The organism is Methylomonas sp. Kb3, assembly GCF_002834115.1.
GTDB lineage: Bacteria > Pseudomonadota > Gammaproteobacteria > Methylococcales > Methylomonadaceae > Methylomonas > Methylomonas defluvii.
Genome location: NZ_PIZT01000019.1, coordinates 1 through 47,232, shown reverse-complemented (window position 1 = coordinate 47,232; position 47,232 = coordinate 1). Strand labels below are relative to the sequence as shown.

The window sequence follows — 47,232 nt, the reverse complement described above, 5'->3', positions numbered from 1 at the left end:
TACATTTCATGAGGATATTATCCCATGAATATGGCTTAACTTATTTTAAGAGCAGTAAAATCCGCCCAATCCCATACCGATTATCATCAACCTGAAACATAAATATGTCGCCAGACTTAATATATCGAAGCATCGTTCTTGGCTTCGCCCCCCACCCCCTAATTTTTATTTCGCTCACCTGCAATCTCCTTTCAGTGTTTTCATTTCTGCTTGATAATTGATTGTCGAGTTGCGATCACGACTAATTCTGTTATGGTCAAATGACTTTACTTTCTCCCCATATTCGTCGACGATGCCGGCCGTAAGTGGGCGAGACTTTTTGATTCAAGATTTGGTGACACGTTCAAGCATACGCTTAGGCTAACATACCTAAGCTCCCCGCCTTCGGCGTTCATTCCTGATTAAATACATTCAAAACTCTTTGAAAGCATCATTGTTAAAATAAAAAGTGAACGCTTCCACCAACTCATCTATCCTTGGCATTTCTATTTGTTGTGCAGCATTAAACACAATATCTTCTATCGTTGTTATATCCAACGTTTCGCACCACTCTTTGTCTTCAATCCGTGCGTGGATGAGCTCATCGCTTGGCTCCGCGTCTTTATCGAAAACAATCAAAACTCCCCGGCTTTTCGCTGTCCACGGCACTGGCTCTAGAAAAAGCCAACCTTTGAACCTACCTGGATCGGTCAACACTTCTTCAAGCGATACTGTTTCAACTTTCATATGGATTCTCCTTTACCATTTATTTTTAAGCCTTTTAAATCCATCTTATTGATTCGGGCTATTGATGGCTTCGACATCGGCCTGGGCCAGATTTCCGTAAGCGCGGTAGCGGGCGGACCAGCCGATTCTGCCATCAGTATCGGTCTGCTCCCTGGGCGTGCCGAGATGGTCCAGGTGGTAGGTGGTGCTGGGTTTGGGTGTTGTCTTGTTCCTGCGGAGCCAAGAGCCGGACACTGCCGGGTTCGAATAGATAGATGCGACTGCGCGGCTGTCGGTTTCCGTCAGCAGGCGCGGGCTGTCGTAGAGGTATTCGCTGATTCTTTGCGGCGTTTCGGCGCGAACCAGACCGTTGTCGCTATCTCATTAGTAGCGGGTGACAATGTGGCCGGCCTTGCCACGTTTTTCTTCGTTCCGCTTGCCTCTCAGGCGAGGAAGAAACTATCTGATTTAAGATTAGACGCTTCCCAGCGAACGATGACACTGACACTATCGTACCTACGCGAGCTACACTGTGTCGAATTTCGGCGATTCTCCAGAAAATACAGCGCAAACCAATCTGCCTGAAAGTAATTCAAATAAAAACTCACCGAATGTCAACGCAAACTCCTGCCATTCTGGTGATCGCGCATCGTTTATCACTATACCCCACTGCTCAGGATTAGCACCGGTGCGCCAAAATAATACATCTCCATTATCAGTCATCGCAAATGGGAATATTCCCCCATCCTCGGGAAACAGTTTATATGGCAAAACCTCTCCAAAAGATTCAAGATCAGAAAATACATCTCGCTGCCTATCGAGTTGAGCTACCAAGTTTAAATTTTCATTTCTTGAAAACGGATTAAAAATCCATAAAAAATTCGCGATCCTGCCTGTTCCATACTGCTTTATAAACGCCTTGTAATCACTCGGCAGTAAAGTTCCAATTCTAGCTTCAATCTCTCCCCAAACTTCGTTTTTAGGGACATCGGTAGGCCTTGAAGGCGGAGAAAGTATCGACTTAACTCTTTCAATTGTCATACTTAGGAACCAATTGGATTTAAAATGGAAACACCTAGACCATACCCTCCACAGCCTTTTCCGATTAGAGTGACAGTTTTAGGGATCAAATTATTGCCGTTATAGATTGGCGTTGCCAAATAACCAACTACTCGGTCACCTTCGACGCCGCTCTTACTTGCCCTTCAAATTCACGCATCGCTGGAGTATTGGTCCAATTCTGCTGCAATGTAACCAAATTTTTCGTTATATCACCAGAGCATCCTATGCTTGCCTAGCAAATATCCGCAAGCCTCATTAACAGCAGCTCCATTAATCATACATACTCAGGCTAAATCGCGTTAACCTATCAATGACTTTATCTCGGCTTTAGTATGACTGTAATGTTTTTTATCTGGATAGAAATCTACGCTTATCAAAGACTTCGTTTTTAGAACAGGGCTAATATCACCGTCCTTCAAATTCCAAAATCGTAGCGACTTGATCCGTTCCATACTTGCAACGAATGAAATAGAATCCAGGTCCGATAAAAATAAATTTTCAATAGATTTATTATTTGATAGAAAAGAAAAGTCATTCAAAAGCTTGCATTTTTCCACATGCAGTGTCGCCAAACTGTTTAATTTGCCCAAGGAGGAAATATCATTCAACTTGGAACAATGATCAATTTTCACATCAACTAGACTTGTAAGCTTCTCAATACCAGACATCGACTCGACGCTTCCTCCGCTTAATCGCAATTCTTTCAAAGAATCAAGCCCTTCGAGAAAAGAGCAATACTTGGCACTCAACGAGGTTATCAGCAGGTGTATTAAGTTCTTTAGGGAAGAAAATCCGGAAAGGTCCGCGTTATATTTCATGTACAGCACTATCAACTGGGATAATCTTGAGAAATCCGGCTTTATTTTCTTATCCTGAAACGACAACTTGCTCAAATTTTCCATAGTGTATATCGCATCAATATTCGCCTTTAAAACCTTAAAATTATCTGCTATCGATAATGAATATATGGATTTATTTCCTAAAAGTGGTGTTAAATCCAAATCGCAACCACCTCAATTTTGCTCGTTTAACTCCAGTATTCTAATGGCCGTGTAATTATTCTGCTCCGCAAAAGACACCCCTTCACTAATATATCGGGGATCAATTTCCAATTCATTTATGTTCTCGTTGAAACAAAACTTCTTCGCATTCATTATTAACAGTCTCCGGATTTTTTGTACTTGCACTCTAATGCATCTGCAGGCGCGAGCTGTCGTATTGAAAGCGGGTTTCGCCTTGATCGGTGTGCTTGGCGATGCGCCGCCCCAGGGCGTCGTGCGATATTCGCTGACGCCGTTTGGCGTTTCGGCGCGGACTAGGCGGTTGTCGCTATTTGCCGACTCGCGTTCATGCATACGATTACACTAACAGTATCTACGCGGGTTAATCACACCTTCATCGCTAGATTGCCTTTTCGAACATCTCTTTGACCTCGCCATCTCCTCTTGGACTGTATTTAGGTAATAAAGCCGCTTCCAAATCAGCCATAGACTCCTTGTTTCCAAAAACATCGACCCTTATCCATGAATTTGGATGCCCATATACAAAATATACGTTATCTGTATCATCCATGCAGAATTCACTATCATGGGCAACAATCTGCCAATCTCCTTCTAAGCGCTTATCGAATAAACTGTAAGTATCCAATACTACTGGAGTTCCCAGCCGACTGACGCTGCTAAGTAACTCGGGCGTAACGGTTGGTGACGTTAAAATAGAATCAAATATCTCCGCAACGTGCCCAAGACTTACCTTTGTCAAAATTCTACCAAACCCAAAATACTCATCATTAAGCTTAAAAACAAATATATCGCCTGGCTTAATAAAACGAAGCATAGTGCGTGGCTTTGAGTCCCAAGGCTTTATATTAACTATACTCATCAAAAATCTCCTACCTGCATAGCGAGATACTCGGCCTGTGTCTAGCAGTTATCGAGGCTCCCCCATAGATTTAAGCGGCATTACCCAGCCGCAACACGCTGATACTAATCGTACGTACTTAGGCTGAGCGCGTTGCCGAGCTTTTCTTCGATCCGCCTGCCCCTTGTGCGATGACTAATTCTTCTGAATTACGGCATTGCTCGCCACTAGTCAACACTTCCATTTATCATGAAAAATAAGGACAATATAAAGTTAGAAAAACGCCCAACAATACACTAAACCATTACCAAAACATACAATCATGGAATATGTTAACGACTTAACATCTGGCTCATCACCTAAAATAAAAAAAGCCGCACAAAATATAATAAAAAAAAGATTAACTGGGTACTGCTCCTATTTATTAGAAGCCCTAACCAAAGAAATTGAAAAACCAAAAGCGTGGCAAACGCAATGCCACCTGATCAGAGCCATTGGAATAGGTAGCTGTAGTGAAGCACTGCCTTTTCTTAAGGAACTAATAGAAAGGAATTATGAAAACACGATCCTATATCGCGATTTAGCGTTTTCTATATTTCTGTTAGAAAACACTCATTTGGACAAATTAGATTTGAGCTTTCTTTTTGAATCTATCGAGAAAGGAAATGATTTGCAAATAGGCGGCGCCTGCTCAGCCATTTTGTACAAGAAAATAGTTCCAAAAGAAACCGATATTCAAAATATCATTTCAGGAATTTCAAAATTTACGGAAGATGAAGGCAAAAAAATCACACCTCGCTGTTATATTGCGGCGATTGCGCATCTTTGGCCAAAAAATGAGGTTAAAGACTTTTTAGAGTCTTGCAAAGAATCAAATTGGCCTGGACTGGTCGAAATTGCTCAAGATGCATTAGAAGGAAAAGAGCCTAGAATACAGCTTGTTTGAGCAACCTATTAATTTTATCCAAATTTATCATCTAATCAGTAATTTGGATTAAATTGCTCTACCACCAATCCTTTCGGTAACTTTATCCACAAAAACGCTATACCCTAAAAATCAAGGGCAATCACCTCAAAAAATCACCTATCAATGCCGGATAGTGAAATCAGTTTTTAGCGATAGAAATTTTGAAAAAAATCTTTTATACAATCCTCGTATCGAGACGTTGTGAATCCTACTATATTAGGATTATTCAGACTATTTAGCGTTTCCAAGTTGAATACGAACAATACCGCCTACAGGTAACATATCAACACCTGATTGGAATAATCTCAGCGCGCCATCTGTATATCGATGACTATTCATTACCGACTTTTCTCCGCTTTGTGGATTTATTGCGACGGCACCACACTTGGTTTTTTTCTTAATGATTGTGGCAAATTCTTTCCATTTCGATAACGAATCTTCGTCGTCAGTTTTGCATGACAACCATGATCGTTTGAGCCCGTCTTTCGTCAACTGTCCAACATCGAGAACTAACGCATTTGGGTTCTGGATTAAAAAGTCGTAGCGACTTACACAATTTAAGTCGACTGGATAATGTGTAAAACCCAAGCTGATTTCGCCTGCATTTTCAAATGCGAGACTTCTACCATCCCAAGCGTCGACGCGAAAAGGCGTTCCCCCCATTGACGTTATATTTAAACCTTCCATAGACCTTATTGCCATAACCATGTCGTTAACTTCTTCCGGTAACGCATGGAACTGTATTGATAAGCTTCCCATATGCCACCTAATCGTATGGAACAAAATTGGTTGGAATCCCTGCTTTATCGGTTAAATCTTTCATCGCGTCTATCTTTCGAGAAACGAGGCTAACGCTACTCGCTGATACCTTGCTGCGTTTCGGCGCGAATCAGACAGGTGTCGCTATCGTATCGGTAGCGTGCGACAATTTAGCCGGCCTTACCGCGCTTTTCTTCGATCAGGTTGCCGGGCCAGAAGCAGGATACGCTTTTTGACTTAAAACTTGGCGACGAATCAAAAAACTTCCCTATGTATAATTACGCTGGCGCTAGCAGTATCTCCCCCGACTGGGGTCCATGCCGATTTATGCAACAAAACTGCCGGCACAGCTAAAAAAGCTCATTAACCCATTTTTTCTCGTGTGCAGAAAATATTTCTTTCTTGTCTATACGCCACTCTCCCCTTATCACTTTTATTCGGTAGCGACAATCAAATTTAAACCCAGCACCTTGTTTTGTATATATAAGAATGGTTTTATTATCAACGACATTGCATTTAATAATAGATTCAGTACTGGGATCGAACACAGGCGGACTTGAGGCATTAACTGCTGCTTCCCGGCCATACTTACGTTCTTTTTTAATTAAAAAAATGTCATAAATATGAGTTAAATCTTGTTTCACTAAATACTTATGCTTTTCAAAATCTTGAGTCAATAATTCGTAATATTTTATATCCCAGCCACACATGGCTTCCATGAAATTAATTAAATGCTTAACCGCTTGTACACACAAATCATCATTCATTTCGTGCTTACCTATTATTTTATTACCACCAGAATAAAATATCTTACAGCCAATACGTGCTGACGCTGCCCCACTATTCGCATATCTATGCGCCCCAGAAAATGCCTACTGATTCCTTAAAGAAAAAACCACTCTAAAAAATCATTAAAATCTTTCCATTGAGGCATTAATTTACCTACTAAAAAATCCTCAATTTTTTTACCGAGCTCTAAATACAAAACCTCCCTTGTATTTCTATTATAAAAAAAACCACCTCCCCCTTCAAAACTATCTAGAGGTATATATTCCATCGGCAAACCAAGAGCATTGTGAGTTCTTTGTAAGCATATATCGTAACTTGAATTTGTTACGAACCAGCATATTTGATAAATTTCTCCATATTTTCTACTGAAAGTTGGCCCGTCCTCCACATGAAGATAAAATTCTGCAAACTCACTATCAAGATCAATGTCTAGTTCAATTAATGCCAACGAATATTCTTCAGCGATATCCTCATACCACCAGCCATTAGCTTTAAAATAATTTATTACTTTATTCGACAACATATTATCCACAGCGATTTAACATTTTTCTTCGCTCCCGCTCGGTTTTAGCTCTCTCGCGCCAAAAGGTTTGTCGATAGCGTCGACATCGGCCAGTGCCAGATTGCCATAGGGGTGGTAGCGGGCGGAACAGAGGATTCTGCCATCGGTATCGATCAGCTCCCTGGGCATGCCGAGATGATCCAGATGATAGTGACAGGTGCTACGGCTATTTAGCCAGCGGGAATCATTGTTCGAAATAAAACTCTTTCGGATTCAGAGTTCATACGAGTGATAACCACAATATTGTCATTTTCAATTAGCACATCTTTAAATTTGTATTGAAAGGCAATTTCATCAGGCGGAGTAGTCAAAATTAATTCACTGAAAAGCTCAATACCTTTTTTTGAAACATTAAGCCTCAATGTGAATTCATCCAGAGTTAAAGCGCAATCAAGACGACACTTTATATCATGATCTTTAAATGTTTTTTCCTTAAATATCCATTCGTTACGATAGCCGTCTTGCTTCATTTCTTCAAGCCAGGACAATAACGCATCAATTGGTATTTCGTATTTAGCGGCACATTTTTTCAAACCCTCTTTCAATAACTTACTGTAATAATCTCCCAATTCACTTCGTTTTATTGATCTACACTCATCCATATTGAAAGGAATATAAACTGCCAATACAGATGAAGAATTGATGTACATTTCTTGAGATTGGGATTTGCCAATTACACAAATTCTATTGAAAGCATCAACGTGAAATTTAAGCACAGCTAATCGTCGATCAAGATAATTACAAATGTGCCTGGTCTGATCTTTAACTATCAGCAAATCTTGCTCTCTGTTAGCAAACTCTACTAAATCAGGGTAAAGAAATATATTTTTTAAAATCATGGTATTTGGAAACTTTACGGATCAATTGCTCCACAATGGCTATGGGGCGTCGTAACGATATTGCGTCGTGCCATTCGGCATTTCGGCGCGGATCAAGCGGTTGTCGCTATCATTTGGTAGCGAGTGGCATTTGGTGGGCCTTGCCGCGCTTTTCTTCGATCAGGTTGCCGGCCGTAAGCGGGAGAAGCGTTTTGATTCAACACTTGGCAACACGTCACCGCGTAGGATTACGCTAACAGTATCTACACTGGATGTTCTGTCCCGTACCCAGGAAATACTTTTTTCTTTAAAAAATCGTCGTCCTTGCCGGTATCAAAAAAATGAAGCAGGCGATCTCTAACATCTACATCACCCCACATATTCGTCAATTGATATGTCTCTATAATTTCCTTATCGGCTGGAAGTGATAGGTCTTCTTGCACCACTCGCCCCTCAGTGGTGCAGATATTCCCTTCCGTACCAATATCGATAAGCTTCCCTCCCTTGAAGGGGTAACCTCCATCAAAATTAAGCTTGGCATCAATCCAGTAGGGTTCACAGGGTGCGACGCTCGGCTTTACATCTTTATCGGAAACTTTTTTGTCAGCCAAATTATGTAACACGATATTTCCAATAAATAGCGTAAATATTGGATCGACTTCGTTTAAATCAATATTATGCCAATTGCCATCGCCGCTAGTAATATTGAAAAACCGCATGGTAGCTCGACCCAACATTTGCCCCAACGAGTAAAGGTCCTCGCGAAGCTTAAGGCTGACCACATTATTGTGCTTCCACACTATTCTTTTAGCCATTTCTTGATCTTATTGTGTTTAATTCAGTTTAAAAGAGTTATTTATCCACAACTTCCGGCTTTGCTCGTGGTCGGATTGAGATGTTTATCTGCGGCATTTAGATATTCTCCTCGCCTAGGGTTATTAACACCGACAGGGTTTTGTGCATTAGCTGTACCGTCAAAGCCACCAAATTTTTCGAAATAGTGCTGCTCCAACCCTCTAGCAGTCGCCTTATCGCCGTAGGCCTCGAATACCACATCAGGTTTACTCGAAAACCGGCCAAAATCGTTTCCGTAACGATACTGAAGTACTTCCTCGCCTGCGTGTTGCCCCTGCATACTCGCGTAACCGACGTAAGGTTTACGGGTTGCCGCGTCTACGCCGACATACGTAATGTGTGTCGCCGTTGCAGGATCGCCGACCAACCCAAGCGGATCAACCCAGTTGAGCGGATTTTCGAGATACCGATATAGATTGTCACCCCCTCTCAACCCTATCGAATCCTGATGAATAAACCGCCCTGCATTAGGATCGTAATACCGGTTCAAGTTGTAGTGCAAACCGGTTTCGGCATCGTAATACTGGCCTTGAAAACGTAGCGGGTTGTCGATTTCCTCGACATCAGCCAGGGCCAGGTTGCCGTAGGCGCGGTAGCGGGCGGACCAGACGATTCTGCCATCGGTATCGGTCAACTCCCTGGGCGTGCCGAGATGATCCAGGTGGTAGTGGTAGACGGCGCCGCCGGCTTGGGTGTGGTCTTGTTCGTGCAGCACCAAGGGCCGGAAGCTGCCGGGTTCGAATAAGTAGGTACGGCTACGCTGGCTATCGGTTTCCGCCAACAGGCGTGGGCCGTCGTATTGAAAGCGGGTTTCGCCTTGCGCGGTGTGTTTGGCGATGCGCCGGCCCAGGGCGTCGTAGCGGTATTGGGCGGTGCCATTCGGCGTTTCGGCGCGAATCAGGCGGTTGTCGCTATCGTATTGGTAGCGGGTGACGATGTGACCGGCCTTGCCGCATTTTTCTTCGATCAGGTTGCCGGCCCAACGAGGACAAAGCTTTCTGATTCTGGACTTGGCGACGAATCAGTACGTCTCCCTGGATAAGACTAATATACGGCTAATTTTGCCTAAGCGGCCTAATCTTCAAATTCGTCAGTTTCGACAAGCTGGTTTACAAACAATTGAAAAGACACGCCTAACTTCTTTTTTGCCTTCTCATGATTTTGTTCGTCACTCAACGCTTCATCCCATCTGTCAACCGCATAAAAGTAAACTTCGCCAGATGTATCGATGCAAAAGTAATTTCCCCCATGATCAATGGCAAACGGCATCAATCCATTGGGCATTACATTCTTTGCAACCATCAGTAAATAACTATCTTCCAAAGTCCGCTCGGTTCCAACCGGGAATTTTATAGGCAAAAATTTTTTAACCCATAAAGAACAGCCATCCTCCAAAATCCAAAAACTATTTGAAGGTATACCGCCATTATGTATTAAATAATGATTGACCAATTCTTCCGGCAAAACGAGATTCAAATGTTGCTGAATATCTCCAATATCTTCTGAAGATAAATTTACTCCCCCCTTTGAGAAAAGTATTCTTGACACCATATTCTGCACCTCCGATTTAACCACATTTAGGTTTGCGGCCCTTCAACCAGCCGTTTTTGTTGGCTATATCGACTGACTCTTTACTGTCATACTCAACACCATATTGCTTCTCAAACTGAGACACCGAGCCTCTATGCGGAAAACTAGCCTCGTGAGCCTCAGTTTTCACCAACTGCATAGTGGTTTTCCCTGTAGACGGATTAAAATCATCAACGTGATGCCAAGTATACCCTTCGGCATCTACAGGGCTTATTCCCGCAGCCTTATAGGCCTGGACAAAGTCTCTTGATCTCGAACCCTGCATCGTTATTTCCACAATGCTTTGCTGCCCAGTTCCCGATGGGAACAAATCCGGGCTACCGGAAAAATCTACACCGGTAAGCGGCGCTAATCCGAGAGGGTCCACTGACATTATCGGATTCACAAGATAACAATATATGTTTATCCCCCCTTTGATGCCAATCGGATCCTGATGAATAAACCGCCCTGCATTAGGATCGTAATATCGATTCAGGTTGTAGTGCAAACCAGTTTCTTGGTCGTAATACTGGCCTTGGAAACGCAGCGGGTTGTCGATGGCTTCGACGTCGGCGAGGGCCAGGTTGCCGTAGGCGCGGTAGCGGGCGGACCAGACGATTCTGCCATCGGTATCGGTCAGCTCCCTGGGCGTGCCGAGATGGTCCAGGTGGTAGTGGTAGGTGCTGCCACCGGCTTGGGTGTTGTGTTGTTCGTGCAGCGCCAAGGGCCGGAAGCTGCCGGGTTCGAACAGGTAGGTGCGGCTGCGCAGGCTATCGGTTTCCGCCAGCAGGCGCGGGCCATCGTATTGAAAACGGGTTTCGCCTTGCGCGGTGTGTTTGGCGATGCGCCGGCCCAGGGCGTCGTAGCGGTATTCGCTGATTCCTTGCGGCGTTTCGGCGCGGACCAGGCGGTTGTCGCTATCGTACTGGTAGCAGGTGACGATGTGGCCGGCCTTGCCGCGCTTTTCTTCGGTCAGGTTGCCGGCGGCGTCGTAGTTGTAGTGGCGGTCGCCCATCATCAGCAAGCGGTCGCCTTCGACGCGGCCGGTTTCGGCGCTGGCGCCCAGCAGGTTGCCGGCCGGATCGTGGACGAAGCTTTCCGGGCTAAGGCCTTCGCTACGGATCAGGCGGGCGGCGGGGTCGTAGTTGTATTGGCTGCGGCCCTGGCGCAGGTCGTCCAGTTCGCGGAGTTTTCCGGCCGTATCGTAGCTGTACTGGCGACCGATCAGCGGCGCCTGGCCTTTGCCGGCGACACGTTGCCGCAACAGGCGGCCCAGCGGATCGTAGTCGTAGTCGGTGTTGAGTGGGCCTTGGCTGCGGCCGATTTCCCGGCCCAGATCGTCGTAGCGGTGGCTGGTAAGGGTTTGGCCGTCGAATTCGATGCTGTCCAGGTAGCGCTCGCCGAAACGGTAGTCGATGCGGTGCCGGTCCGGGGTTTCGGTGTGGATGCGCCGGCCCAGCAGGTCGTATTTGTGGCGGACGATGGCGCCGTTCTGGTTTTCCTGGTTGATCTGGCCCAGGGCGTTGTAGCCGAGCAGCACCAAGCTGTGGGCATTTTTGGCTAGTTGCAAGCGGCCCAACGGATCGTAGCCGTATTGGCTCAGGCTGCCGTCGGCGGCGTGTTTTTTCAGCAAGCGGCCGAGACGGTCGCGTTCGAAGCGGGTGACACTCCAATCGCCGTCGGCGGCGGGTTGCAGGTAGGCTTCCAGCACGCCGGCGGCATTGTAGCGGTAGCGTTGGATGCGGCCGTCGAAGCCGATTTCTTCGATGAGGTTTTCGTCGCGGTCGTAGTTAAGACTGTAGGTTTCGCCTTTGGGGTTGATCAGGCCGATCAGGTTGCGTTCGCTGTCGTAGCGATAACGCATTTCGTGGCCCAGCGGATCGATGCGGGCGGTGGGTTGGGACAGGCCGTCGTCGTAGCGGTATTCGGTGGTGTGGCCCAGGCCATCGATGTAATGGGTCAATAAACCGGCGGCGTTGTAGCGCAGTTGCACGGTGTTGCCGTCCGCGTGTTGCACTGCGATAACGCGGCCGGCCACGTCGTAGCCGTAACGGGTGGTGCGTTTGTCTTGATCGACGATGGCGACGATACGATCATCATCGTCGTATTGGTAGCGGGTCTTGATGCCCTCAAAGCCGATCTCGCCGACCAGGCGCAACTGTTCGTCCCACAACAGCGAGCGGGTGCGGCCCAGTGCATCGGTGATACGCACCGGCACGCCTTGGGCGTTGTATTGATACTGGGTGACCGCGCCGTTGGCGGCGACGGTTTCTTCCAGACGACCGTTGGCGTCGTAGCGGCGCAGCCAGCGCTGATCCAGGGCATCGATCAGTTCGACCGGACGGCCTTGTTTGTCGTACTTGACGCGCTGACTAAAACCCAGCGCATCGGAGACGCCGATCAGGCGGCCTTCGCTATCGTAGTTAAAGCGGGTGACGCCGCCATCCGGTGCTACGGTTTGCGCCAGTTGATTGTCGGCGTTGTAGCTGTGGCGGGTTTCCCGGCCTTCCGGGCTGCGCTCCAGGAGCAACAAACCTTGCGGATCGTGATGATACACCGCGACGCCGCCGCGCGAATCGATGGCATGGCTGACGCCGTCCGGCAACCATTCGAAGCGGTAGTCGTAAACACCGTTATCACCCCAGTTGTGCAGGCATTTGCCTTGCGGCGTGTCTTGATCCCATTCGAAGTAAAAGTTAAAGCCGCTGGGCAGGGTGCGGCGGGCGATGACATGGTTGCGATAAGCATAGCTTTCGCCTTGCTCAAGCCGGTCGCGAGCACCGATTAAATCGCCTTCTTCGCTATAAAGATAATTTACCAGCGGCTCGCCGGCCGCTTCGAATCCGCTTCCGACACGTTTGCCGGGACGAATCGCGACGATGCGCCGGCCTTGGCGGTCCAACAGTAAATGCTTGTTCCAGCTGGCGGAGATGCGCTCGACGTCGCCGTTGGCGTCGCGGTGAAAATACAGGCTTTGGCCCTGGCTGTTGTGCCAGGCCCGTAGAGGGCAACGGCCAGACCGACCGGTGAAGGTTTTCGCCAAACCGGTAGGATCGACGATGCGATACTGGCCGTTTTCCCGGTACAAGCGAACCTGTTCCGGCAGATTAATGCTATGGGCTCCGGGCTTGGGCAAGGGCAAATCGATACGCTGACCATCGGCATTGCAAAACGTCACGCGCTCGCCGATTTCCAGCCACTCGTCCAACGGCGTCAGCCAGCCGTAGCCCAATTGATGATCGACATCGGATTGGCTGCTACGGTAATAACGCCGCCAAGCCAAGGGCAATGGGCCATCCCAAGTAAAGTCGATTTTTTCCAGCATTTCCTCGCCGGTGAGCATGCTGATCGGCTCGCCGGCGGTTTTGCAATCCTTACCCGGACATGCGGTTTGTTTAGAGGTGGAGGCCCCGCCGGCGGCTTCCCCCTCCGCCGCCGCACCCGCGCGAGCCGGCGCTTTACCGGATGCCGATTTGCCGGTTGCTTGCGATGGCGTTACTGCTTCCGAGGCGGCTCCCGATTCGCGGGCCAAGCCTTTTTTTCCGCGTAAAGAACGCACTTTTGCCAACAGCGCGACAAAGGCCGCAACACCGATCACCGCGATGGCTTCCGCCAGATGCGTGGCAGCTTCGTCTAGATCTTGTTCGCTTCCGGCAGTGGCGGTGATCGCCAAAAATTCGCCCAGGTCGCGGGCGACGCCGAATACCGCGAGCCCGAACATCAGGATGCCGCCGACCAGCATCAGAATATCGACGATTTCGCCAACGCCAAACACGTGGGCGCCCGCCCAAATAACCAATGTTGCGGCCATGATCGCCAAGCTTTCCGGACTGAGCAGCGCTTCAAACTCGCGGCGCATACTGCCGGGCAGTTTGGGTGCGGTTAAACGCAAGGCTTCGGAGAATTTGCGCTCCAGCGTCCAGCTCCCCACCGTTTCCACCGGTATCGGCATATTAGGTGCGGGAGCCGATTGGACCGCGCTACTACTGGCAGTTGCGGGTGGCGGTGGAGGCATCGGCGCTACGACTTTCGCTTTATCCCCCTTCAGCAGATAAAACCAGGTGTCTTTACCGACGATACCGTCAGCGTTAATACCGACGCTTTGTTGATACTGGCGCACGGCATTCGCGGTAGCCTGAGCAAACCGCCCATCAAGGACCAAGTTTGGCGATGGACTAAGACAGGCGTTAAGTAAGCCTTGCAACTGCCGAACCTCAGCACCTTGCGAGCCCGGCTTTAATGTCGGTAAACCGCTACGAGTCGGTACTATGCGCGGCGCGGCCTTGGCCGGTTGGCCGGGTAATACGCCTATGGGCGTCGGCCGTGGCGTAGCATCGCGGATCGTTGTGCCGGCGTCGATGTTGCGCGGCCGGATCTCGGAGCCCGTTGGCCTGGGATCTTTCCATCCGGCCATCTATACCTCCATCCAGGCACACGCTGTAGTCTGGATGGACGCATTGTCGTCGCGACCCAGCTCGACGCCGGCCCGGCGTCCCTTATCCCTGTAGTATTCCAGCATTATCCTTACTCTATCCGGTTGGTTTCGCGCGGCGGAAAAATGATCATCAGTTGATCATCACCATCCCGCCTTTAAGGGTCAGCATGCCATCACCACTCACCGTGGTCTGCAAGCCCTTCAATTCGGCCTGGGTGTCTGCCTGGATTTTAACGGTCATGCCTTTGATCGTGACGCCACTATTGTCGATTTTGATGCTGTTGGAGCCCACTTTAAGCTCTATGGACTGCCCGGCTTCTTCGGAAATGCTGCCGGCGTTGACTTTGACGGTCCGGTTCCCTTGGGTGACGGTCAAACTGTCGTTGCCTTTGTCGATTTCCACGGTGTGATTGCCGGTCTTGACCGTCAATTTGTCGTTGCCTTGATCCAGCGTGATGGTGCGGTGATTGTAGATGTCCACGGTTTGGTCGCCGGCATCTTTTTTCTCGAAACCGATTTTTTGCACGTCGTTGTTTTCAACAATGCGCGTAAAGTTTTTCTCGGCGTGCATGTAGAGCTCTTCGTTACCTTTCTTGTCTTCGAAGCGAATTTCGTTGAAATTTTCAGCCGCCCCATTAGGCGTGCTGCGGGTTTTGATCCCGCTTTGGGTTTTGTTGGCATCCAAGCTATAAGGCGGCATTTGTTGGGCGTTATAGACCCGCCCGGTGATGATGGGGTTATCCGGATTGCCTTCCAGAAAATCGACAATCACTTCCTGGCCGACGCGCGGAATAAACATCGATCCCCAGTTATTGCCGGCCCAAATCTGCGCAACCCGCACCCAAAATGAGCTATTTTCATTTTTTGTGCCGAGCCGATCCCAGTGAAACTGCACCTTAACCCGGCCATATTGATCGGTCAGGATTTCGTCGCCGCTGCCGCCAACGACTATGGCGGTTTGCACACCCTGCACTACCGGCACTCGGGTACGCCGCGGCGGACGGTAGGCGTATTCGGTACTGATAACGGAATAGGTACATTGAAACTCGTCCATGCCGCCCGCTTCGGCGATACCGTAGTCGTTGTTTTGGATCTGGAATTGAGTGGATACCGTCAGATATTCACGGTTTTGATCGGCGCGCGGAAATTCCGACAAGGTGAATTTTTGCCCTACCGCCAGCGTGCGCAAATTGCCGAGCGCAACGGTTTGCTCGTGCTCCGCGCGTAGCTCTTCCATGCGCAGGCGCGAGTATCGCTCACCCTCGCTGTCTACTTTGAACTCCCCCGGATAGTCGTAGACGGTTTTGCTGGCTTGAGCATGTTCGCCAGGCAAATCTTTGACTTTGTCCAAAGGCGCGGTTGTCGCCTCGAAATCGAAATCCTTTAAGCGGTAACTGCCGGAACGAATTTGCCGTCCAAGCCGCCATTCATAAAAATGCTCCTCGTCGCGCCCGCCCTGGTTTGCGGCAGGGTAGTATTTGACCGTGGCCGGTGTCGCTGCCGCCAACTTGGTAATGTCGTCGCACAACACCAGCGAATGAATGCTGTCGGTATGCGTGAAGTAATAGTAGATACCTTCTTCTTCGAGCAGCCGGCTAATAAAATTGAAGTCGGTCTCCCGATACTGCACGCAAAAATCGCGGGGCTGGTAAGTGGTGGAAAACTTTGTCGTTACGTCGGTATAACCATGCTCGGCGAGGACAGCCTTGACCATGTCCGGTACATTTTTGGTTGCCGGCGCCGGCGATAAAACGCGACAGTTGCTGGCTTGCGTCAGTAACCACACTTTCGGATGCACAATAGCTCGGTAGAAATACAGGTCGCCGAGCATACCGAATTGGTTAATCTGCGTGACAATGCCGTTGAACGGGCGTAGCGCACCGTTATCAAGTTGCAATTTGACGGTAATGCTGGTGCCCAAGACCGTTTGCAGATCAATATCGCCGTTCTCGCTCAGCAATTCCAACTCGTACTCGAACAAACTGCTCAATTGTTCTTTACCAGTCATCCGATACAGCACAAAGGTATCCGCACCGGCGGCTGTCACCACCGAAGCGGTGCGAGATTCTTGAGAAAGTGGCATGGTGAAATCCTAACGCTAAAACGATAATTTTGAGATAAAGCCGGCGTCAGCCACCGATCAGTACCGTAGGGTAACCGAGGATAATGGTGCCGCCATGGGCGCACATATCACCCATCCTGGCGGCCGGCATGTTGGCTATCATCACGGTTGCCGACCCTTTTGCGATGGTATCTGGCGGCCCAACACAGACCAACATATCAGTCGCGCGCGCCGCAGGCATATTGCCTATCATGACGGTCGGCGCACCGGGGCCGCTGATAGGTCCGCCGACATGCGGGACCGGTCCCGTAAACATCGGGCAAACATGCATATCTGTTAATCGTGCGGCCGGCTGTCCCATCGCAATCTCCTTAAGCAGCCTGCCAAAGTCGGCCGTTACCGCCGTTGGCAATATCAATAGCCTGATCGATAAAAAATTGGTATTTCTCATAGGCCTTTTCCGGCTGAGTCAATACCGCCGCCAACATTACCGCACCGGCCACCGCCTTGGCCGTCAGATTATCCGCAGGAGGAACCGATGGTGCGTCTTCCGGCGCCATACTGCCATCACTCCAAAACGCGGCCATGGCTGCCCATGCGGCAGGGTTTTCGAAGGATGCGCTGTGAGCGGCAGCGTTGGCGGCCCGGCGATTAGGCTCGGTTGGCTTAAATACCCACAACTCCGCGGCATCGAGCGCTTTAACGACTTCAGGGGGTGTTTGCGGGCTCACCACACTGCGCGCAGAAAGGCAGGCCCACCAGGTCGCTTCGCGCTTGGGTAACGCTCTGGCCATAAAACGCACGGCATCGGGATAAAGTTGCTGTTCGAGCAATTTATTCAAAAAATCAACCGGCGCAGGGTCGGCAAGCAGACCTGCAGTTGCCTGCTGATCCAGTTGAATATCCTGGCAAATCGCCGAGGCTTTAGGTATCGATACTTTAGTTAATGACACTGCGCCAGCCATGTATTCCCCACTTTCCGTTCACCTTTCAAATATAAATCGAAAAACCGTTCAGCTTATTATGCAGTTTCTCTCACTGCGCAGACCCATCATCGTCACTCCATTCTTTTTCATATCCGGCGTTAACCAGATAAGATCTTAGTGTGTTCATGATGTACTCATCATAGGCTTGAAGATCGCGATGACCCGCGGCATCCACACCTTGTTCAGCATCTTGAACCGACTCGTCGACCATCTGCCAGAAAAACGCCGTCAGCAGTTTGGCCTCGTTGGCGTTTTTTACATATCCTTTGTCAATAATCTCGATTATGCCATTTGCTTGTAGTTTACGAGCATAGTGCATGAGTATTTCTTTTTCCTCAGGATACTTGTAGGCAATCATTTCAAGAACCTTTCCACATGCGGATATACCGCCATTCTATCGGCAATCATCAATAATTTTGCCACTAAGGCGTCGATGGTCATACGCTCGGTAACTGTTAACAAATAGTGCTGATTATCCCGAGTATCTTGTACAAACTTTAGCCCTGCCGGCAATTCAAAGCTCGCCAATAACCAGTTAATATCAATAGAATTATCTTTATTCTATTTACGTTTTAATGTGATCCGATCTTTTAAATGATTCCATTCAGCCGAAAATAAAAGCCCTGTTTGTTCATGCGGCTCCACCCAGTTTTTGCACGGCGAAAAAAGATAATCTTTTTCTCGTATACCTTTAATCATAGCTCCTTGACTTTGATCCAAATACAAAGTCGGATGCTGTCCGGCAACAATAGGCCGAGCCCGAAACTCTCCCAGCCCTTTAATATATTCCCGAAGATCATTGACTGAATTTAATTGTGTCATCTTTGTTTACAGGGAATATGCATAGGGAACCAATTGGCGCTTATCGCAAGGTTTTCAACGATACGACGCACCCACTCAAAATTCAATAAATCTAACCTTCGGTATTGCTAACATGGCTGCCCACCCAACTCCTAATAGCATTAGTGTATTCGGAAGAATGTAGACTTTAAATTAGTCCGAATACGTTTCACTATTCGGATCTACGACTCTGAAAACCGTCGCCGCACCAATCAAGCTCGACTCTCACGTGTTCACCAGCCAGTCATCAACCATATGCTCCGGCGGCTTGGAATAATATTGATTACTGCCTTTGTAATAGGCTGCAATCGCAATTTTTGCAAAATCTAAAAAGCGACCATATTAATGACCTTTAATATAAAAATTATTCAACAAACCAGCTACCGAATCAGGTGAGTTCCATTCGCGAAAGATACAATTCGCCTCAACAAACTATGTTTTTTGTATGGACGAAATTATTAGACATTTTTTAGCGCCAACAAATACACTTGATTGATCTGCCCACCTAACAAGCGATATTGCTGATAATGAAAACTCCATGCACCGGTCGCCGTGTTCCGAATTCCTATGGTAGTCGCCTTAATTTCGCCGGGTATACTTCCAGGAGTTCTCGAACTTTTCATATAGCGGTCAGGTTTTACATGGTGATCAGTCAACGATTGAACCGCTAAAGTACCATCCTGCAGGTTATGTGAGTTGGGCTGCGAGCGAAGATTGATATGTGCAACCCTGCGGTCGCCAGTCGGCGTGGCTGAGCCTACTCCGAATGAGCAGCCATCCATATTTGATGTAAACATGAAATCTGCTCCCGCTCCAACCATAATCGAATGCATTGCATCGTCTTCGTATGGACACCAATAAGCTCTCAAATAATCACGATTTGCGGATGTCGCGTTGCGGCTGAATATGGTTGCTTCCTGTCCGTGTATCGGCACTAATGAATAACATGGGATATTGGCGCCAGTAGCCAGCTTGACAGCATCGTAATTTTTTCGCTCAAATTTAAACATACCAATAGAGTTCGGCTGCGCTGGCATAGTAAACAACACTCGTAGCACATTATTTTTTAGAAACTGCTTAGGATTAGCAACAAAATCAGAAATTGCGGTCATGGGATATCCTCTTTAAGTTCAACCAGAAATTATAATAAAAAATAATAACCATAAAACCACTCAAAACTCTGAAAATACAGCTTTAGCGGTCTCAAACCATAAAACACATGTATAAACTCCCAACAGCTCTAATTGATTTCATTTCCTTCAAACTTATATACTTCTATAGAGACGCCATTTGCTTTAACTTGCTTGGCAAACGCTTTCGCCTTGTTAGTTGGCCAATCCCCCCGAGCGGAATCATGTAAAACTGACAACCCCATATTATCAGGGCGCTCTAACCGTGTTACCCAGCCGCTCTGTTGATAATTTTTCATAATATAATTTGCCGCATTAATTCCAATCTGCCCCACACCGAAACCGATATATTTGTGCGGAGGCAACCCTGATCTATTACCGATCGGCTGCCCGCTCATTGCAGTTGCCAACGTAGCTCGACTCCCAACAGTCCAGCCAGGGAATCGGCCACCCACGCCATTATCAGTCCCAGCTGAATGAGCTAACCCGTCCAAAACAGGAACATTATTTTTATCGCTTAACCATGCATTTTGGATATCCTCTAACTCCTGCTCAGATATATCCATCAAAATAAAATGCCCAGCCATTGTCGCCTCCAAATTTTATTTAATTATGTCAAAAATAAAAATTAATATTTAACTTCTCTGTTGGCAATAACAGATTACTACCAGCATCCAAAAAAATCTTCCCCTAAACTGCGTTAATAACTAATAGATATTTTCTTGCAAAATGGTACGACCTAAAATGATCTTAATCGGCATCCAACACTCTCTTGATCAATGCCAACCTCAAATATTGAGAACGGAATACGATGCCTTAGGGTTTCGTGCTAAAACCCGGTAGTCACACACCATCAAAAACTTAAAAGAGCATAATTACTCGAACCCATACCCGAAATCTCCATTCTCAACCTTCACATGCACCCTTTGGATAGGCGTACCCTCCATCATTCGGGTCAAGAACTCCTCGCTAATCTTCGGCAACACGGTATTGGTCAAAATGGCGTCTATCATCCGGCCGCCGCTTTCCAACTCAGTGCAGCGACTGGCAATCAGTTTGATGACTTCGTCGTCGTAACTGAACGGGACTTTGTGCGATTCTTCGACGCGCTTTTTGATTCGGCCCAATTGCAACCGGGCGATTGCGCCTATCATTTCGTCGTTGAGAGGGTAGTAAGGAATAACGACTAAACGTCCAAGCAAGGCTGGCGGAAATACTTTTAACAACGGTTCGCGCAAAGCCTTGGCAATGCCTTCCGGCTCCGGCATTAAATCCGAGTCTTTGCACAAATTGGCAATCAGGTCGGTGCCTGCATTGGTGGTCAGCAAGATCAAGGTATTTTTGAAATCTATCACCCGACCTTCGCCGTCTTCCATCCAGCCTTTGTCGAACACCTGGAAGAATATCTCGTGCACATCGGGGTGGGCTTTTTCCACTTCGTCCAGCAATACCACGCTGTAGGGGCGGCGCCTTACCGCTTCAGTCAACACGCCGCCTTCGCCGTAACCGACATAGCCCGGAGGCGCGCCTTTCAGGGTGGAAACGGTATGCGCTTCCTGGTATTCGCTCATGTTGATGGTGATGACGTTTTGCTCGCCGCCATATAAGGTTTCGGCTAACGCCAACGCGGTTTCGGTCTTACCCACGCCGGAAGTACCGGCCAGCATGAATACACCGATGGGCTTGTTCGGATTATCCAGGCCGGCGCGCGAAGTCTGGATGCGCTTGGCGATCATCTCCAGTGCGTGGCGTTGACCGATGATGCGCTGCTCCAGCAAATCCGGCAGCTTCAGTACCGTTTCGATTTCATTTTTGACCATCCGGCCAACCGGAATGCCGGTCCAATCTTGCACAACAGCGCCTACAGCCTGCTGATCGACGGTTGGCAAAATTAGCGGCGACTCGCCTTGTTGTGCGTGGAGTTGAGCCTGCAAGGCTTTCAATTCGGTCAGCCAGGCGTCGCGATCGTTGGCTTCGCTACCAGTATCGCCTTCCGCCGGTTCGGCTGTATCGACAGCGTGTCCAGCCGATCTGAGTTTGCCGCGCAATTCCAAAATCTTGCCGACCAATTCCTTCTCGGCATTCCAACGCTGTTCCAGACCAGCCAGCCGCTCCTGTTCGGCAGCCAATTTTTCGTTAGCTACTTGCTCCCGCGCAGCCACTTCGACACCGACTGCTTTTTCTCGGCCGATGATCGCCAACTCGGTTTCCAAAGCTTCGATGCGTTTGCGACAATCGTCCACTTCGGCCGGCACCGCATGCTGACTAATACCCACCCGCGCACAGGCGGTGTCCAATAAACTGACGGCCTTGTCCGGTAGTTGCCGAGCGGGGATATAGCGATGGGATAACTTGACGGCAGCTTCCAACGCTTCATCCAGAATCAACACCTGATGATGTTTCTCCTGCACCGACACCACCCCGCGCATCATGCCAATGGCTTTGGCTTCGCTCGGCTCCAGCACTTGCACGACCTGAAAACGTCGGGTCAACGCCGGGTCTTTTTCGATATGTTTTTTGTATTCGGCCCAGGTAGTGGCTGCGACGGTACGCAATTGGCCGCGCGCCAGCGCCGGTTTTAATAGATTGGCGGCATCGCCGGTACCTGCCGCGCCGCCCGCACCCACCAAGGTATGGGCTTCATCGATAAACAGAATGATGGGTTTTGGCGAGGCTTGCACTTCTTCGATGACTTGCCGCAGGCGGTTTTCGAATTCGCCTTTCATACTGGCACCGGCCTGTAACAAGCCAACATCCAAGGTCCGCAAGCTCACATCGCGTAATGAAGGGGGCACGTCGCCGGCGACAATTTTCAAAGCAAAACCCTCAACTACCGCCGTTTTGCCGACACCGGCCTCGCCGGTCAGAATCGGATTGTTCTGCCGACGGCGCATCAGAATATCGATGACCTGCCGAATCTCTTCCTCACGGCCCACGATAGGATCTATTTTGCCATTGCGAGCCTGCTCGGTCAGGTCAACGGTAAATTGTTTCAGCGCCTCCTGCTTGCCCATCGCTGCCGGTGCAATCGCACCGCTGGCTTCGCCGGGCGTAGCGCCAACCAGCGAACCATCATTGGCAACCAATCCGTCTTCCGGTGAACCGGACACAATCTTCGGCAACTCGTCGGAAACCGTATCCGGTTTGAGTTTTTCGAACTCTTTGGAAATTCCCAGCAACTCGTTGCGCAAGGATTTGGTTTTCAACATACCGACCAATAAATGGCCGCTGCGCACCTGAGACTCACCGAACAACAATGTGCCGAAGACCCAGCCGCGTTCGACACTATCCTCGATATGCGGCGAAAAATCGGAAATAGCCGTAGAACCGCGCGGCAAGCGGTCCAGCGCGTTAGTCACGTCCTTGGCAATCACCGAGGCATCCAAACCGTAATGCTTCACCAAGCGGTGCAAATCGGAGTCTTGCAGTTGTAGCAGTTGGCTTAACCAATGCACCAACTCGACATAGGGGTTGCCTCTTAGTTTGCAAAACACCGTCGCACCCTCGACGGCTTTGTAACAAACCTTGTTCAATTTCCCAAACAACTTGACTCGGCTAATTTCCGCCATGGTGTTTATTCCTCGCTAAAGTTTAAGTGTGGTTCAGCAGGCAGCATCAGCCTGTATAAACGGATTAAGCGTTAAATCATCGGCATCGCCTGCACCGCGGCGCGGTCCCAACCAAGTACTCCAACCCAATTGCGCATCGCCGTTCATACTATTCGCGCCGGTCGTTTCGGGTTTTCCTAAGGCCAGCTCTTCCGGTACTTCGGCTTTTTCCAAAATCAATTGTGCGTCCCAGACCATTTCGTCGCCGACATAATTGCGGACGATGGCCACCAACTTGGGCAATAACGCCCCGCCCGGCAGCAAGGCCAAATATAGGCTACGGCGCAACGGCCCGATAACGACACGAAACTTATGCTGGCAACCCCAAACGCTAGCGCCGATCACAACAGAGCTCCCCAGAGAACAGGTGTCTTTGCTCCAGCCCAAACGAGTTTGCTCACGGGGTTGAATGTCCATCCATTCGCCAACAAATTCGGCGACGCGGACCGGCACTTTAAAAATATCCGAGACAATGGCCTGTAAACCCCCTGGATGTTTGGTCTGCGCGGCAAAATGCCCGGCATAAAACAATTTGCCTCGGTCGGTCAGTGCGTCCCGGTTCTGAAACGGCGCCCCGGAAATACCCAGCATGGCTCCCACGTAAAAACCAAAGCGGTCTGTATCCGGCCGGTCGTAATGCACTTCCGGGCGGGCATTGGCCCAGGCCCGGTAAAACAAACTAATCATGCGATGATGAAAGACATCGGCAAAACGGGCGAAGGTCGGATCGTGATGGTGGCGCTGCCGCTCTCGGGCATACTCGGTCAAATGCAGCGGCAGCGGGCCGTTGGGACCGAACAAACCCATAAAATTCACCGCCAATCTCGGTTTACCCAGCCCCGTCCCGCCCGGCGAATAGTAATCTACAGCGGTAGCGGGAAATTCCAGTTCCGGCTCCTGGGAAAAACGCACGGCATCGTCAGCCGCTTTTACACTGGTCCCGAAACGAGGCTTATCGCTATTCAGACATTCGATTAAACGCACCGCCTCGAAAAAATCGAAGCGCGACGCATCCTTCGTCAATTCACCGATTAAATCGTGTGGCGACATCCCATCCTCGCAGGCCAACGCGCCACTTCACCGCGGTCGCTGGTACGTATCACCGTCTCGACGAAAGAATTGATCGATACATACCGAGCGAAAAACCGCTCCAATACCGTTGCCAGCAGAAAATAGCCGCCACCTTCAAACGCCGACTCGTCCAGCATGACGGTAATTTCCAAGCCGCGCCCAAACACCATCGGCCCCTTGGCATCGATGCGTCTGACCACATTTTTTGAAGCCACGGAAAGCACGCCCTCAACCTGTTTCTTGATGGCCGGTTCGCGCTGGTCGGCATACAGGCCCAACAATTCACGCAATGCCGCCGCACCGCTCTTGGCATCGGTATCCAGCAGCGACAGATAGTTCAGCGACAAATGATTGATCAGGCGCCACACGGTATCCGCCTCATACGCAGCCGGCAGCGGCCGGGTCGGGCCGGCGATACAACGCACCGATTTCACCGGCGCACTAACTTGCAAGGTAAAATCGGTATCACCTTGGCCTACCGGCATCACCAGCGGCAAATCACGATTGGTACATAAGGTATCCAGCCCCAATTGCGCCAACTTGCCGGAATACGGCGCCTGGGCCGCATCGACCAAGGACACAAAAACTTCGCTGCCGATATAACTGGAACGCACTCCCTTGCGACGTTGATTTGACGACAGCACGCGATTCACTCGCCGTAAGCTGAAAAACGCAGTTTCCCCGGCGTGCTGGTAGGACGCTTTAGAGCCGTAAAAAGGCAGAAAGGCGTGTTCGCTCTCCTGATCGGCACCGAAACCGGTGGCTTCATTGACGCTATGCACTTCATAATCCATTGGCCTACTGCGATCCACCACGATGTGATATTCAGACTGCCGCTGGTCGATATGGATCCGGTCGGCACGTTTAGGGAACAAATTGATAGCCGGCACGCAGAACAAGGCCAAATTGTTCTGATCCAACACATTAATCAGTTGCGGTTCGCTGCGGTCGAACAGCACGAACAACTCAATCTGTTCACTGTCACAGTTACTTGCTAGCTCTCCCAGTCCACCGAGTTCGACAAACAGGTAACGGTCCGGGAATGCGAAATATTCCTGCAATATTCGATAACCGTCGAACGAGCGCGGCGTCTGTCTGAGTAAAGCCTCGTCCGGTTCGAACCCCAGACCGCGTACCCCCCCAGCAGACAGCGTGCGAATTTCCGTCGAGACCCCGTTATGGAAACTGCCGACGATGCCGCTTACATTTGCCAACAGTTGTTCGTACAAGCGATACGGGATATTGCCGACACCGCGCAGAAACAACGGCAGCCGGTCCAGGGCAATTTCGTTGAACTTTAAACCGCCCACACTATTCAAGACGATACGTAAGGCCGCTTTGACCGGTCCGCGAAAATGTTTGGCCGTCAAGCCGCGACTGGACACGGCAGCCAGACTCGGCAGATATTCAATTTGGCCTATCTGCAACGGTAACAGTTGCAAGTCTTGCGCAGTACGGTACTCGCAGGCGGTTTGTTCGCCTCTGGCGATCTGGCTGCGCAACACGGTATCCTTGGCTATCGTGATCCCGTCTGCCAGAGCCGCTTCGGCAAAATCGGGTTTCATCTCCACCACCGTCATTGATGGCGTAGCCGACAAATAGTGCGGATAGATAATCTGCAATAATTGCTGGGTAAAGCTGGGAAACTCGGAATCGACCTTCAATTGCACTCGAGCCGCCATAAAAGCGAAGCCTTCGAATAAGCGCTCTACGTACGGGTCGGAACATTCGAAAGTATCCAAACCCAAGCGATTGGCTATTTTCGGAAACTCTGCGGCAAACTCCGCGCCTACTTCACGGACGTATTGCAACTCGCGGTTATAGTATTTAAGCAGCCGGGGATCCATGGTTAACCGTCCAGTTCCTTGACGCTGATTTCGCCGGTTTCCAGATCCAGATCGCTGCGAATGTATAAATGTATCGGCAACGGCTGCGCCCACAAATCGCCTTCGATACGAAACGACAGCGCCTTGTGATTCATTTGATCATCGGCTTTTGCCAATTCTACCGACAGCGAGTCCGCCAAGATTCTCGGCTCGAAATCGTTAATTGCCTGCCGGACTTTACGTTCGATCTTTTTAACGTCAATCCCGGTCAGCGATACGCCGGACAAGACCGGTGTCCCGTAATTCAATACGGAACGAGCCACAAACGGATAGTCGGTCAAATTGACCATGCTCTCGAACGCTGCGGTATTCAGCAGCCAGCTTAAATCGCGCAATACGCTTTGCCGCAACTGGCGCAGAGACATGACACGTTGCTCGCGGGTTTCCGCGCGTTTATCGGGAGCTTCGTCGGTCAACCGATCCAGCAAGGACGGTTGGAGACGTTCCGCGTGCAGTAAATCGGCCATTATTCCAGCCCTGCCGGCGCATTGAATTCAATAGTACGGACATCTAACAGCGCGTAATCGTCGACGTCGGTAGCCAATAGGCGCTGTCCCTTGCCATGCATTAAACCGTCTGCGACTTCATTCCATTCGGTTAAACGGGACAGGCGGATGCGAGCGTCCGAGTCGGCTTCCGAACCCGGATAACGGCAAGGTATCAAGCCGCTGGCTTCGCCGCCATTGATCCAGGTAAATTGCGCCGGTATCCATACCAAATCGCGTAAATCGGTGGGTTTTTCCAGCTGTATCTTGCTGATCTGCATAAACGGCACCCAGTAGTAGCGGCCATTGACGACGGCCTCCAACACCGGTCCCAAACGGCTATCAGCGTCTGCTAGCCATTCAAACGGCGTACCGTCCAACGCTCCAGCGGTAGCCGGCGCCTGCTGTAAGGCATCAGTTCGTAATGCCACGGCCTGCTGAAAATCGCCGCTGTTTTCCCGTATTAGCGCTTCTAACAGTAAAGCCAGCCATGCTGGCGGCTCGCCAAAAATCAGCGGCGTTTTGCGTGCGGCAAACACGTCCTTACGTAAGGCTTCACAGAGTAAAACTTGTTCGTAAGTACTAACCATCAACAAGGTGGAGGCATCCAAGTCGCGCAACACATTAAGTTGATTTAGCGCCTTATCCCAAAGGCCCTGCACGCAATACAGCTGAAACAGCAGGATCCGCGATTTAGGATCGGCCGGATTTTGCCTGATGTACTGCTGGGTTTGCTGCAATGCCGCATCCAGCTCGCCTTCGGCGATAAGACGTGAAACATCCTGCATACGATTCTCCGATGAGTGCAAAAATAACCCCAGTGGTGTTGGTTCCACCGGGGTCGGGGATTACACGGTTTCGTTTTTCATCAAGTTCCAACCTTTGAATGCGCCAGCGGCTGGTGCGTCGCCTTCGCCGAAAGTGTTGTACTTCATTTTAACTTCGTTGAAGTTGATGGATATGCTCTCGTGAGGGCGGTCACCGCCGCTGGATTGGCTGTAGCCGCTGATGATAGCGTCGGCCAGTTCGATTTCCAGATACACTTGACCCTTGGCATCCGCGCCGCCGGTTTGGATGAAATGGAATGTTGCTGTACCCAAGCTTTTGCCGCAGATGGACTGCATCCACAGGTCGACGGACGCGATGTCCATGCTTTTAGTCAGGGTGACTTCGGAAAACGAAGGATTGCTGGTATCGCGGTCTTTGCCGACGCCGCTGGTCGAAATGGCACGACCTACGCCCATTTGCAAACTGTCTACGGTAATCCAGTCCGTATGGCTGGCTACGGTGCTATCGCCTTTAATTTCGGTCGCGAATTTTAATAAGATCATAGTGCTCTCCTTTCGAAGTTAGTGATAAAAATACAAACGGGCATCCACCCACAGATTTACAGCTCCGGCAAGCCGGGATATAAAACGACTAACCGCCACTGCCGGGAATTTCGTATTGCTGCCCCGGCAAATAGCGTACTTCCTAGCCTTATTCAACGAATAGGACTTAACCTTTTTGCGACGGTAATTTAGATGTCAGTCGCAAGGAAACCGTCAACCCTTCCAACTGATAGTGCGGTCTAAGGAAAAACTTAGATTGATAATATCCAGGATTACCCTCGACTTCCTCGACCACCACTTCCGCACCGGCCAATGGCCGACGCGCTTTGTCTTTTTCGGTGGCCACTGCTGGATTGGTCAACACGTATTGGCTGATCCAGGTGTTCAACCACGCCTGCATGTCTTGGCGCTCCTTGAACGATCCGATTTTGTCTCGAACGATGCATTTCAGATAGTGCGCAAACCGGCAGGTAGCAAACAAATACGGCAGGCGCGCAGCCAAGTTGGCGTTGGCGGTGGCATCCGGATCGGTGTATTCCGCAGGTTTTTGCAGCGATTGCGCGCCGATGAATGCGGCGAAATCGGTATTTTTTTTGTGCAACAAGGGCATGAAACCGCTTTTGGCCAATTCCGCTTCACGGCGGTCGGTAATGGCGATCTCGGTCGGGCACTTCATGTCGACGCCGCCTTCGTCGGTCGGAAACGAATGCACCGGTAATCCTTCCACTGCGCCACCGGATTCAATACCGCGAATCTGCGAACACCAACCGTAATATTTGAACGAGCGATTGATGTTGACTGCCATCGCGTAAGCAGCGTTAGACCACGTATATTTACTGCTATCAGCGCCCGAGGTGTCTTCCTCGAAATCAAACTCTTCGACCGGATCGGTTTTCGAGCCATAAGGTAAACGGCTCAGGAAGCGCGGCATAGCCAAACCGAGGTAACGGGAATCTTCGGACTCGCGCAACGAGCGCCAAGCCGCGTATTCCGGCGTTTGAAAAATTTTGGTCAAATCACGCGGATTGGCCAATTCGGACCAACTTTCCATTTGCAGCACCGATGGCGCCACGCCGGAAATGAACGGGGTATGCGCGGAGGCACTGATTTTTGCCATCTCGCCCAACAATTCCACATCGTGCGGACTGTGATCGAAATGGTAGTCGCCCACCAAGCAACCGAAGGGTTCGCCGCCAAAGGTGCCGTATTCTTCTTCGTACAGTTTTTTGAACAGCGGGCTTTGGTCCCAGGCGGTACCTTTGAATTTTTTCAGGGTTTTACCCAACTCGTTTTTGGTGATATTCAACACCCGAATTTTCAACATTTCGTCGGTTTCGGTGTTGTTGACCAAGTAATGCAAGCCGCGCCAGGCACCTTCCAGTTTTTGAAAATCGGGATGGTGTATGACGAGATTCAATTGTTCGGTGATTTTCTGATCCAGGCTGGCGATAATCGACTGGATCGTTTTTATGGCATCGTCGGATACTTTGGAAACATCCTGCAACGCATATTGCGCCAGCGTTGTTACTGCGGTATTGACCTGATTGGCTGCCTCGGTGCCTGGTTTGAACTCCTTGGACAATAATGCGGAAAAATCGTCCAACTCCAGGGTTTGGGTTGCGCCTTGTCCGCCTTGGGTTTCTAATTCGGCCATGGCTTACTCCCCTTTTCCTTCAGCGGCATCACCGCCTGCTTCCGCCGGTTTCGCTGACGCCGCCAAGGTTTGTAGCAACGCGGGGTCGTTAACTAACTTCGCGATTAATTCCTCCGCGCCGGTTTTACCGTCCATATAGGTAATCAAGTTGGACAACTGGGTTCTGGCTTCCAAGACTTTATCCAAGCCCGCCACTTTTTTGGCAACCGCTGCGGGAGAAAAGTCATCCATACTTTCAAAGGTGATATCGACATTCAAATTACCTTCGCCGGTCAAGGTATTGGGAACTTGGAATGCGACCCGTGGTTTCATCGATTTCAATCGATCATTGAAATTATCGACATCGATTTCCAACAATTTGCGATCCGCCACTGGTGCTAAAGGTTCGGCTGGCTTACCCGACAAATCTGACATGACGCCCATCACGAACGGCAACTGCACCTTTTTTTCGGAACCGTAGAGTTCAACATCGTATTCAATCTGTACCCGGGGTGCCCGGTTTCGTTGTATAAACTTCTGACTACTTTCAGCCATTGTATTCTCCGCTTGACATTAAGAAGGACTACCAAAAATCAGTTTCTAACTTGGGTCGGGACCCTTTATCGCACTTATTTGGGAAAGCGCATCCGGCATTAAGTTTTGGACGATTTCCAAGAAATCTGCAGTTGCCAGATGCTTGGCCCGACGCAACAAAATGGGCACGGGGCTAGACGGCTCGTAGTCCGCATAATATTTACAAAGCGCATCCAACGTTCTCACCACATCTTGGCGCGACTCAATGGCGCCGCTCACCGCTTTGGATTTAACGGGCTTTACCTCATCACCCGCCTCAGCGCTGCTGCCATCGTCGCTTGCCTCAGTCTCGGCGTCGTTGGACAACCGCGACCCCGCGTAATGATCGAAATCATCCCTGACTTCCTTCAGTAAAGCTTTCAACGGCGTCAATACCGCGCCTTGGCTGGCTCCGACTTTTTCGTTGACGAAAGCATCGATCCGCTCGACGATCTTGATACTGTCGACCAATGCCTGATAATTATCAGCTAACGCCGCGTCATCCATATCCAGAAAAGCCGCGTTGATAGCGCCGTTGTCTGGCTTTGTCATGCCCTTGGGCACTTCCAGCCGGTCGGTTGCGTACTGAATGTCACGCAAACAAAACCTGCCGATGGCTTTCGACTCGACCAGCACCGCCAAACTTAGAGGCCTGATTATCAGGTCGAAGCTGGCAAGCTCTTCCAAAATATTGATTCGCGACGTCGGATCCATGCCGTCGTCGGGATCGAGTTGAGGGTGTATGGAATCCCAATAACGAGTCAAGGACTCTTCCAGAAAGCTCAGTCCATCGCGAAAACCTCTCCAACCTTCAACATTGATCAGTGTCCGGATCAAGTACAAAATGACTTGCAAATCCTTGGAACGCTGCAATAACGCCAACGCCTCCTTGTAGACCTCGCGCCAGTTAGGCGGCAACGCCTTCTCGCCAGAAAACTGATTTTCCGGGGTACCTAAGATATTGGTGTCCAATGCCACTCTGGCATTGTCATACTCAAGGTTATCACCACAAGGCTGCTCCGCCGAAACAGGTTCTAGTAATCCGGACAAATCCGCCATTTTTAAGCCTCTATGGTAATCCAATTGTTAACATCAACCGATTGAAAAGCGGTAACGAAACCTTGTGCCTTGCGCCCCGTTTCTTACAATCGACCCAATTCTATAGTGCCCCGGACTTGTTACGCCTGTATTAAGCCCAAAACCAATTCGCATTAGTCTAGTCGGTTTTTCATGTCACGCTTTAAACTAAAAAAACCCTAAATGTCGCGGAATCTTATACCTATCAAGTTGCATTTGCTCATCAATAGATAAGGCATCGGGATCATTTAACATGCCAACTCATGAACCCTACGCCTACAAAACCGTAAGACATTGATATTACATAATTAAAAATTCAAACGGCGTGCTAAATCACAACATGCACACACCATTGCAGCGCCAAGTCGGCACGATATTTCGTAACGGATACGATATTCGGTACTTGCGGTGCCTGGCTACCGCGAGGGGAAATACCGTTTTCCATTCAAAAAATCCGTCCATTGTTTCGTGGTGCAAAAGCCTCTCGCGTTCTAGCGTCGCCGAATGCTCACATCGGCTGCTTCACATCTTGGGTCTATCTATACTAAGCGCACGTTGACAGCCATTCCCCAAAGACACTACCGACCACAGCCGTCCATCTGAGAATCTACGCGCTTATAAGATTGTTGAAGCGTATTTCTTCCAAAAGATACCGAGACCCAAGAATCCGGACGTAAGGGCAGCATCCTGATTTCGGCTTAACCACTAAATTCGGCGACTAATACGGTAATATTATCTCGACCGCTTCTGCTCAAAGCTTGGTTAATCAGGGCTTCAGCGGCCGACTGGCAACTGCCTGAGCCCATCAATTCCGCAATTTCGGCTTCCGATAATTCTTTATCCAAGCCGTCGCTACAGAGCAGATAACGATCACCGCCGGCAGCCTGAAAGCGCAGCACATCCAACGCCAGCGTCAATTGCCCACCCACCGCGCGGGTAATCACATTCGCTCCCACTTGCTGGGCCGCCACTTCCCGGGTCATCACACCAGAATCCATCAATTCGTCGATCAAGGTATGGTCGCGGGTAATCTGCGTAAACTCGCCTTGGCGTAATTGGTATAAACGGCTATCTCCCGCCCAAATGGCCGCGCACTGGTCGCCCTTGGCCAGCAAGGCGACTACAGTGGTTCCGACAATACTGCCTTGCTGAATGCCCGAAGCAAAACGGCATAAATCGTCGTTAATCTTATGTAATTTGCGGGAAACGGCTTCGACCTGATTATCCAGGTTTTCGGTAAATTCCAAGGTCGATAAAGAATCCACCACCAAGCGGCTGGCAACATCGCCGGATTGATGCCCACCCATGCCATCAGCAACCACCCACAGTCCCAGTGACGGGCAATCGAGCAAGGCATCCTCATTGTGCTTACGCTTATTGCCGACCACCGTAACCCCGTAGGAAGCCCACTTTGTCGAGTTTGGAAGCGTTATGTCCTGGCTCGCCGTTGCGCCTACCGCAGAGGCGCTCGGCTCTCTCTCGATTTTTTTGACGCTTTGGTCTTGGCGATAGCTCTGCACCTGCCAAGATCTGCCAGCCTGCGGCATACCCTGCAAAAAACTCGCGTAAGCATCGATAGGCGGCAAGCCTTCGCAAATCAGCAGATTGGGGCGATTCGACTGGCCGCCTTCACTCGCCCAAATGCTGTAACCCGGCATAAAGCGATCCAACAAACGCTGACTCAAGTGCGGAAACACTACATCCGTCTGATCCAGGCCCTCCAAATCGAAACGAAATGCGAGCTTGCCGTTAGATACCCCTAATCCGCCGCTAGAATCAGCTTGAAAATACTGCGGTGTCAGGCTGTCAGCCGAACCGATTTCCATCAGCCCCTTATCAAACCGGTCCAGATCGCAGGAGTCATTCAACACTGATAGCGCAGCGTCTTCCAATTGGGCAAACCATGCCGATTCCGGCGAAAACAATGACAACAAAGACTCCGCACTGACGGCTTGCGCCAACGTCAACGGATAATAGCGACCGACCCTATCCACACTGGGCATCATGACGCCGGCCCAGGCACTCGCACCGCACACGCCAGGTCTCAAAGCAAAGCGCCAAAGCGGGCTAACCAAAAACAAGGATAACCAACTCTCTCCTAATGTTTCCTGACTGGAACGCATCGACGCCTGTAACCACTGGTCCCATGGCTCGATAAAGTGCCTGGGCAGCCGCCGACTGACAAAATCGCCAAGGCCCGGCACTTTTCCGAAAAAGCCGACGCTCAACCCATCCATAGAACTCATAGTGACTCCGGACAACGAAAGCTTTGATATTCGCTGATGCCAAATGGATTATTGACACTGGCCGCGCGCAACTCAAATTTCGCGGTATAACCTTCCAGTTGTACGGTCAAATTAAAGCGGTCCGGCAGGCCAGTGGGTTGGATGTTGAATTCGTCGAACATCCTGAACAATGCCCAGGCCCCTTCCTTAGATTTGCTGACTTGTTTGCCGTCCAAACCTTCGAACACCACTCTGACCCCGGCACTATTATTGGTGCCGGGCCACTGAAACTTAGTGAGTTGCTCAGGGCCATGGCGATAAACCAACTCCTGGCCTTCTACATTTAACCTGAAGGTGCTGACTTTGTCGTCCAAGGCCAAGGGTTTTAACTCGAATTGAACTTGCGGCACCGCGCCGCCGCCGGGAAAAAATGCGTCACGAATTTTCGATGCAATCTGAAACTGGCGAATACTGGCTGCCGATAAGCCTAAAGCCTTATCCGAACTAAGCTCCTGCCACTGCACCGCTGCAGTATCAACAAATGCCTTGAGGTTAGCGTTAAAAAACTGATCAACAATCCCGTTAGCGGCAAAAACTTTGCCGAAATCAGCCATCAATACATCCTGCTGAGTATTTTTTGCAAACGGATAACGGCCGGCCAAAGCACTTTTGCACGGCATCGTCACCGCTGTTTTCAACATTTCGTTGAGTTGCCCTTTCGCGCCGGTTTTGATTTGTTGCCCGCCCGTGCTGGTCAACGCATTCAGCGAGGCTGCAACCGGACCGGGCAAACGGGCAAATTCCATTTTGGCTGCTTGCAACGGATCGACACCGCCGCCGGCAAATCGCGCCGCTTCGGTAGACAAGGCTTGACCGCCACTATTGGGTGCCGACCCAATCTGCATCAGATAATCGTGCAGATTTTTGATACTCGCCATCGTCGCATTGATCGGAGCAGGCCTGTCGGCAGCGCCCCGTACTTGCATATTGTAAGGTTCGAAGTAAGTTTCCAAAGCCTTGACCGGGTCCACACCGCCGTCGCTTTGTTTTGCCATCGCCAGCAGTTTTTGGGTAGCAGCCTCCGGAACCGCCAAGGCTCCGCCGGTGGATTTTGCCAACGCATCGGCCAATTCGGACGAGAGCTTGCTTAACGCGGTATTTTTTTCGACCAACTCCAACAAAAGCTTCAATGGCGAATCGGGGCGCGACAGCAGATCCAGCGTATCTACCAGCTGATTATTGCTGGGCTGCGGGCGGAACTTAACCGCCATCAGCACGCTATCCCAGGTCTTTTGGTAATCTCCCAAATACAGGCGTTTGAAATCGCTATATAAACGATCAATTTCGACAGGCGTACTTGCGCCGTTTACGCCAAGTACCCAATTTTGTTCGCTGGCTTCCTTGACGTAAACCATGCCTTTTTTCAGAAACAACTCCGTATAACCGTAACTGCTAAACAAGCCGGGGACCACCAATGTATCCAATTCCTTGCCGTTCGCGGTAAACACTCGGCCGCCATTCGGCGCTAATTGTCCGGCAACCGAAATGTCGTGGCTGCGATCAAACAGCGCCTCACTTTTAAAACGGCTATAAAGTTGATTGACCAGAGGAATTTGCGTCAATTTATTACGCACTGCGTCGACAAAACTGTTATCGATAGCAGCTGGATCCAAATTCAAAGCCAACAAATTATCCAGATGTAACTGTAATTTGGCTTGGGTCTCCGGGTCGGTGGCGAACATTTGCTCCCAATCCAATTTCACCCAAGGCTGTGCAACCTTTGCGTCCATCCGTTGCGGCTCGCCGAACATCAGATAAACACGCAATAATTGGTAAAGTACATCCAGATTTTTGCCTTCATCGCTTTGCATACGCTCTTTCAAGCGTAGCGTAATCAAGGCTTGAAAATTTTCACGAAGCAAGCGCTGATAGGCAATATCGATGGCTGAATCGATTTTGTCGCCTTGGTATAAACCAAAACCGCTGCTCCAGCCGGTTTGTGCATACACGTCTTTGGCGGCTTGTAAGGCATTAAGCTTGGGCAACAAGGCCAAAAAACCGGAGCGCGAATCGGTGGGAACAAGATTACTGGCTCGGTAAATTTCTACCTGTTTTTCGACATCGGCAATCGCCGACTTATTCGTGGCAAAACTGACCATCCACACCACTACCGCTATTGCCACAAGCGCAAAGGTGGCGGCAAAGCCGGCGAGGTTCATCAAACGAAAACGCCGCTCGACCTTTGGATCCACGCCAACCAATTCGGCTTCGGGAAACACGACTTGCTTCAGAAGCTTAGTCAGAAAATAGCTTTTACCGCGCCCGCTCATTAACGGTGTTGCTTGCCTTTCCAATCTAAAGCTTGAGGCCAACGCCGCCATCACTCTATCTATCGGCGTACCCTCTTGGGTGCCGCTGCTGAAATAAACGCCGCGTAACAGGAAAGGCTCTTCGTAGCGATTGGTGGCAAATGCGGCATCCAAAAATCCGGTTGCCACCGATTTGAACAACATCATTTGTTGCGGAAAATCGAAAATAGCCGTACGCCGCTGCACATCGCGCTCTTCCTGGATACGCTTCAAACGGCGTTGTACCAACCTCTCGGTCAATTCGTCATAGGCCTTTTCGAATTGCACCAAGTGAGCGGCCAGATCCTCTTTATCGTTGTCGGCACGAATAAATGTCTCACCCCACACCTGGCTACGGTCGTCTTCGGTTAAATTGGCGAAAAAATCGCTAAATCCCGCCACGAGGTCCACTTTCGTGAACAGCACGTAGACTGGCAATTGCACACCCAATTGCGCATTAAGTTCCGTAATCCGCCGCCTGATTGCTGCGGCATGTTGGCGTAATTCTTCCTCGGTCTGCTGAATTAAATCACTGACACTCACCGCCACAAATACCCCGTTCAGAGGGCGGCGTGGTCGATATTTTTTTAACAGCTGCAAGAAACCGTGCCAGGCGGTAGCATCCACTTCTTGATGGCTATCTTGGGTGGTGTAGCGACCGGCAGTATCCAATAACACCGCTTCGTCGGCGAACCACCAATCACAATCTCGCGTGCCACTAACGCCTTTTACCGAATGCTTGCCCAAGCGTTCGGCCAAAGGAAAATGTAATCCGGAATTGATTAATGCTGTGGTTTTGCCGGAGCCCGGCGCACCGATAATGGCGTACCAAGGCAATTCGTAAAGATACTGCTTCCGACCGTGTTGTTTCGCACTGGTAGTTTTCAGTAAAGCCAAAGCCTCATCGAAACCGCGATTCAGCACATCCAGCTCGGCCGCCGAGGCCGATTGCGCATCGTTTGCATCATTGCCGCCAGCCAAATCGGCCATCAAACGTTGCTCGCGTTTGCGCGATAACAGCCACGCGACCAAGCGGTAAAGCAACCAACATCCGACTATGACGCTTATCGTTATAACCCGGCTTAAATCGGTCTCCAACGGCACACTGCCGGCAATTGCGATTAAAGGCCCGATAAACCAAATCAGTACCGACAAAATCACGATACCGATCAGTTCAAGCACCCACTTTGTTTTAAAAAAACTGATTATCCGTTCCACGCGGTATTCTCACTTAATCAAGATGTCGACGCGCCGATTTAGGGCTCGATGTTCGGGAGTGTCATTGGGTTCCAAAGGCTCGCCGTCAGCCCGGCCTTCCGCTCTGGCCGAACCTTTTAGTTGAGCGGATGCGGTCAAAATTGCCAGGACGTTTTTAGCGCGAGCCGCGGACAGATGCCAATTGGATGGAAAACGTGCAGAGACGATGGGTTTGTCGTCGGTATGTCCGGTTACCAAAATCGAGTCTTGTTCATTCTCGAGTTCTTTGGCGATTTTTTTCAACATCGGTAGAAACTCCGGTTTGACTTGATCGCTACCGGAGGGGAAGGAATTACGAACGCGAATGATGCTATCGTCGACCACTTCGACCATATTCTGGGCAATTTCATCGCGTAATAACGGTTTAAAGCGTTCCAATCTGTTGGCGATAACCGGTGCAGACGGAGTGATCGTAGCAGCCGTTGCCATTTGTACCGGCTCCTTGGCCAATTTCAGTAGTTCCCGATAGGCAGGATCGGATGCCGAATTAATAAAAAATGCAAAACCCAGATAACAAAGCAGCAACAGGCCACCTGCTACGCTGGCGAACACCCATAAGGGCACTTGCGTTATCAACGAGCTATTTCCGCTTTTTTGCCCTTGCCAGCGTGGCGACAGCTCCGTTGGAAAATCCCCTCTTACTCGCTGGATTAATTGGTATAACTCAAGCCGTTGTTTTTCCAATTCGTTGGCGCCATTGGCCATGACCCGATATTTGCCTTCGAATCCAAAACTTAACAACACATAGCAAAGCTCGATGAGTGGCAAATTTTGCGCGGGCTGTTTCACCAGATGTTCGAGTATTTGGAAGAAGCGTTCACCGCCCCAGGCTTCTTTATGAAATAGGATAAGCAGGCTTTGATGCCCCCAATTACTCTGTGAGCCCCAAGGCGTGTTTTGGATAATTTCATCCAGAAAAGTACATAAATCGTAGCTCGCCATACGCATGGTTTCTTGCTGAAACCCTGCATTCAAGCCACGGTTCTCGAATTCTCTGACTTCTTTAGCCAACTTTTGCTTTAGTTCATCAACCCCGGAATAGCTAACGGTTGTTCTAAGCCTGGCCGCCAAGGACAGAATGCCGGCTGATAAAGTCAATAATGAACCGCTATCCGCTCCGGAAAGCACACTGAGTGACGGAATGTTGATATTTGAGGTCGGCTGCTGGGGCGGCGGAGATGGCGGTATTTGTGTCACTGATGACTGCTGCGGCATTCGTCCACCTGGCGAAGGCCGCAACACTGTTTTGTCGTCATCGCCGAAAGGTCCTTGTTGCACCATGTCATCACCCTTTTTTTATTGCCCAGAATTCCAACTCCAATCCCGGAAAATTACCACCAATATGAAAGGCAAAACCGCCGGAATCCATCATCTTCTTCCAGTATGGGCTTTGCTTATCGAGTTCGAAATAAGAACATCCGGCGTGATACGGCAATTGCCTTGGGGCAACGGGCAAAGGATGAATTGAAATACCGGGCAGAGCAGCAGTGACCAATTGCGTGATCTCTTCCACCGGGCCAATTTTCACCTGCGGTGGGAAATGCGTGCGCAACATCTCCGAAGATACTTGCGCACTGGCAGCCAATACGTAGATTGCCTGCTCCAATAATTTCACATCGGGGCGACCAGAGTAATAAACCGACTGGCTATGTTTGGTTAAAGGAATTTGAATCGCATTTTGTTCAAGCACCATGCTTAACAGGCGCCGTAGCTCATCAATTAACGGGATAAAGCAAATACGCAAGTCGTCATGCCTATATTCGGGCAACACTGCGGGTCGCTTATTTTGACGGTAGAAGGTTGCTAGATCGCCCATCAACTGCAGGCACAAGGAAAACAAAGTCTCCGGATGTAGCAGCGCATCCCCCGCCAAATGTGCCAGCAAGGGTTCGTACCGATTGATGGTTTGCAGCAACATAAAGTCTGCAACCTCTGCGACGCCTGCACCTTGCGACGTTCCCGCCACGCGGGCTGCCAACGCCTCCCCTCTGGTATGCAACAGACCTTGCAACTCCCGGACGAAGCCGTTCAAAATACTACTGGCTGAAGACTGCAACACCACGGGAATGTATTTCTCATCCAGTACGACTGTTTTGTCGGCGCGCACCTCAACGATATTGGCGACCCCTAAGCACAGATAGCCCGATCTTTCTTGGTTGCCAAGCATAAGTCTCGGACGAATACTGCCTATTTGCACGGGATAACGTGCGTCGTACCCCGCGTTGTTGTCTCTGACATCCCTATGAGTGATGCGGTATCTCGCCAATCCATCGGGGTTATTGTCGCTATCAACTTCAACAGAGTCAGGACGACTCAGCGGCAATGCTAAATACACTACTTCATTGGCGATGCCTTCAGAGACATCAAGTGGTAGCGGCAGTTCGTCCTCGTTTGGCAAATGGAATGGGGTACCATCCTGGAAAATCCCTCTAGCAGCTGCCAGAGTGATTTTTCCTATCGCCAATTGCCCTGCATCTAGTTTTAGCGACGAAAATCCCCAATCATATGCCCTGATTCCATAGCAACGACCATCAATACGACTTTCAAGATAACGATCATGTTGTTGAAAGTGCTGAGGTCTAAGGAACATGCCTTCTGACCAAACAATCCGGTTATTGATTGACATACTCTATTCGGTACCGTTTATTATTTATTAACAATGACTTATGAAATTTTCGCTACCAATTCAATTGAGTTGAGTTGCAAACTTTCACCGCCTCGCAAATAGACGCATCTGCTTTTCATAAGCTTCAGCGAACTCTTCTCCAAAAAATCCTTCAATTGCTTGTGTTTTCAGTTCCGGATATTTTTCGCAAAAAAGCTCCCAACACTTGGCTTTTCGCTGAAAAACAATCCCTTCGCCCAACACCTTTTCGAAGGTGTCTGGGTCGAAACGATGCAAAATTTCCCCTAGTGCAGCCTGAATACCTGCCGTCATCGCCAATTGATGAAACTTAACATCCCTGAACGCTTCAGTTACCGCATCATTTGAATTTATAAACGCGGGATTATTCGGTGCGAGCATCAGCTTCAGTACGCTTTCCACATCTGGGTTAAATTTTAGCGGGTTATTGTCAAATGAGCGGATTGTGGTGACGGAAACTCGAAATTCACTTTTCATTTCCGCGCGTGCGCGTAGAACGTCCATCAAGCCTTCGATCAAATTTCGGAATAACACACCGGTCGCTTTCATCGCCTCCGGCCACTGCTCTTCCGTCAAAAACGATTGATCTTTTATTCCCGCACCATCCAGAAACATCTTCATGAGCGTCGCATCACCCGATTTAGACCCAATAAATGGTTCCGTATTGGGTGCTAGCGTAATCTCTACACTGGCTTGCGAAGCCGCCTGCCCATCTTCACGCTCAATAACAGGCGTATTTTGGAATACGTCTTTAGAATCTAACGCTATGCTCGAAGGAATAGGCTCGGATAAATTTATTGTTTCCAAACTTGGGAACTCTAACCCGGAAGACTCGCTGAGGGGTGCATCCAACGCACCTAAGGAATCTAAGCCTTTTAAGAATTCGGCAATATCTTTACCATCTCTCTGGGGAGGTAGCACCTCGGGCGCGGTAAAGCTATCGTGAAAAGGGGAAGCAGGAGGACGCTCTCCGAAGGGAGAACTCGCTACGTTATTCGGAATCGAGAAATTCAGAGGTTCGTTGACTATTGACTGTTGATCATTTTGAAACGGTTGGGCAAATGGTGAAGGCGAAATACTCTCGACGCTAATGGGTGAAGCTGGTGATATTTTGGCTGATGGCTGTTCTACAATAATCTCATATTCTCCGATCCGCAAAATTTCACTATCTAATAACCTTGTTTGTGCATCGTTTATATTCAGTCCGGCATTTGATAAATATGTACCATTTTTACTTGTGTCTTTTATTAAGTAACCACCGTCCTCATAAATGATTTCAGCATGGTGGCCTGATACAAAGTTTTCCGCATCAGGCAATACCAAGGTATTTCCTGCTTTTCTGCCTATTGTTCCGCCTAACTGACCGAATTCGGCACTCAATTCAGTAGGTAGTGGTAAACCTTTGTAAGAAAGTACTTTTAAGATAATTGGCACGATTGTCGTCCTACCGTTAGCATTAGTTAAATAGCTTAGCAACTTACGTCAGCTTTTATCTAAAAACTTAGTCATTTTATAGCAGTCTAATCTTATCAATTGTGCGATTCTCAATCAGAAGAACAGTCATCGCAGATTATTAGTTGTCGAAATTATAGTTATATGATGGACGGAAAACTCCTGCTTTAGTAGCTTCTAAAATATGTCGCCTTTCAAACGAGGAATGCAAACTGACTCCGCCGACTTTGCCTTTTTAATCTCATTGTAGGAACGCATTTTTATATAAAGAGATTCCTGTCGCTACTTAATATCCCGGCGAGTTGAGCGGGGATATTAAAGGATCAGATTATCTTATGAGCTTGAGAAGCTCCCAAACATCAAAGTAAGTAATTTACAGTTCTGTAAGATTAAGGATAACAACGGCGGTGATGCATTAAGCTAGCGGCAGTTTCGGTAACGTTTCGGGCCATTAGTTACCTTTCTGATTTCGTCGCTTTGGGAGTCTCTGATTAATTCGTAACATCGAATTTCAGCGTAAATTAAATCAATGATGGGCACCTAGTTGTCTTGCAAAACCGAAGTAATCAGAGGTTCTTTGCAACATAAACTCCTTTTAATTCATTTTTTCCTGAATATACCAACAACCCTCCTAAGACTCGCCTTGCTCATATTTGGGTTTGCATTTCACTTTTGAGTAATAACCAAAATAGCTTTCGTTAAAACGTCATCCTATTTTGTATTTTTTAACTTTTCCTCTCCGCCAGTCACTAAACCAGACATACATTCGACTACGCTTTCGACATAATTTGAATGTGCTTCTGCAAGCTCTTTGGCTGCACCGAAACTTTCTCGTAATTCGATTAATGTTTTTTGTGGATCCGTTGACTTATTAATATCCAACATTTTCGCGTAATTTTTATATGCTTTACGCCTTTCAGGATCTAATATGAATAACCCTGGCATAGCATTCGACGAAGTATCGACGACACATTTTGTCATTAATTCCGGCTCAATTCCGTAGTCCTTAATATCTTTATCTTTCTTCATCTGTTCCAATACTACGGACTGATATTCTTCTTTTTCCGAGCAACCGCTCAACACTAAAACCCCCACAATTACTAGCACTTTTTTCATTTTTAACATTTTCCTGCGGTTTCCGAGCATATTACCTAAAAAAAACCCCCGCTATCTTTCAATAGCGAGGGCTTTCAATTTCTTCCTAAGTATTTCGACTTAGAACACTTTCACTATTAGATGAAAGTTGGGATCAGAGGAGCATCAACTGTTACCAATTGACGGTTACCTTTTTCATCCCAGAAGAACAACAGACCTGCGAAACGGCTGTCTGGATCGTAGATCAAGTCAGCTAAACGATATACTTCCCATGCAGCGTCAGAAGCAGTAACTTCGATTGTGCGTGTTTCGCCTGGAGCCAGAGGGCTGTTATCGCTAACAGTTAAACCTTCTTCAGCCAGCAAATCGTCTGGGTAAGCTGTATCATCTTCATGAACAGCTGGATCCAAGAAACGTACACCTGCAGTGTTGAACTCGCCCAAACGTACAGCTGAGTCGCCGTTGTTTGTGATGGTCAAGGTCATTTGCATTGCACGACCTGGTACACGGTATGTAGCGTCATCAACTTTAACTGAAACGTTAGCTTCAGGCATTTGATAAGTTTTCATGCCGCGCAACAAACCAGCTTGCAAAGGAGTTGTTACAGGGTATTTTTCGTTGGTTGCACCCATAGAGGCAGCAACGATTACCATCGTACCGACAGCGAAGATCATACCAACTTTTTTGTCGCCGGCTGAGATCAAAGAATCTGCTTTACCTGTGCTAACAGCGATATGACGTGGAACGAACAATGGACGTTTGATCCAGAACAACAACCATGCGAACGCAATAGCAAACCATACTGCGTGCCAGAAATAAACGTTGTCCAGAGCATAGTTTTCCAAGTTGATTGTTTGACCAGTCAAAGTAGTAACTGGGTTAACAAACTCGCTCATAGAACCAGTAATGGTTACCCATTTACCTGGACCGATGATAGGACCACCGCCTTGTACGTTCATCATAGAGTGAACGTGCCAGTCACCTGGACGACGAGCTTTCAACAGAACTTTAAACTCATAAACTTCGCCCAATTCCAGAGACACTGAACGAGGAACCAATTGACCGCCGATCCAAGAACCTGCACGGATAAATACAGGACCAGGAATACCAACGTTCAAAAATGAAACTTCTGGTTTATCAACAGTTTCCGGCCAGCCTGCGAATACCAGGAATTTACCGGAAATTGTCATAGTTTCATTAACAGGCACTTCTTCTTTTGACCAGTTCAGGTCAAACCAGTGAATCGTCCGCATACGCATGAACGCAGCCTGTGATTTTTCACCGTGAGCAGATGCTGTTGGAGCATAGAACATCGCTGCTGTCATTGCGACCAACAGTGCGACAAAGGACAGTTTTGCAACTTTGTCTTTTATTATTTTCATATTTCCTCCTCTATCACTAGAGAATTTTAATTAAGACTTTCTGGTAGCTATCTAGAACCACCAGGTTCATTTTCTTACTATTCTTCTAATTAAGACGCGTCGTCAGCGATGAAGTCGGTTTTAGCGAACCATCTGCCGAAGAAGTGCCACAAGAAGTAAATAATGATAGAAACGAATCCAGAGAAGAACGCTGATACTGGAGCAACGTCTTTACCGAAAGTTCTTAATGTACCTTTCTCTACCATACGGATGTACTCAGGTGTACCGGTACGAACATAGTGGTAACCTTGTAAGTCAGCCAAAGTCATCATCATGCCGTTGTACTCTACAGGCACGTGCAATGGAGCGATAACAGGCCAGTTACCTGGGTAGAACAACAAGCCGTAAGCCAAACCACCTAATACAGCAGTCAGAGTCATGCTGTTACCCAACATCAGGATAACGTCAAGAACGATAGCGCCTGGCAGCAGGTTAGATGGGAAGCAGATGTTAACTGGGAAGTATGTCCAGCCCCAGAAGTTCATGTAACGGTTGATCCACTCACCAATCATCAGAGCAACAACAGACAAAGTTGCGCCAATTGGTAAACGGTATCTCCACCACAAGCATGCTTGAACAGCCGCAGGGAACGTAATAGAAACGATAGGAGCTACGGTTACCCATAGACGTCTATCTTTCCAGTCGGTCCAGAAATCCCAGTCACCGCCAGTCAACATATAGTGAATGTGGTAACCGCCCAGAACCGCTGTGAACAGTGTAAAAAGAATCATCCAGTCGAACGTACGGGAAACTTGTACCGCTTCCGCACGTGAACGTACAGCTGATTGAGATGCGCTCATTAGCTTACCTCCTAAAGAATTAAAATTATATTTTTTTCACTTCTCTTTATCCTACCGCCACTTAAACAAAGCAGCGGCAGGAAAGGAGATAGTATTTTTACTTTTAAAGATAAGCTATTAAGCCAGATCTTTTTTCAGCAATTTTGCAATTGCCATTACTTCGGTGTTCACAACACCCATTATAGCCAGAGCAGCCCAACCAAAGAATACGAAACCGTAGTGCAATGGAGCAACGAACAACTCTTCCATAAACCAGAATGTGTGACCCCATTCGTTCAAACCTACGTTAGGCAGGATCATGAATGGACCGATAACCGCAATCAAATACATCAAGTGCAGACCTTCATGGTAGGTAGGCAATCTTGTTTTTGCATACATGAAAGAAGCTGAACCAGTGATGATGTAGATTGGGTATGACAGGTAGAACTCGATGATGTGACTTGGAGTAAAGTCAGTATCGCGAACGATAGTTTGGTGCCATGTGCCGTCTTGCTCTGTGAAGTAAGAAGCGCCCCAATAGATCGCCCAACCGTAGCAAACCAACCATGTCCAGTGTGTGAAGTGACGACGCAATTCTTCACGTGGAGTGATTGACATGACTTTACGGTCACGAGTTTTCCAGATATAGCCATTGATACCAGCAAACAACAGTACTTCGATAACGATCTCGATATACAGCATGTTCATCCAGTATGTTTCAAACTCTGGAGCAAATGAGTCTAAGCCAGCTGACCAGCCGTAAACACCTTCGTACCAACGAATGAAAGAATAAAAAACCAAGTACAGGGTGATACCTGCCCACAGGTTTTTTTGATTTAAAAGCGGTGCTTCCGCAGCATCAGCCTTAACTGATTCAGTTGTAGCAGCCATTTCTACCTCCTAAAAGATTATCTAAATCCCCGATCAAATCGGGAGTTCTTTGTTTTTCCATGTTATTAGCCTTCATTTCGAAGACACCCCGGTCCCTTGAGGTGCGTGGCAGTCTACCACTTGCCAAATCCTTGTCAAGATAAATTAAGCTAATTTAGCTGGGTGCGCGCTGTCACCCATTTGCAATTTTACTGTTAACAAAACTCGAACACCTATCTAAGCGACGTTTCGATAAAATTCCCGTTCGAATTCAATTAGGATAGATAGGTTACCAAATACTGTGCATGTGATAAGTCGCAGCCTAATTGATTGGATCCAAACTCCGCCATCTATCGCCTCGCATTTTTTCTTACCCCCCCACTTGTGTTTCAGGCACCAAAAAAACATCTAGCTCAAAACGTAGCGATCCAGTAAAAATTCACACCCAAGTAGTTTAATAAACCTTCACTTTGCGAAATGGATGAAACAGAATGACGGCATTATGAAGCTGTATTCAAACTGCAATTAGGGAAAACGATTCAGGAGCAACGGCTGAACGGTGACCCAGATTTGCCTGGACCTCTAGCAGAATGAGAAGATAGGGGGCGATGGGGCAAGCAGGTGTAAGCCGAGCAATCGGACCAACCGCGAATCAGCAATTGCGGACGGATAATAAATTACTAAAATAGATCTCTGCTTCTTATGCATTGTAGCGGCCGCCGACAGCAAGAATAGCCTACCACTGTAAGATGTTGCACAGCGCGACAACTACCAATCACGCCGAGACTATCCGAGACGCAACCAACTATATCGTCAATTTCTAGAACAACCAGACTTGCATTCGTTATAGGATTAACTGCTCCCTTAGTGCCTCTAAGAAAAAAGGTGCCCGAAGGATCAAAGTTATATCCTCACATTAGATCTAACCTGAGCTTTTGAAAAAATCAGTTTCAAAAATTGCTCAAAGGCGAGCTAGTAACGGGATTGAGCTTGGCATGATGCTCCCAAAGAGTCTGTTGGATGGATTCCGGAATGTCGAGTTGATCGCGGATGCGCTTGTACGGTCGTTGCGGGGCGTAGTATTTTTATTGATTTTGGTGCCGTCGTGGCGTTTTTCTCTGGAGTGGTTGAAGACAGGGTGTCGAGGGTGATCGGTAATATAGCGAACCAAGTGATGATTGAGAAATTCAGAACCATTGCTCGAGTCCGGGTATCGCAATCGAAGCCCTTCAACGGGAACAGCTACAAACCGGATCTACTCCAGAACACCTTGAGAGCTCTTATTCCAAGTGCCCATACTTCGGTTCAGCCAGCTAAAAACCCAGTCATGGCTAAGGTCCAGACGAAATCCCAGGCCACCAAATTGCCGCAGTGAGCAACCGTACCGACCTCTACTAAGCTTGGCGGAGCTTCGTCTAAATGATGCTTGCGAATGGGATTTTGAGCGGTTAACAGCTAGCCAGGCTTAATGCCGGACAAACCCTTGGGATGTAGGACGCGCAAATGATTGGGTAAGCGCCCAGGATCGCCGCCTTCAAGCGCCTGCCAAACGGTTGACGCTGTTGAACCCGATGCACTTCAACGGTCCTGGCAACACCTCGGCTTGATATTTTGCTTGGGTCCAGGCCGTTTGGCTGGCGAAGCGGCTGGTTTGGCATTTCGATTCAGCAAACGAACGCCGCGAAACCGTGGAAACGAAGCATTATCAATCGCAGGTTGAATAGCCCCCAGAAGCTGCAGGCCGGGCGGGTTTTCGCAGCAAAATGTAAAAAACCTGCATGGCATTGCGACACCACTTCAAGTCATGCGACAGTCAACATCCGACCTTGTGCTGGGTCGGAACGAGGTGACGTGGACGAAATCGGAGCGCTGAAGGCATAAACGGTCGCGTCATTTTTGCCGATTTTTCTAACAAGATGCCTGAAAAAATCTGTCGGCAAAATAGCGATTCTCCTGTAGCGTTTCCTTTAATTGGCGCACAGAACCAAGACTGCAGACCTATAGCTTTGCGGTCACGCTCGCCAGCAAATTATTAAGCTCACCTTTATTAAACAGATCGATGACGATGTCGCAGCCGC

General features: G+C 48.9%; 42 protein-coding genes. 2 read left to right on the top strand and 40 right to left on the bottom strand.

All coding sequences use genetic code 11. From position 1 onward, the window contains the following. Positions 1-411: 411 nt before the first annotated feature. The 6 genes from CWO84_RS13060 to CWO84_RS13040 all read right to left on the bottom strand — a co-directional run bounded on the left by CWO84_RS13060 (position 412) and on the right by CWO84_RS13040 (position 3,648). Positions 412-726, bottom strand: a complete 315-nt coding sequence (locus CWO84_RS13060) for a hypothetical protein (protein WP_033159199.1) — start codon at positions 724-726, stop codon at positions 412-414. Positions 727-771: 45 nt separating this feature from the next. Further along, entirely contained in the window at positions 772-960 is a 189-nt protein-coding gene (locus CWO84_RS24960; RefSeq protein WP_225892925.1) for an RHS domain-containing protein, read from the bottom strand. Positions 961-1,230: 270 nt separating this feature from the next. Continuing rightward, positions 1,231-1,746 carry an SMI1/KNR4 family protein gene (locus tag CWO84_RS13050; protein ID WP_084153519.1) on the bottom strand — a complete coding sequence of 172 codons (516 nt, stop codon included), beginning with the start codon at positions 1,744-1,746 and terminating at the stop codon, positions 1,231-1,233. Positions 1,747-2,066: 320 nt separating this feature from the next. Beyond that, the gene (locus CWO84_RS13045; protein ID WP_129871447.1) at positions 2,067-2,768 is read right to left on the bottom strand and encodes a toxin; all 702 of its coding nucleotides are present in this window, start codon (positions 2,766-2,768) and stop codon (positions 2,067-2,069) included. 12 nt (positions 2,769-2,780) lie between these two features. Then, positions 2,781-3,122 (bottom strand): hypothetical protein, encoded by a 342-nt coding sequence (locus CWO84_RS24185; protein ID WP_133120676.1) that lies wholly within the window; start codon positions 3,120-3,122, stop codon positions 2,781-2,783. Between the two features lie 46 nt (positions 3,123-3,168). Then, positions 3,169-3,648, bottom strand: coding sequence for an Imm26 family immunity protein (locus CWO84_RS13040; RefSeq protein WP_033159201.1), 480 nt, complete (start codon positions 3,646-3,648; stop codon positions 3,169-3,171). Positions 3,649-3,949: 301 nt separating this feature from the next. On the opposite strand from CWO84_RS13040, the gene CWO84_RS13035 reads away from it, so the two are divergent. Then, positions 3,950-4,573, top strand: a complete 624-nt coding sequence (locus CWO84_RS13035) for a hypothetical protein (RefSeq protein WP_033159202.1) — start codon at positions 3,950-3,952, stop codon at positions 4,571-4,573. Positions 4,574-4,825: 252 nt separating this feature from the next. Here CWO84_RS13035 and CWO84_RS13030 read toward each other — a convergent pair whose 3' ends face one another. The 7 genes from CWO84_RS13030 to CWO84_RS24955 all read right to left on the bottom strand — a co-directional run bounded on the left by CWO84_RS13030 (position 4,826) and on the right by CWO84_RS24955 (position 9,275). After that, positions 4,826-5,353, bottom strand: coding sequence for a hypothetical protein (locus CWO84_RS13030; RefSeq protein WP_033159203.1), 528 nt, complete (start codon positions 5,351-5,353; stop codon positions 4,826-4,828). A 350-nt stretch (positions 5,354-5,703) separates the two neighbouring features. Continuing rightward, entirely contained in the window at positions 5,704-6,120 is a 417-nt protein-coding gene (locus tag CWO84_RS13025; RefSeq protein WP_101053092.1) for an NTF2 fold immunity protein, read from the bottom strand. Positions 6,121-6,236: 116 nt separating this feature from the next. Beyond that, positions 6,237-6,665, bottom strand: a complete 429-nt coding sequence (locus tag CWO84_RS13020) for a hypothetical protein (RefSeq protein ID WP_033159205.1) — start codon at positions 6,663-6,665, stop codon at positions 6,237-6,239. A 15-nt stretch (positions 6,666-6,680) separates the two neighbouring features. After that, the gene (locus CWO84_RS13015) at positions 6,681-6,848 is read right to left on the bottom strand and encodes an RHS domain-containing protein (protein ID WP_256438975.1); all 168 of its coding nucleotides are present in this window, start codon (positions 6,846-6,848) and stop codon (positions 6,681-6,683) included. Positions 6,849-6,874: 26 nt separating this feature from the next. Beyond that, positions 6,875-7,543 (bottom strand): hypothetical protein, encoded by a 669-nt coding sequence (locus CWO84_RS13010; RefSeq protein WP_033159206.1) that lies wholly within the window; start codon positions 7,541-7,543, stop codon positions 6,875-6,877. A 242-nt stretch (positions 7,544-7,785) separates the two neighbouring features. Continuing rightward, positions 7,786-8,337, bottom strand: a complete 552-nt coding sequence (locus CWO84_RS13005; RefSeq protein WP_101053090.1) for a hypothetical protein — start codon at positions 8,335-8,337, stop codon at positions 7,786-7,788. 41 nt (positions 8,338-8,378) lie between these two features. After that, positions 8,379-9,275 (bottom strand): RHS repeat-associated core domain-containing protein, encoded by an 897-nt coding sequence (locus CWO84_RS24955; protein WP_230410281.1) that lies wholly within the window; start codon positions 9,273-9,275, stop codon positions 8,379-8,381. Here CWO84_RS24955 and CWO84_RS24950 point away from each other — a divergent pair. After that, on the top strand, positions 9,177-9,419 hold the full coding sequence (locus CWO84_RS24950; protein ID WP_033159208.1) for a hypothetical protein: 243 nt from the start codon (positions 9,177-9,179) through the stop codon (positions 9,417-9,419). The genes CWO84_RS24955 and CWO84_RS24950 overlap by 99 nt on opposite strands. A 32-nt stretch (positions 9,420-9,451) precedes the next feature. On the opposite strand, the gene CWO84_RS12990 is transcribed toward CWO84_RS24950, so the two are convergent. The 27 genes from CWO84_RS12990 to amoC all read right to left on the bottom strand — a co-directional run bounded on the left by CWO84_RS12990 (position 9,452) and on the right by amoC (position 45,175). Further along, on the bottom strand, positions 9,452-9,928 hold the full coding sequence (locus tag CWO84_RS12990; protein ID WP_133120675.1) for an SMI1/KNR4 family protein: 477 nt from the start codon (positions 9,926-9,928) through the stop codon (positions 9,452-9,454). Positions 9,929-9,944: 16 nt separating this feature from the next. Then, positions 9,945-14,360, bottom strand: a complete 4,416-nt coding sequence (locus CWO84_RS12985; RefSeq protein WP_165786317.1) for an RHS repeat-associated core domain-containing protein — start codon at positions 14,358-14,360, stop codon at positions 9,945-9,947. Between the two features lie 151 nt (positions 14,361-14,511). Next, the gene (locus CWO84_RS12980) at positions 14,512-16,464 is read right to left on the bottom strand and encodes a type VI secretion system tip protein VgrG (RefSeq protein ID WP_033159209.1); all 1,953 of its coding nucleotides are present in this window, start codon (positions 16,462-16,464) and stop codon (positions 14,512-14,514) included. Positions 16,465-16,510: 46 nt separating this feature from the next. Then, positions 16,511-16,804 (bottom strand): PAAR domain-containing protein, encoded by a 294-nt coding sequence (locus CWO84_RS12975; protein WP_101053084.1) that lies wholly within the window; start codon positions 16,802-16,804, stop codon positions 16,511-16,513. Positions 16,805-16,814: 10 nt separating this feature from the next. After that, entirely contained in the window at positions 16,815-17,408 is a 594-nt protein-coding gene (locus CWO84_RS12970; protein ID WP_033159211.1) for a hypothetical protein, read from the bottom strand. A 70-nt stretch (positions 17,409-17,478) separates the two neighbouring features. Continuing rightward, complete coding sequence (locus CWO84_RS12965; RefSeq protein ID WP_101053082.1) at positions 17,479-17,787, bottom strand: hypothetical protein; 309 nt, start codon at positions 17,785-17,787, stop codon at positions 17,479-17,481. A gap of 203 nt (positions 17,788-17,990) precedes the next feature. Next, a complete protein-coding gene (locus tag CWO84_RS12960) occupies positions 17,991-18,251 on the bottom strand; it encodes a hypothetical protein (RefSeq protein ID WP_101053080.1) in 261 nt (86 codons plus the stop codon). A gap of 476 nt (positions 18,252-18,727) precedes the next feature. After that, entirely contained in the window at positions 18,728-19,381 is a 654-nt protein-coding gene (locus tag CWO84_RS12955; protein ID WP_101053078.1) for a hypothetical protein, read from the bottom strand. A 128-nt stretch (positions 19,382-19,509) separates the two neighbouring features. Further along, complete coding sequence (locus CWO84_RS12950) at positions 19,510-19,986, bottom strand: hypothetical protein (protein ID WP_101053077.1); 477 nt, start codon at positions 19,984-19,986, stop codon at positions 19,510-19,512. Positions 19,987-20,274: 288 nt separating this feature from the next. Next, positions 20,275-22,968, bottom strand: a complete 2,694-nt coding sequence (gene tssH, locus CWO84_RS12945; protein ID WP_101053075.1) for a type VI secretion system ATPase TssH — start codon at positions 22,966-22,968, stop codon at positions 20,275-20,277. Positions 22,969-23,001: 33 nt separating this feature from the next. Then, on the bottom strand, positions 23,002-24,057 hold the full coding sequence (tssG, locus tag CWO84_RS12940; RefSeq protein ID WP_101053073.1) for a type VI secretion system baseplate subunit TssG: 1,056 nt from the start codon (positions 24,055-24,057) through the stop codon (positions 23,002-23,004). Continuing rightward, entirely contained in the window at positions 24,039-25,925 is a 1,887-nt protein-coding gene (tssF, locus tag CWO84_RS12935) for a type VI secretion system baseplate subunit TssF (protein WP_101053071.1), read from the bottom strand. Before tssF ends, tssG begins: the two co-directional genes overlap by 19 nt. 2 nt (positions 25,926-25,927) lie before the next feature. Further along, complete coding sequence (gene tssE / locus CWO84_RS12930; protein WP_033159218.1) at positions 25,928-26,431, bottom strand: type VI secretion system baseplate subunit TssE; 504 nt, start codon at positions 26,429-26,431, stop codon at positions 25,928-25,930. Further along, on the bottom strand, positions 26,431-27,237 hold the full coding sequence (locus CWO84_RS12925; RefSeq protein ID WP_101053069.1) for a type VI secretion system accessory protein TagJ: 807 nt from the start codon (positions 27,235-27,237) through the stop codon (positions 26,431-26,433). The genes tssE and CWO84_RS12925 overlap by 1 nt, the downstream gene beginning before the upstream one ends. A 60-nt stretch (positions 27,238-27,297) precedes the next feature. Then, entirely contained in the window at positions 27,298-27,780 is a 483-nt protein-coding gene (locus CWO84_RS12920; protein WP_101053067.1) for a type VI secretion system tube protein Hcp, read from the bottom strand. Between the two features lie 166 nt (positions 27,781-27,946). Further along, a complete protein-coding gene (gene tssC, locus CWO84_RS12915; protein ID WP_101053065.1) occupies positions 27,947-29,434 on the bottom strand; it encodes a type VI secretion system contractile sheath large subunit in 1,488 nt (495 codons plus the stop codon). Between the two features lie 3 nt (positions 29,435-29,437). After that, on the bottom strand, positions 29,438-29,968 hold the full coding sequence (gene tssB / locus CWO84_RS12910) for a type VI secretion system contractile sheath small subunit (protein WP_033159221.1): 531 nt from the start codon (positions 29,966-29,968) through the stop codon (positions 29,438-29,440). A gap of 45 nt (positions 29,969-30,013) precedes the next feature. Continuing rightward, positions 30,014-31,045, bottom strand: a complete 1,032-nt coding sequence (gene tssA / locus CWO84_RS12905; RefSeq protein WP_033159222.1) for a type VI secretion system protein TssA — start codon at positions 31,043-31,045, stop codon at positions 30,014-30,016. 716 nt (positions 31,046-31,761) lie between these two features. After that, the gene (gene tagF, locus CWO84_RS12900; RefSeq protein ID WP_101053063.1) at positions 31,762-33,309 is read right to left on the bottom strand and encodes a type VI secretion system-associated protein TagF; all 1,548 of its coding nucleotides are present in this window, start codon (positions 33,307-33,309) and stop codon (positions 31,762-31,764) included. Further along, positions 33,306-36,818 (bottom strand): type VI secretion system membrane subunit TssM, encoded by a 3,513-nt coding sequence (gene tssM / locus CWO84_RS12895; RefSeq protein ID WP_240618041.1) that lies wholly within the window; start codon positions 36,816-36,818, stop codon positions 33,306-33,308. The genes tagF and tssM overlap by 4 nt, the downstream gene beginning before the upstream one ends. Positions 36,819-36,863: 45 nt before the next feature. After that, on the bottom strand, positions 36,864-38,174 hold the full coding sequence (icmH, locus tag CWO84_RS12890) for a type IVB secretion system protein IcmH/DotU (protein WP_101053059.1): 1,311 nt from the start codon (positions 38,172-38,174) through the stop codon (positions 36,864-36,866). 4 nt (positions 38,175-38,178) lie between these two features. Further along, complete coding sequence (tssK, locus tag CWO84_RS12885) at positions 38,179-39,519, bottom strand: type VI secretion system baseplate subunit TssK (RefSeq protein WP_101053057.1); 1,341 nt, start codon at positions 39,517-39,519, stop codon at positions 38,179-38,181. Between the two features lie 84 nt (positions 39,520-39,603). Then, positions 39,604-40,971 (bottom strand): type VI secretion system-associated FHA domain protein TagH, encoded by a 1,368-nt coding sequence (gene tagH, locus CWO84_RS12880; RefSeq protein ID WP_165786316.1) that lies wholly within the window; start codon positions 40,969-40,971, stop codon positions 39,604-39,606. Between the two features lie 729 nt (positions 40,972-41,700). Next, positions 41,701-42,105, bottom strand: a complete 405-nt coding sequence (locus tag CWO84_RS12875) for a hypothetical protein (RefSeq protein ID WP_101053096.1) — start codon at positions 42,103-42,105, stop codon at positions 41,701-41,703. A gap of 116 nt (positions 42,106-42,221) precedes the next feature. After that, the gene (gene amoB / locus CWO84_RS12870; RefSeq protein WP_033159226.1) at positions 42,222-43,466 is read right to left on the bottom strand and encodes a bacterial ammonia monooxygenase, subunit AmoB; all 1,245 of its coding nucleotides are present in this window, start codon (positions 43,464-43,466) and stop codon (positions 42,222-42,224) included. Between the two features lie 89 nt (positions 43,467-43,555). Beyond that, on the bottom strand, positions 43,556-44,305 hold the full coding sequence (amoA, locus tag CWO84_RS12865; protein ID WP_101053053.1) for a bacterial ammonia monooxygenase, subunit AmoA: 750 nt from the start codon (positions 44,303-44,305) through the stop codon (positions 43,556-43,558). 117 nt (positions 44,306-44,422) lie between these two features. Continuing rightward, positions 44,423-45,175 carry a bacterial ammonia monooxygenase, subunit AmoC gene (gene amoC, locus CWO84_RS12860; protein ID WP_033159228.1) on the bottom strand — a complete coding sequence of 251 codons (753 nt, stop codon included), beginning with the start codon at positions 45,173-45,175 and terminating at the stop codon, positions 44,423-44,425. Between the last annotated feature and the right edge of the window lie 2,057 nt (positions 45,176-47,232).

Bases quoted from the DNA above. Each gene is read 5' to 3' on its own strand.
- CWO84_RS13060 (WP_033159199.1), bottom strand. From the start codon at position 726: ATGAAAGTTGAAACAGTATCGCTTGAAGAAGTGTTGACCGATCCAGGT.
- CWO84_RS13050 (WP_084153519.1), bottom strand. From the start codon at position 1,746: ATGACAATTGAAAGAGTTAAGTCGATACTTTCTCCGCCTTCAAGGCCT.
- CWO84_RS24185 (WP_133120676.1), bottom strand. From the start codon at position 3,122: ATGCATGAACGCGAGTCGGCAAATAGCGACAACCGCCTAGTCCGCGCC.
- CWO84_RS13040 (WP_033159201.1), bottom strand. From the start codon at position 3,648: ATGAGTATAGTTAATATAAAGCCTTGGGACTCAAAGCCACGCACTATG.
- CWO84_RS13035 (WP_033159202.1), top strand. From the start codon at position 3,950: ATGGAATATGTTAACGACTTAACATCTGGCTCATCACCTAAAATAAAA.
- CWO84_RS13030 (WP_033159203.1), bottom strand. From the start codon at position 5,353: ATGGGAAGCTTATCAATACAGTTCCATGCGTTACCGGAAGAAGTTAAC.
- CWO84_RS13025 (WP_101053092.1), bottom strand. From the start codon at position 6,120: ATGAATGATGATTTGTGTGTACAAGCGGTTAAGCATTTAATTAATTTC.
- CWO84_RS13020 (WP_033159205.1), bottom strand. From the start codon at position 6,665: ATGTTGTCGAATAAAGTAATAAATTATTTTAAAGCTAATGGCTGGTGG.
- CWO84_RS13010 (WP_033159206.1), bottom strand. From the start codon at position 7,543: ATGATTTTAAAAAATATATTTCTTTACCCTGATTTAGTAGAGTTTGCT.
- CWO84_RS13005 (WP_101053090.1), bottom strand. From the start codon at position 8,337: ATGGCTAAAAGAATAGTGTGGAAGCACAATAATGTGGTCAGCCTTAAG.
- CWO84_RS12990 (WP_133120675.1), bottom strand. From the start codon at position 9,928: ATGGTGTCAAGAATACTTTTCTCAAAGGGGGGAGTAAATTTATCTTCA.
- CWO84_RS12985 (WP_165786317.1), bottom strand. From the start codon at position 14,360: ATGGCCGGATGGAAAGATCCCAGGCCAACGGGCTCCGAGATCCGGCCG.
- CWO84_RS12980 (WP_033159209.1), bottom strand. From the start codon at position 16,464: ATGCCACTTTCTCAAGAATCTCGCACCGCTTCGGTGGTGACAGCCGCC.
- CWO84_RS12975 (WP_101053084.1), bottom strand. From the start codon at position 16,804: ATGGGACAGCCGGCCGCACGATTAACAGATATGCATGTTTGCCCGATG.
- CWO84_RS12970 (WP_033159211.1), bottom strand. From the start codon at position 17,408: ATGGCTGGCGCAGTGTCATTAACTAAAGTATCGATACCTAAAGCCTCG.
- CWO84_RS12965 (WP_101053082.1), bottom strand. From the start codon at position 17,787: ATGATTGCCTACAAGTATCCTGAGGAAAAAGAAATACTCATGCACTAT.
- CWO84_RS12960 (WP_101053080.1), bottom strand. From the start codon at position 18,251: ATGACACAATTAAATTCAGTCAATGATCTTCGGGAATATATTAAAGGG.
- CWO84_RS12955 (WP_101053078.1), bottom strand. From the start codon at position 19,381: ATGACCGCAATTTCTGATTTTGTTGCTAATCCTAAGCAGTTTCTAAAA.
- CWO84_RS12950 (WP_101053077.1), bottom strand. From the start codon at position 19,986: ATGGCTGGGCATTTTATTTTGATGGATATATCTGAGCAGGAGTTAGAG.
- tssH (WP_101053075.1), bottom strand. From the start codon at position 22,968: ATGGCGGAAATTAGCCGAGTCAAGTTGTTTGGGAAATTGAACAAGGTT.
- tssG (WP_101053073.1), bottom strand. From the start codon at position 24,057: ATGTCGCCACACGATTTAATCGGTGAATTGACGAAGGATGCGTCGCGC.
- tssF (WP_101053071.1), bottom strand. From the start codon at position 25,925: ATGGATCCCCGGCTGCTTAAATACTATAACCGCGAGTTGCAATACGTC.
- tssE (WP_033159218.1), bottom strand. From the start codon at position 26,431: ATGGCCGATTTACTGCACGCGGAACGTCTCCAACCGTCCTTGCTGGAT.
- CWO84_RS12925 (WP_101053069.1), bottom strand. From the start codon at position 27,237: ATGCAGGATGTTTCACGTCTTATCGCCGAAGGCGAGCTGGATGCGGCA.
- CWO84_RS12920 (WP_101053067.1), bottom strand. From the start codon at position 27,780: ATGATCTTATTAAAATTCGCGACCGAAATTAAAGGCGATAGCACCGTA.
- tssC (WP_101053065.1), bottom strand. From the start codon at position 29,434: ATGGCCGAATTAGAAACCCAAGGCGGACAAGGCGCAACCCAAACCCTG.
- tssB (WP_033159221.1), bottom strand. From the start codon at position 29,968: ATGGCTGAAAGTAGTCAGAAGTTTATACAACGAAACCGGGCACCCCGG.
- tssA (WP_033159222.1), bottom strand. From the start codon at position 31,045: ATGGCGGATTTGTCCGGATTACTAGAACCTGTTTCGGCGGAGCAGCCT.
- tagF (WP_101053063.1), bottom strand. From the start codon at position 33,309: ATGAGTTCTATGGATGGGTTGAGCGTCGGCTTTTTCGGAAAAGTGCCG.
- icmH (WP_101053059.1), bottom strand. From the start codon at position 38,174: ATGGTGCAACAAGGACCTTTCGGCGATGACGACAAAACAGTGTTGCGG.
- tssK (WP_101053057.1), bottom strand. From the start codon at position 39,519: ATGTCAATCAATAACCGGATTGTTTGGTCAGAAGGCATGTTCCTTAGA.
- CWO84_RS12875 (WP_101053096.1), bottom strand. From the start codon at position 42,105: ATGAAAAAAGTGCTAGTAATTGTGGGGGTTTTAGTGTTGAGCGGTTGC.
- amoB (WP_033159226.1), bottom strand. From the start codon at position 43,466: ATGAAAATAATAAAAGACAAAGTTGCAAAACTGTCCTTTGTCGCACTG.
- amoA (WP_101053053.1), bottom strand. From the start codon at position 44,305: ATGAGCGCATCTCAATCAGCTGTACGTTCACGTGCGGAAGCGGTACAA.
- amoC (WP_033159228.1), bottom strand. From the start codon at position 45,175: ATGGCTGCTACAACTGAATCAGTTAAGGCTGATGCTGCGGAAGCACCG.